Consider the following 55,941-nt stretch of genomic DNA (forward strand, 5'->3'; position numbering starts at 1 on the left):
CGCCTGCATCGCGGCCAAGGCCGGCTCCTACCACGAATAGGGTAGGAGCCGACTTTAGTCGCGATGCAGACGACGCCATTTCAAGACAGTTGCTGCTACGTGGGTAAAACAATGCGGTCCCGCGTCCCGGGGCGCCACATAATCGCCCACGGGGCAGCGCTTTTGCGCAAATTGCGGTAGGCTGCCTTCTTTAGGTTTTTTTGGAGTACTTCCCCATGGCCAAAGCCACTGCCCGTCACATCCTGGTTTCCTCCGAAGCCAAGTGCAACGAACTGAAAGCGCAAATCGAAGGCGGCGCCGATTTCGCCGAAGTCGCCAAGGCCAACTCCACCTGCCCATCCAGCCGCCAGGGCGGTGACCTGGGTTCGTTCGGCCCAGGCCAGATGGTCAAGGAATTCGACACCGTGGTGTTCAGCGCCCCGATCAACGTGGTGCAAGGCCCGGTCAAGACCCAGTTCGGCTACCACCTGCTGGAAGTCACCAGCCGCCAGGACTGATACCTGTCCCGCTGCTGACGGCCCGCCTTGTGCGGGCCGTTTTGTTTGTGATCAGTGCCTTGGTTGATGATAGGGTAAGCACGCGCCCACACTCATTCGAACAAGGCAGACAATGCGCTCGGTTTTCGCCCTTCTCCTGCTGACCGCCCAGTTGCTGATGCTCCCCTGCGCCCTTGCCGCCGCGCAGCACGCCCTCACCGTCTACGGCGAGCCGCCCAAGTACCCCGACGGCTTCAAGCACTTCGACTACGTCAACCCCGATGCCCCCAAGGGCGGCAGCCTGCGCCGCTCGGCCGTGGAAATCGGCCAGTTCGACCACCTGCTGCCTTATATAGACAAGGGCATCGGCGTGAGCCAGGTGGACGGCCTGCTGTACGCGCCCCTGGCCCTGCGTTCGCTGGACGAGGCCTACACGGTGTACGGCCTGATCGCCGAGAAAATGGAGCGCGACGACAGCGGCCTGTGGCTGCGCTTCTATATCAACCCCAAGGCGCGCTTCAGCGACGGCGTGCCCATCACCGCCGCCGACGTGAAGTTCACCTTCAATTTGCTGATGACCCAGGGCAGCCTGCGCTTTCGCACCCAGTTCGCCGAGGTGAAGGACGTCGAGGTCGAAGGGCCGCGCCAGGTGCGCTTCGACTTCAGCGCCAACGACAACCGCAGCCTGCCCCTGGACCTGGCCTCGCTGCCGGTGCTGCCCGAGCACTGGTGGAAAGACCACGACTTCGCCAACGGCGGCGGCTTCGAGGCCGCGCCCGGCAGCGGCCCCTACACCGTGGGCAAGGTCGACAACGGCCGCAGCATCACCTTCCAGCGCGACAAGGACTGGTGGGCCCGGGACCTGCCGGTGACCCGCGGGCTGTACAACTTCGACCAGTTCGGCATCGAGTTCTTCGGCGACACCGAGGTGGCGCGCCAGGTGCTGCTGGGCGGCGCTTTCGACTACAACCGCGAGTTTTCCGCCACTGGCTACACCATCAAATACAACAGCGCGGCGCTGGACGACGGCCGCCTGCAACGCGCGCACCTGGCGCCGCAAAGCCTGCAGGCCGCCCAGGGCTTCGTGTTCAACCTGCAACGGCCGGTGTTCAAGGACCGTCGCGTGCGCCAGGCCCTGGCCCTGCTGTGGGATTTCGAGTGGACCAACCGCCAGCTGATGCGCAGCATGTACATCCGCCAGCAGAGCTTCTTCGCCAACAGCCCGCTGGCAGCACGGCAGCTGCCGGACGCCGCCGAGCTGAAGATCCTCGAACCCCTGCGCGGGCAGGTGCCGGACGAGGTCTTCACCCAGGTGTTCGAAGCCCCGCGCACCGACGGCAGCGGCTTTATTCGTGACAAGCAATTACAAGCCCTGGCGCTGTTGAAGGCCGCCGGCTGGACGCCCGACGGCGACCGCCTGGTGAACGCCGCCGGCGAGCCGCTGAGCTTTACCTTCCTCAATGGCCAGCCCGGCCTGGAAAAACTCATCCTGCCGTGGAAACGCACGCTGGCGCAGATCGGCATCGACCTGCAGATCCGCCGCATCGACTCTTCCCAGTACATCAACCGGCTGATGGCCCGGGACTACGACATGATCATCACCGGCTACCCGGTGTCGCCCTCCCCCGGCATGGAGCTGTCCAACTACTTCGGCTCCGCCAGCGCCACTGATACCGGCTCCAGCAACTACATGGTGCTCAAGGACCCGGCCGTGGACACGCTGATCAAGGGCCTGGTCAATGCCAGGACCAAGGCCGACATGACCGAATACGCCCACGCCCTGGACCGGGTGCTGCAGTGGAACTACTACTGGATTCCCAACTACTACCCGCCAGGCACCTCTACCGTGTGGTGGAACCGCTTCGGCATTCCCGCGCACCCGGCGCCCAATGACGAGGCCCCGGAAAGCTGGTGGCAGGTCAGCCCCACGCCGCTGACCAACGCGCAAATGGCCGAGCTGCGCGCCAAGGAGGCCCACTGATGCTGGCCTATACCCTGCGGCGCCTGCTGCTGATCGTGCCGACGCTGCTGATTATCCTACTGGTCAATTTCGTCATCGTGCAGGCGGCCCCCGGCGGCCCGGTGGAGCAGGCCATCGCCCGCCTGCAGGGCCTGGGCGGCGTGGCCGTGGGCGGTGGCGGCGGCGATTCGGCCCAGGGCGCGTCGCGCGCCAGCCGTGGCCTGGACCCGAAACTGATCAAGGACATCGAGCACCAGTACGGCTTCGACAAGCCCGCACCGGAGCGCCTGTGGCTGATGATCAAGAACTACGCCACGCTGAACTTCGGCAACAGTTTCTTCCGCGGCGCCAAGGTCACCGACCTGATCCTCGACAAGATGCCGGTGACCCTGTCCCTGGGCTTCTGGGCCACGCTGATCACCTACCTGGTGTCGATCCCGCTGGGTATCCGCAAGGCGGTGCACCACGGCAGCCACTTCGATATCTGGAGCAGCACCGCCATCATCATCGGCTACGCCATGCCGGCGTTCCTGTTCGCCATGCTGCTGATTGTGCTGTTCGCCGGCGGCACCGAGCTGAACTGGTTCCCGGTGCGCGGCCTGGTGTCGGAAAACTTCGACCAGCTGTCCACCCTGGGCAAGGTCGCCGACTATTTCTGGCACCTGGTGCTGCCGGTGACCTCACTGGTAATCGGCGGCTTCGCCACGCTCACCATCCTTACCAAGAATTCGTTCCTCAACGAAATCACCCGCCAGTACGTGGTCACCGCCCGCGCCAAGGGGGTCAGCGAGCGCCGGGTGCTGTACGGGCACGTGTTCCGCAACGCGATCCTGCTGGTGGTGGCCGGCCTGCCCCAGGCGTTTATCAGCGTGTTCTTCGCCGGTTCCCTGCTGATCGAAGTGATCTTCTCCCTCGACGGCCTCGGCCGCCTGAGCTACGAAGCAGCCGTGGCCCGTGACTACCCAGTGGTGTTCGGCACCCTGTTCATCTTCACGTTGTTCGGCCTGCTGATCAAACTGGTGGGCGACCTGTGCTACACCCTGGTCGACCCGCGCATCGACTTTGCCGGGAGGAGCGCCTGATGAAACGCCTGTCCCCGGTCTCGCGCCGGCGCCTCGACCGTTTCCGCAAGAACCGCCGCGGCTGGTGGTCGCTGTGGATCTTCATTGCCCTGTTCGCCCTGAGCCTGGGCGGCGAGCTGATCGCCAACGACAAGCCACTGGCCCTGAGTTACCACGGCCAGTGGTACTTCCCGGCCTTCAAGCGCTACACCGAAACCGAGTTCGGCGGCGTGCTGCCGTTCCAGCCCGACTACCGCAGCGACTATGTGCGCAAGCTGATCGCCGACGCCGGCGGGGAAATGATCTTCGCGCCCATTCCGTTCAGCGCCGACACCCCCAACTACGACCTCACCCAGCCGGCCCCCAGCCCGCCCAGCGCCAGCAACTGGCTGGGCACCGATGACCAGGGCCGCGACGTGCTGGCGCGGGTGATCTACGGCGCGCGGGTATCGATCCTGTTCGCCATTGCGCTGACCGTGATCAGCTCGCTGATCGGCATCCTCGCCGGTGCCCTGCAAGGCTATTACGGCGGCTGGGTGGACCTGTTCGGCCAGCGCCTGCTGGAGGTATGGTCGGGGCTGCCGGTGCTGTACCTGCTGATCATCCTCTCCGGTTTCGTCGAGCCCAACTTCTGGTGGCTGCTGGGCATCATGGCGCTGTTTTCCTGGCTGGCCCTGGTGGATGTGGTGCGCGCCGAGTTCCTGCGCGGGCGCAACCTGGAGTACGTCAAGGCGGCGCGGGCGCTGGGCCTCAACGACGGCAAGATCATCCGCCGGCACATCCTGCCCAACGCCATGAACGCCACCCTCAGCTACCTGCCGTTCATTCTCACCGGGGCCATTTCCACCCTCACCGCCCTGGACTTCCTGGGCTTCGGCATGCCGGCGGGCAGTGCTTCGCTGGGCGAACTGATCGCCCAGGGCAAGGACAACCTACAGGCGCCGTGGCTGGGTTTCACGGCCTTCTTTACCCTGGCACTGGTGCTGTCGCTGCTGGTGTTCATCGGCGAGGCATTGCGTGATGCCTTCGACCCCCGCGCCTGAGGCCAGCATGAGCGAAAACCTGATCGAAATACGCAACCTGAGCGTGGCCTTCAACGACCACACCGTAGTGCGTGAGCTGAACCTGGACATCCGTCCCGGCGAGTGCCTGGCGCTGGTGGGCGAGTCGGGCTCGGGCAAGTCGGTGACCGCCCACTCGATCCTGCAGCTGCTGCCGCAGACCGGCAGCCACACCCAGGGCAGCATCCGCTACCGCGGCACCGAGCTGCTGGGCGCCCCGGCCAACGTGTTGCGCGAGATCCGCGGCAACCGCGTGGCGATGATTTTCCAGGAGCCCATGACCTCGCTGAACCCGTTGCACACGGTGGAAAAGCAGATCGGCGAAACCTTGCTAGTGCACCGCGGCCTGACCGGCAAGGCCGCCCAGGCGCGCACCCTGGAGTTGTTGCAACTGGTGGCCATCCAGCAGCCGGAAAAGCGCCTCAAGGCCTACCCGCACCAACTGTCCGGCGGCCAGCGGCAGCGGGTGATGATCGCCATGGCCCTGGCCTGCGAGCCCGACCTGCTGATTGCCGACGAACCCACCACCGCCCTCGACGTGACCGTGCAGCGGCGCATCCTGGTGCTGCTCAAATCACTGCAGCAGCGCCTGGGCATGTCGCTGCTGCTGATCAGCCACGACCTCAACCTGGTGCGCAGCATTGCCCAGCGGGTGTGCGTGATGCGCGCCGGCGAGATCGTCGAGCAGGCCGACACCGAAACCCTGTTCTGCACGCCCAAACACCCCTACAGCTGCATCCTGATGAACGCCGAACCGGCCGGCGAGCCGCTGCCGCGCCACGAACGCCCGCCGCTGCTGGACGTCGACAACCTGCGGGTGTGGTACGCCACCAGTGGCGGCTTCCTGCGCAAGCCCCATTACGTCAAGGCGGTGGACGGCATCAGCCTGAGCCTGCAGAAGGGCAAGACCCTGGGCATCGTCGGCGAGTCCGGCTCGGGCAAATCCACCCTCGGCCAGGCCATCCTGCGCCTGCTCGATTCCCAAGGTGGCATCCGCTTCGACGGCCAGCCGTTGGAGGGCCTGACCCCCAAGCAGATGCTGCCGTGGCGCAAGCGCATGCAGGTGGTGTTCCAGGACCCTTTCGGCAGCCTCAGCCCGCGCATGTCGGTGCAGCAGATCATCAGCGAAGGCCTGGAAGTGCACGTCGAGTGCGACGCCGAAAACCGCGAGGAACGGGTGATCAAGGTGCTGGAGGAAGTGGGCCTGGACCCGGCCAGCCGCCACCGCTACCCCCACGAGTTTTCCGGTGGCCAGCGCCAGCGCATCGCCATTGCCCGGGCGCTGGTGCTCAAGCCCGACCTTATCCTGCTGGACGAGCCCACCTCGGCGCTGGACCGCACCGTGCAGAAGCAGATCGTCGCCCTGCTGCGCCAGTTGCAGGACGACCATGGGCTGACCTACCTGTTCATCAGCCACGACCTGGCGGTGATCAAGGCCCTGGCCCACGACGTGATCGTGGTCAAGGACGGCCAGGTGGTGGAGCGCGGCGCCAGCCACGACCTGTTCGAAGCCCCGCAACATCCTTATACCCGCGAACTGCTGCTGGCCGCCCACGTGCAGGCCGAGCCGCACTGACCCTGGAGGCATAGGCATGACCCTGAACGGCAAGACGGCATTGGTCACCGGTTCCACCAGCGGCATCGGCCTGGGCATTGCCCACGGCCTGGCCGCCGCTGGCGCCAAGGTGATACTCAACGGCTTCGGCGACGCCCAGGCGGTGCTGGCCGAACTGGCCCGCCACGGCACGAAGGTTGGCCACCACCCGGCGGACGTCAGCCAGCCGGCGCAGATCGAGGCGATGTTCGCCTACGCCCAGGCCGAGTTCGGCGGCGTCGACATTCTGGTCAACAACGCCGGCATCCAGCATGTGGCTGCGGTGGAAGACTTCCCGGTGGAGCGCTGGGACGCGATCATCGCCATCAACCTGTCCTCGGTGTTCCACGCCACGCGCCTGGCGCTACCCGCCATGCGCGAGCGCGGCTGGGGCCGCATCATCAACATCGCCTCGGTGCACGGGCTGGTGGGCTCCACCGGCAAGGCCGCCTACGTGGCGGCCAAGCACGGGGTGATCGGCCTGACCAAGGTGGTGGGCCTGGAAACCGCGCGCACCCAGGTGACCTGCAACGCTATCTGCCCCGGCTGGGTGCTGACGCCGCTGGTGCAGAAGCAGATCGACGACCGCGCGGCCAAGGGCGTGGACCCGCAACAGGCGCGCGAGGACCTGCTGGCGGAGAAACAGCCGTCGCTGGAATTTGTCACCCCCGAGCAGTTGGGCGAGCTGGTGCTGTTTCTGTGCAGTGAGGCCGGCAGCCAGGTGCGCGGTGCAGCGTGGAACATGGATGGCGGGTGGTTGGCGCAGTGACGCGGCCTGCGGCCGCTACATCCTGTGGGAGCTGGCTTGCCAGCGAGCTGTTGGGGCCATAAAAGCTCGCTGGCAAGCCAGCTCCCACAAGACAGTTGCTGCTACGGATGTGCGTAGCAGCGGCCGCAGGCCGCGTCCGGGGCCCGGTCAGGTGTTCTCATCATCCACCAGGTTCCAGTCAGCGCTGTCCACGTCCGCCGCCGGCTCTGGCGGCAGTGGCACGCTGCTGGGCTCATGGCCGTTTTCACGGTGCAGCTTGAGGCGCAGGCGCAGGTTGTTCTGCGAGTCGGCGTTCTTCAGTGCTTCCTCCTCGCTGATCGCCCCCTCCAGGGCCAATTCGTACAGCGCCTGGTCAAACGTCTTCATCCCCAGGTTCACCGATTTTTCCATGATGCCCTTGAGCTCGCCGAACTCGTTGCGGTGAATCAGGTCCTTGATGGTGGCGGTGCCCAGCATCACCTCCACAGCCGCCCGGCGCTTACCGTCGGTGGTCTTCACCAGCCGCTGGGAGACGAACGCCTGCAGGTTGTTGCCCAGGTCATTGAGCAGCTGCGGGCGACGGTCCTCGGGGAAGAAGTTGATGATGCGGTCCAGCGCCTGGTTGGCGTTGTTGGCGTGCAGCGTCGAGATGGCCAGATGGCCGGTATCGGCGAACGCCAGGGCGTGCTCCATGGTCTCGCGGTCGCGAATTTCGCCGATCAGGATGACATCCGGCGCCTGGCGCAAGGTATTCTTCAAGGCCGCCTGGAAGCTGCGGGTGTCGACACCCACCTCGCGCTGGTTGATGATCGACTTCTTGTGCCGGTGCACATACTCCACCGGGTCTTCGATGGTGATGATGTGGCCGCTGGCGTTGCGGTTGCGATAGTCGATCAGCGCCGCCAAGGAAGTCGACTTGCCCGAGCCGGTGGCGCCGACGAACAGCACCAGGCCGCGCTTCTGCATGATGGTCTCGAGCAGCACCGGCGGCAGCTTGAGGTCTTCGAAACGGGGAATGTCGAGCTTGATGTTACGGGCGACGATGGACACTTCGTTGCGCTGTTTGAAGATATTCACCCGGAAGCGTCCGACGCCATGAATGGACATGGCCAGGTTCATCTCCAGGTCACGCTCGAAGTCCTGGCGCTGTTCGGCGTCCATGATATCGGCGGCGATGGCCGCCACTTCGCCGGGTTTCAGCGCTTCCGCCGACAGTGGCTTGAGCACGCCGTTGAATTTGGCGCAGGGCGGCGCCCCGGTGGACAGGTAGAGATCGGAACCGTCCTGGGAGGCGAGGATTTTCAGCAGGGCTTGGATTTCCATATGCGAGGGTCCACAGGGCGACAATAGAAAAGTAAGCTATAGCTTGGCGGTAGAACACCCCGCCATGCAAATCAAAGGACAACGCACATGAGCGGCACCCCCGTCGGCAGCTCCATCGTCGAACTGATCGAACAGCTGCCGTGGCGCGACAGCCCCCTGCCCGCGCCCGCGCAGTGGCCGCAGAGCCTGCGCACCGCGGTGGACATCGTGGTGCATTCGCCCATGCCCATGCTGCTGCTGTGGGGCCCGCAGCTGTGCCAGCTGTACAACGACAGTTTCGCCCTGCTGGCGGGCAGCAACCACCCCCGCGCGTTTGGCCAGCCGGTGGACCTGATCTGGCCGCAGTTGAAGGAATTCACCGACCCCATCTACCGCGCGGTGCTGGGCGGCGAGGTGCGCACCTACGTGGAACAGGGCTTTACCCTGCCCCGCGACGCCGGCCCCGCCCAGGTATGGCTAGACCTGACCTACAGCCCCATCCGCGATGAAAGCGGCACGGTGGCCGGCATCCTGGTCACCGCCATCGAAGCCAACGAGCGCCGGCGTGTGACCGCCGAGCTGCAACGCCGCTCCGAAGCCAGCGCCAAGGCCCAGCTCGACACCGAGGAGCGCTTGCAGCTGGCGCTCGAGGCGACCAACGGCGTCGGCACCTGGGACTGGGACATCCGCGAGGACCTGTTCCAGGCCGACGCGCGCTTCGCCCAGTTGCACGGCGTGGACCCTGGCCTGGCCGGCAAGATGCCCATCGGCGAGTACCTCAAGGGCGTGCACCCTGACGACCGCGGCATGGTCGCGCGCAGCATCAATGCCTGCGTGCACAGCGACGGCGAATACGCCAACGAGTACCGGCTGCTGCGCCCCGACGGCGAAGTGCGCTGGGTGTACGCCCGCGGCCGCAGCCACAACGACCACCATGGCCGGCCGGTGCGCTTTGTCGGCGCCTCCATCGACATCACCGAGCGCCGCGAGGCCGAACGCACCCTGCTGCGCCTCAACGAAACCCTGGAAGAACGGGTGGCCGAGCGCACCGAGGCGCTGGCCGAGGCCAACCGCCGCCTGCACACCGAGATGCAGGAGCGCGAGCGCGCCGAGGAAGCCCTGCGCCACGCGCAGAAGATGGAAGCCGTGGGGCAACTGACCGGCGGCATCGCCCACGACTTCAACAATATGCTCACCGGCATCATCGGCAGCCTCGACCTGATGCAACGCTACATCGCTGCCGGCCGCGCCGATGAGATCGGCCGCTTCAGCGAGGCCGCCATCACCTCGGCCCATCGCGCCGCGGCCCTGACCCACCGGCTACTGGCGTTCTCCCGGCGCCAGTCGCTGGACCGCAAGCGCCTGGACCCCAACCAGCTGGTGCACTCCCTGGAGGAGCTGTTCAGCCGCACCAAGGGCGAACACATTCAGCTGAAGATCCGCCTGGCGCCCAACGTCTGGCCGGTGAACACCGACGCCAACCAGCTGGAAAACGCCCTGCTCAACCTGGTGATCAATGCCCGCGACGCCATGCCTGACGGCGGCACCCTGCGCATCGAGACCAGCAACCTGAGCCTGGCCGCGCCTGGCGAGGAGCCAGGGCTGGAAGCCCTGAAGCCGGGCCAGTACGTGCTGCTGAGCGTCAGCGACGACGGCGCCGGCATGACCCCGGCGATCCAGGCCAAGGCCTTCGACCCCTTCTTCACCACCAAGCCCATCGGCCAGGGCACCGGCCTGGGGCTGTCGATGATCTACGGCTTTGCCCAGCAGTCGGGCGGCCTGGTCACCCTGCACAGCGAACCGGGCCAGGGCACCTGCGTGCGCCTGTACCTGCCGCGCCACGTCGAGCAGGAGGAGGCCAAGCCCAAGGTGCTGGCGCCCCAGGGCGCGCCGCTGGCGCAGCACGGTGAAAGCGTGATGGTGGTGGAGGACGACCCGGCGGTGCGCATGCTGGTGCTCAACGTGTTGGACGAACTGGGCTACCACGCCCACCCGGCGGCAGACGCCAAGGCCGCCTTGCCGCTGCTGGAGTCGAGCCTGCGCATCGACCTGCTGGTGACCGACGTGGGCCTGCCCGGCCTCAACGGCCGGCAGCTGGCAGAGATGGCGCGCCAGCATCGGCCGGGGCTCAAGGTGCTGTTCATGACCGGCTATGCGGAAAAAGCCGCGGAGCGCCACAGCTTCCTCGCCGAGGGCATGGACATGGTTACCAAGCCGTTCTCCATCGACCTGCTGGCCAACAAGATTCGCGAGATGATCAATCAACCCGCCGCCGACAGCTGATTTGCGGCATAATCGCGCGCTTTTTCAACGTCGTTCACAGGGCCCCGCGTCATGAAAGCTCAAGCTCGCCACATTCTGGTGAAAACCGCCGAAGAGGCCGAACAACTCAAGCAGCGCATCGCCAAGGGCGAAGCCTTCGACGTGCTGGCGAAGAAATTCTCCACCTGCCCATCGGGCAAGCGCGGCGGCGACCTGGGCGAAGTGCGCCCGGGGCAGATGGTGGGCGCCATCGACCAGGTTATCTTCAAGAAGCCGCTGCGCACCGTGCATGGCCCCATCAAGAGCAAGTTCGGCTACCACCTGGTGCAGGTGTTCTACCGCGACTGATCCCCCGTAGCAGCGGCCAAAGGCCGCGTCCCGGCCCGGACGCAGCCTTCGGCAGCTGCTACGGGGTTGTCAGAACTGGGTGGTGAAGGTTTCCACCACTTTGAAGCGTTCGTCGACGATGCAGCCTACCCGCCACTTGTCGAACGTCAGGCACGGGTGCGAGGTGCCGAAGGCGATGATGTCGCCGATGCGCAGGTCTACCCCCGCCGCCACCTTCACGAACGCGTGCTGGTCCATGATGCGGGTGACCTCGCAGGCACTGACGTCATCGCCGGTGTCGCCCAGCAACCCGGCCCGGTAGCGCCGCAGCGGCTGCGGCATGCCGGCGTCATGGGCGACGTCGCGCTTGCCCAGCGCCACGATCGCACAGCCCGGTTCCGGCACCGATTGCACGTGCGCCCACACCTCCATGGCCGGGCGCAGCCCCTCGCCCAGGTCGGCACGACGAGCCAGCACGCCGCCCTGGGCGACCTTGTAGATGCCATGGTCATGGGCCACGTAGCTACCCGGGCGCAGCACGGCCAGGAAGCGCCCACGGGCGGCGTGGGCGTCGAAAGCCTCGGCAATCAGGTCATACCAGGCCGAACCGGACGCGGTGACGATGGGTTGCGGCAACGCAAAGGCGCCCTGCCCCTGCAACTCGACCGCCAGGCTGACCAGCGAGGCGGCGAAGGCGCGGATAGCGGCAATTTCCTGCTCGCCGTGGATCACCCCCTCGTAGCCTTCGATGCCGGTGAGGCGCAAGGCCGGCTGGGCAGCGATGGCGGCGGCCAGCGCCTTGACCTCGGCCTCGCTGCGGCAACCGCAACGGCCGCCGGCCACGCCGTACTCGATCATCACGTTGAGGTGCTGGCCGCGTTCGGCGAAGTATTCACCCAGGGCCAGCACCTGGTCCGGGTGGTCCACCAGGCAGTGGAAGTCGAAGCTGGGGTCCAGCAGCAGGTCCGCGACCAGGCGCATGTTCGCCGCGCCCACCAGCTGGTTGGCCATCAGCACCCGGCGAACACCGGCCGCATAGGCCGCGCAGGTTTGCACCGCGGTGGCCAGGGTGATGCCCCAGGCGCCGCGCTGCAGCTGCCGGGCGAACAGCGCCGGGGCCATGCTGGTCTTGCCGTGGGGCGCCAGCTGCGCGCCGCTGGCGCTGGCGAACGCCTGCATCCAGCGAATGTTGTGTTCCAGCGCTTCGCCGTGCAGCACCAGGGCTGGCAGGCTGACGTCGATCAACAGGTTGTCGCCCGGTACGGCGGCGCCCTTCTCCACTACTTGCATAACGTATCTCCAGGGGCGGCAACGCGCGCGATCATGCTCGGGGTTTGGCTTTGTAGGCCACGCAGTCGATTTCGACCTTGCAGTCCACCACCATGCTCGATTGCACGCACGCCCTCGCAGGCGCCAGGTGCGGCGGGAAGTATTCGGCGAAGACCTTGTTGAAGCTCCAGAAGTCGCGCGCATCGTCCAGCCACACGCCGGTGCGCACCACGTGCTCCAGGCCGTAGCCCGCCTCGTGGAGGATGGCGACGAGATTCTGCAGGGTCTTGTGGGTTTGCGCGACGATGCCGCCGTCGATGATCTCGCCGTTTTCCATGGCCACCTGGCCCGATACATACAGCCAGCCATCGGCCTCCACCGCCCGTGCGAAAGGCAGCGGTTGACCACCGGCACCTGTGCTGCCGGTGCCATGACGAGTAATGGACATGAGGACTCCTGTGCTCTCGCGCTGAACGCAATGATGGGTAATATGCACCGCCATTGTGCCAGCCGCCCCGCCCGCCATCGACGACAACTTTGCGACAGGGTTTGAAAATCCGATACCAAATTCACATGCGCGCAAGGCCGCGACCGCGCTACTATCAGCGTTTGCGCTGGACGCATGTTTTTTTCAAGGACTAGAAATGCCGCTGACTTTCCGTCGCCTCGCCCTCTTTTGTGCCTTCCTGTGTTTCGCCCTCGCCCTGATCTGGGGTACCTCCGCCGAACGCCTGCTCGCCTTCTGGGACATCCCTCACAGCGAAGCCGCCGCCTTGCTGGGCAGGCGCATTGCCGCGCTGCTGTTGGGCGTGGGCGTGATGTTTTTCTGCGTGCGCGGTTGCCCGCCGTCGCCGGCGCGGGCTGCCATGGTGCGCGGGTTCATGGTGGGCTGCCTGGCCATGGCACTGTTGGGGTTATTCGACTGGCTCAGCGGCCATGCCGGCCCCGGCATCCTGATTTCGGTGTTCGCCGAGCTGGGCCTGGGCCTGGCGTTCGTCAGCGTGGGCAATGGCGAGCGCGCCATCCTGCGGCAGATGCAAGCGTCGCGCTGATACCTCGACAAGGCACAAAAAAACCGGCGCGCCCGAAAGGGAGCAGCCGGTTTTTTTACGCGCCGTTGAACCAATCAGAGGCTGTCGTTCACCCGTCGCACCTGGTTCAGGTGGCGGTGCGCCAGGTCGGCGCGCAGGCCGGCGATCAGGTTCGAGATCGCCCGGCTGCTGTTGAGCTGCTGCGCGCTGATGCCGGTGACGGTGAGGTCCACCCGGTCCGATGTTCGATCAAACACTCGCACCGTCAGGGACTGGTCCTGGGCCAAGGTGCATTGGCAACGCTGGGGCAGAAAACTTGATTCAATGATGTTGCGCAGTTCAAGGGTGGACAACATGGCAAAAGCTCCATTTCTTATCGGTTGCGTCCGTGATTTTTCAGCGGCTTCGTGCAGCCTAGATGGCTATTTGATTGCGCGCTGCACCACCGGTCTGATGGCAGGGATCCTGCACTTTTCTTGTGCAGCTTCCATGCCCGGCCACCACCGCCAAGCGTATCGTTGAAAATCAACGACATACCCGCTAGAAATCAAAAAGCCATCATGCAAAATGCCACGTTGCAGGTCGCAACCCCTGCAATTTGCACACCTTCCCTGCGCTGAAACTTAACCGCCCTCGCCATGGTCAGCTGAAAATATCGTACAGGACGTCAGATCCCAGAGGTTCAGCCCCAGGAAGTACATATCATGGCCAAGCCGTTGAGCGAAGATCGTCGCAGCCCGCCTGCCGACACCCCCTCAGAGCCAGCTCCCATCCCGCCCCACCTGGCGCCGCAACGGGCCACTCGCGTCGAGCAGCCGCCCGAAGGCGAATGGTTGTTCGAGATCAAGCATGACGGCTACCGGCTGATGAGCCGCATCAGCGACGGCGAGGTGCGCCTGTTCAACCGCGAGGGGTTGGACTGGACCGCCGAGCTGCCGCACCAGGCGCAGGCCATCGCCGCGCTGCAGCTCAACGAGAGCTGGCTGGACGGCAAGCTGGTGCAGGCCAACGCCGAGGGCGTGGCCGACTACCTCGCCCTGCAGGAGGCCTTCGAGGCCGGCCGCTGCATGGACCTGCAGTACTACCTGTTCGACCTGCCGTTCCACAACGGCGAGGACCTGCGCGAGCAGCCGCTGGAGCAGCGCCGCGCGCGCCTGCGCAAGCTGCTGGGCAGCGCCAAGCATCCACTGCTGCGCTTCTCCGACAGTTTCACCGCCAGCACCCCGGACATCCTCGAAGGCGTCTGCACCCTGAACCACGAAGGCGTGATCGGCAAGCGCCGCGGCAGCCTGTACCGCGACGGCGAGCGGAACCTGGACTGGATCAAGCTGGACTGCGTGACCGACGCCAGCCATGCGCCACTGATGACCGAAAGCCAGGCCCGCCACACGGACGAACCCAGCCATGACTTCAGCGATGGCCACCGCGAGTCTGTCGCCGGGGTGTCCATCAGCCACCCCGAACGCGTACTCGATCGCGTCAGCCAGACAGCCCGTGTCGACCTGGCGCGTTTTTACCAGCGGATCGGCGCCTGGCTGTTGCCGCAGTTGCGCCAACGCCCGGTGGCCCTGATGCGCGCGCCCCACGGCGTCGAGGGCGACCTGTTCCTGCAGCGCCACACCGAACACCTGGCCTTGCCGCACATCACCCTGCTACCTCCCGCCCTCGACCCCGGGCACGCGCAGCTGATGCAGGTCGACCGCCTGCCGGCGCTGATCGAGGCCGTGCAGCGCGGCGCCGTGGAATTCCACGCCTGGGGCGCCACCAGCGACCGCCTGGACCTGCCCGACCGCCTGGTGCTGGACCTCGACCCCGACCCGGCGCTGCCCTGGGGCATGGTGCTGGACGCCACCGCCCAGACCCAGGCGCTGCTCGATGAACTGGGCTTGCGCAGCTACCTCAAGACCAGCGGTGGCAAGGGCATGCACATCATCGTGCCACTGGCCCGCCACGCCCGCTGGAACCGCGTGCTGGGGTTCGCCAAGGCCATCGCCCACTACCTCATGACCCAACTGCCCGAGCGCTTCACCGCCACCCAGGGGCCGCGCTACCGGGCGGGGCGCATCTTCGTCGATTACCTGCGCAACCAGCGCGGCGCCAGCACCGTGGCCGCCTACTCGGTACGGGCCCGCCCCGGCCTGCCGGTGTCCACGCCCATCGCCCGGCACGAGCTGGCCAACCTGGAAAGCGCGCGTCACTGGCACCTGGGCAACATTGGCGAGCGCCTGGAACAACTGCCCACCGACCCGTGGCAAGGCTATGACAACCGCCAACGCCTGACCACGCGCATGTGGACGCAGCTGGGCGTGGAGCCGCCCCATGATTAGGATCCGATTATTGTGTGGTTTGAAAAGGTGTTTCACTAACTGTTAGCTGGCTCATAGTTAGCACACAGGCTATCGTGCAGGTGTCGAGACAGGATGTCTCAACGTTTGCCCTTGAATGGCCAATGCCCGGAGATCCCCAACCCCGAGGGCATTGGTCTTTTTTTTGGCTGGGATGCGCCGCCCCGGCTACCCGGGGGCGCCCACCTTCATCTGCCTGCCTGGCACAGAAATAACATATTTGTTATTCTGCGCTCCATGACTTACTACCCTAACCTATTACAATGAAAGCGTTCAGGATGATGTGCTTGCATTGCCGCCGGGTTTGCGTGGCCGCTACTTTGCCTTGACCGATCGCATGGAGCTTCACGGCCCCAACCTCGGGGAACCCCACAGCAAGGCGTTTGGCGAGGGGTTGTTCGAGCTGCGCCTGAAGTCCGCTGAAGGCATTGCCAGGGCGTTCTTCTGCACCTTGGTCAACAAGCGAATCGTGGTCCTGCACAACTTCGTGAAAAAGACCGACAAGACGCCTGTCAAAGACAGACGGTTGGCCGAAACCAGAATGAAAGAGGTAAAGAACAATGCTGACTCACGCTGAGCTTAAAGCCAAGGCCTTGGCGGAGCCCGAAGCGCTGGCCGAGTACGAACGGCTGAACCGCGAGGAATTTGCCCTGCTGGACGAGATGCTCAATGCGCGCCGGGAAGCAGGGCTGACCCAGGCGCAGGTGGCCGAGCGCATGGGCACCAAGGCGCCCGCCGTGGCGCGCCTGGAGCGGGCACTGGCGTCCGGCAAGCACTCCCCCAGCCTGGACACCTTGCGCAAGTACGCCGCCGCGCTGGGCAAGAGGATTGAAGTGCATTTCGTCTGAGCGCCCTATCTGCGCGTCAACGCCGCGCCGCCAGCAGCCCCACCCCCGCGCAACTCAACAACACCGCGCTCGCGCGGTTGAACACCCGCCGTGGCCGCGGCTGGCTGAACCAGCGCTGCAGGTGGCTGCCCAGCCAGGCGTAGATGGCAATGGCCAGCCATTCCAGCAACAGGAACATGGCCCCCAGCCAGAAGAACTGCTGGCCCACCGAGGTGGGGCCGTCGACCGAGACGAACTGCGGCAGGAAGGCGGTGAAAATGAGGATGGCCTTGGGGTTGCCCGCCGCCACCCAGAACTCCTGCCCCGCCAGTTTGAACAGGCCGCGGCTGCCCGGCCCGCCCGGCGCCTGGCCGTCCACCGGGGCGCGCCACAGCTGCACGGCGAGGTAGAACAGGTACAGCGCACCGGCCACCTTGACCATCAGGAACAGCCGTTCCGACGCATGCAGTACCACTGCCAGGCCCATGGCCGCCAGGGCGATCATACCGGCGAAGGCCAGCAGCCGCCCGGCGCCCGCCAGGCACGAGGTGGCGAAGCCGTGGCGGCTGGCGTTGTTCAGGGACAGCAGGTTGTTCGGCCCCGGGGCCATGTTCAAGGCAAAGCAGGCGGGCACGAACAGCAGCAGGGTCGCAAGGTTCACGGCGTGGCGCTCCAGGCAGGACGGCCTGGCAGCTTAGCACCGCCTATCGGGCTGGCTCAACGAGGGTCGTCGGGGCTCATTTCACCGTCGTCGGTCTCGGTGCGGACCTTGTCCGGGTCCAGTTCCGGGTCCTTGTCCAGGGGAATGGGCGGCAGGTTTTCATCGCCCGGGCGCGCATCGGGCGGTACCGGGTCGGGAGCCAAGGGGTTGCTGGAGCGGTCGAGGGGGTCGGAGGTCATGGGACACCTGTACGCGCGGGGCTGGTTTTATTGTGATCGCCATCCGCGCCAGGAGTTGCCTGCTGGCGCGCTTAGGCCAGTTCCGGCTCGACCCGGTCCCGGCCACCCTGCTTCGCCGCGTAAACGCCGGAGTCGGCGCGCAGCAGCAAGGCATCAGCGCCCTCGCCGCGGCGCCAGCTGGCCACGCCGAAGCTGGCGGTGACGACGCCCACGCCATCCACCGGGGTGTGGCGCAGGCCCTGCCACAGCTCCAGGGCCAGGGCGTGGGCCTGCTCGGCGTTGCTGCCGGGGCACAGCACCATGAATTCCTCGCCGCCCAGGCGGCAGAAGACGTCGGTGCGGCGCAGGCGATGGCTGATTTTCTCGCAGATGTTCTTGAGCACCCGGTCGCCTACGGCGTGGCCGTAATGGTCGTTGATGCGCTTGAAGTGGTCGATGTCGAGCATGATCACCGACAAGTGCAGATGATCGCGCTCGGCGCGGTCCAGTTCGACCTTGAGGCGTTCCTGGAAGTAGCGGCGGTTGTGGATGCCGGTGAGCACGTCGGTCACCGACAGGGCGCGCAACTCTTCTTCCACCCGCTTGAGGTCGGAGATGTCCGTCAGGTAGCCATGCCACAGGGTGCCGCCGCCCGGCATCGGCTCGGGCGTGGCCTCGCCGCGCACCCAGCGCAGGCCCTGGCGCGGCAGCTGCACGCGGTACTCCTCGCGCCAGGGGGTCTGGTGCTCGGCGGAATAGCGGATCGACTCCAGCACCCGCTCGGCGTCGTCGGGGTGGATGCGCTGCATCACCAGCCGGCCGTCCTCGCGCAGGGCGCTGGGCTCCATCTCGTAGATGTCGCGGATGCCGTCGCTGGCCCAGCTGAAGCTGGTGCGGCCGTCCGGGTCGAGGCGGAACTGATAGATGCCGCCCGGCACCTCGGCGCTGAGCTTGCGCAGCAGTTGGTCGCGGGCGGCCAGGGCCTCGTGCACGCGCTTGCGCTCGGTGATGTCGATGCACACGGCCAGGTGCCCCACCCACTGGCCTTTTTCGTCGAGCACCGTGGTGGCCAGCATGTTCACCGGCATCCGGCTGCCGTCGCGGCGCACCAGGGTCCACTCGCGGGCCTGGTCGCCGCCGTCGCCGGGGGTCTCCACCAGCATCGCCTGGGCCAGGGGGATGTCGCGCTCGTAATAGGCGCGCAGGGTGCAGGCGCGCGCCACCAGCTCTTCGCTCAGGTGCAGGTTCTGCAGGGTCAGGTGCCCCACCGCTTCCTCGCTGCGGTAGCCCAGCATGCGCTCGGCGCCGGCGTTGAAGATGGTGATCAGGCCATTGAGGTCAGTGGCAATGATCGCCACCTGGGTCGCGGCGTTGAGCACGCTGCTCAGCTGGTTGTGGGTAATGCGCAGGGCCTGCTCGCTGCTGCGCAGCTGCGAGGTGCGCTGCTCCACCAGCTTCAAGGCCCGCTGGCGCTGGCTGACCAGGCTGTAGAGCAAGGCGCTGAGCATCAGCGTCAGCAGCGCCCCCAGGGTCACCACCACGTTCAGCGGCGAGGTGTGGTTGGCCTCGGCGAACAGCGGGCTGGGGCTGATGTCCAGCTGGTAGTCGCGGTCGGCCAGGCGTAGCAGGTGCGTGGCGGTCAGGCCCTCGGGCGGCGCCGGGTTGCTGGACTCGTACAGCACTTCATGCTCGCCCGCCGTGGACAGGTCGAGGATGCGCACGTGCAGGTTGTCGTCGTTCTGCGCCGGCAAGCCGTCGCCCATCAACTGGCCGAGGCTGATGACCGCCGACACGAAGCCCAGCGGCGGCCCGCCATCCTTGCCCGGCACCGGCGCCACCATCAGCACCCCGCGGCTGTTGCGCAGGGCCACGCCCACCAGATTGACCGGCGGGGTCACGGCCAGGTCGCCGGTCTTCAGGGCGCGCTGCAGGGTCTCATGCCGCGAGGGCTGGGAGTTCACGTCAAAGCCCAAGGGCAGTTTCAGCCGTGTCTGCGACTGGGTGAAGAACACCGGGTAGTAATCGTCACGCGTGGCGGCTGGCACCAGCGAACCGTCCGGCCGCTGGTCGCGGATGGCAAAGTCCTCGATGCCCTCGTCACGGGCTGCCTGCTCGAAGGCGGCGCGCTGGGCGTTGGTCACCCGCGGCAGCCAGGAATAGGCCTGAGTGCGCAGCAGCAACGGCCCGGCATAGCCTTCGTATTCGTGGCGGCTGACGTTGTCGGAATAGCTGAAAAAACGGCGCAGGCCAGCCAGGCGCTGGGTCTGGTCCTCGAAGCGCTCTTCGATGCGGCTGAAACGTTCGTTGGCCAGCAGCTCGAAGCGTTGCCGCAACTGCCGCTGATACAGCTCGGAGGTGCCCAGGGCCACCAGGCTGGTGACCACGGCGCCAGCGGCCAGCGCCAGCGAGGCGATAAGCCAGGCGGAGGCATCCTCACTGATAAAGCCAAGAATTTTCGGGCGAACGGCATGCAACGACATAAGCGGAACTCACAACGCCGGCGTGCTTCGTATCACTTTGGCTTTGGCTCAGTTATAGCTATTTGCCAGTAGTTTGCCTAGTGAGTCATCAAGCGAAATTGTTGATCATGGGGTGCAGCAAAAAGGGCTCCATGGGAGCCCTTTCGCGATGTAGCCAAAATGTACGACAGTCAGGACTGGCGCGGGCTACCGTTCATCGGGCCTGAATTTTCCAGGCGCGGTGAATCTTGCTGTTGCGGGCGAAGTCCGGGTCCAGGGTCTGGGCGCTGATTTCTTCCACCTGGTAACGCTCGCCCAGGTGCTCGTCGAGCTGGAACTTGCGGAAGTTGTTGGAGAAATACAGCACCCCGTCCTTGGCCAGGCGCGCCACGGCCAGGTCCAGCAGCTCGACGTGGTCGCGCTGCACGTCGAACACGCCTTCCATGCGCTTGGAGTTGGAGAAGGTCGGCGGATCGATGAAGATCAGGTCGTATTCCTCGCGGTTGGCCGCCAGCCACGCCATCACGTCACCCTGCTCCAGGCGGTTCTTGTCGGAGAAACCGTTCAGCGACAGGTTGCGGCGCGCCCAGTCCAGGTAGGTTTTCGACAGGTCGACGCTGGTGGTGCTCCGCGCGCCGCCCTTGGCCGCGTGCACGCTGGCCGTGGCGGTGTAGCAGAACAGGTTGAGGAAGCGCTTGCCGGCCGCCTCGCGCTGGATGCGCAGGCGCATCGGCCGGTGGTCCAGGAACAGGCCGGTGTCCAGGTAGTCGGTGAGGTTCACCAGCAGCTTGATGCCGCCTTCCTGCACTTCGGTGAACTGGCCCTGGGCGCTCTGGCGCTCGTATTGCTTGGTGCCGCTCTGGCGCTCGCGGCGCTTGATGATCACGCGGCTCTTGTCGATGCCCAGCGCCTGGGGAATGGCGGCCAGGGCGTCGAACAGGCGGGCCTGGGCCTTTTCCGGGTCGATGGATTTCGGCGCGGCGTATTCCTGCACGTGGACCCAGTCGTGGTACAGGTCGATGGCCAGGGCGTACTCGGGCATGTCGGCGTCATACACGCGGTAGCAGTCGACCTTCTCGCGGCGGGCCCACTTGCCCAGCTGCTTGAGGTTCTTCTGCAGGCGGTTGGCGAACATCTGCCCGCCTTCGCTCAGGCGCGCCTGCTCGACCACAACCGGTGCCGGCTTGATCGGGTTGCCGTTCTTGTTGACGCGCGCGTACGGGTCGGCAGCCGGCTGGGTGGCCTGCTCGTCGGCCTGTTCGCGTTCCAGCTGGCGCTGCTCGGCGGTGCGGCGCTCGCCGGTGACGAACTGGTCGGGCAGCACCTTGATCAGCAGCAGCTTGCACGGCAGCGCGCCGTTCCAGAACGAGTATTGCTTGTGGCTGCGAATGCCCATGCGCTTGCCCAGGTCCGGGGCGCCGGTGAACACCGCCGCTTCCCAGTTCAGGCAGGCCTGGCGCAGGCGCTCGCCGAGGTTCTGGTAGAGGTACAGCAGGCTGGCCTCGTCACCCAGGCGCTCGCCGTAGGGAGGGTTGCAGATTACCAGGCCTTTCTGGTTCTGGTCCGGGCGCGGCTCAAAGGTCGCGACTTCGCCCTGGTAGATCTTGATCCAGTCGCTGAGGCCGGCACGCTCGACGTTGTTGCGACCAGGCTGGATCAGGCGCGGGTCGGCTTCGTAGCCGCGGATCCACAGCGGTGGCTTGGCCAGGCCGGCGTCGGCACGGGCCAGCGCCTCGTCGTGCAGCTTGCGCCACAGGGCCGGCACGTGGCCCAGCCAGGCGCTGAAGCCCCAGCGGGTGCGCTTGAGGTTGGGGGCGATGTCGGCGGCGATCATCGCCGCTTCCACCAGGAAGGTGCCCACGCCGCACATCGGGTCGGCCAGCGCGCCGCCTTCGGCAGCAATGCGCGGCCAGCCGGAACGGATCAGGATCGCCGCCGCCAGGTTTTCCTTCAGCGGCGCCGCGCCTTGCTGCAGGCGGTAGCCGCGCTGGTGCAGGCTGTGGCCGGACAGGTCCAGGGACAGAATGGCTTCGCCACGGTCCAGGCGCAGGTGCACGCGCAGGTCGGGGTTGAGCTTGTCGACGCTGGGGCGCTCGCCCTCGGGGGTGCGCAGCTTGTCGACGATGGCGTCCTTGACCTTCAGGGCGCCGAAGTGGGTGTTGTCGATGCCCGAGCCATGGCCGCTGAACTCCACCGCCAGGGTGCCGTCGGGCAGCAGGTGGTCCTGCCAGTCCACGTCGTGCACGCCGTGGTACAGGTCTTCGGCGTCCTTCATGGCGAAGCGTTTGAGCACCAGCAGCACGCGGTTGCCCAGGCGCGACCACAGGCACAGGCGGTAGGCCGTTTCCATGTCGGCCATGCCGCGCACGGCGGAGGTGTGTTCGCGGGTGTCTTCGAGGCCAAGCGCGGTGGCTTCCTCAGCAAGCAGGCCTTCGAGGCCCTTGGGGCAGGTGAGGAAGAGTTCGTAACGATCCGACATGGGGTATCCAGGGGCATGAGCCATAAATGGAAGGGCAACGCATCACCCTTCCCGAGTTTAACCAGGCGCTTTTCTGTGGAAGCGCCCGTGTGACACCACCGTGGTGTCGACCGCCGGGACTGGAAATCGGCTGTGGAACAGCCTTTGATCGCCCCGGCAGAAAAAAATTCTGCAAAACGACGGGCCTGAAAATGACCCTTCGTCGTTTAATACTGAAAAGCATTTAGCCATCAATCCCTGATGGCAACGTCCCATTACTGGGGCTGCAAGGCTGATCATAGCCGGGTTTAACCCCCGCTGGCCTTTGAAGCATCCTTTTACTTATGGTCGAGACACCATAATCGTTACGTCCTTATGACAAAACGGTCGTTCACACGGAAGAACGCATTGTTTAGAAATCCCTACAGGCCGCATCGCAATGGTACGGCACCACTGCTCGCCACGCCGGCAGCGAGCATCCAAAACCGGCAGAAAGACTCTGCCCGGCCTCAGACGAGGCCGACGGGACATAACAGTCAACAGACGAGGGCAACACCCTATGAGAAGACTTAAGCGTGATCCGTTGGAACGAGCATTTTTACGCGGATACCAATATGGCATCCATGGCAAATCCCGTGAGCTTTGCCCTTTTACTCTACCGTCAGTTCGTCAAGCCTGGATCAATGGCTGGCGTGAAGGACGCGGCGACAACTGGGACGGTATGACCGGCACTGCGGGTATCCACAGACTCAACGAACTTCACGCGGTCGGCTGACGAGGACGATTTTTCTCTTACATTTTCGTGATCAACCATGCGCGCCCTAACGGGCGGCGGGCGAGAGCCCAGGGGCCCCTTCGAGGGCCCCTTTTTTATGCCTTCAGCCCCGTGGCAGCGCGGCGATGGCGTCCACCGCCTCGCGGATCAGCGCCGGGCCCTTGTAGATGAAGCCCGAGTACAGCTGCACCAGGCTGGCGCCGGCGGCGATTTTCTCGGCCGCGTGCTTGCCTTCGGTGATACCGCCCACCGCGATGATCGGCATGCGCCCGGCCAGCTCGCCGGCCAGCACCTTGACGATGTGGGTGCTCTTCTCGCGCACCGGCGCGCCCGACAAACCGCCCGCCTCGTCACCGTGTGCCAGGCCCTCGACGCCTTCACGGCCCAGGGTGGTGTTGGTGGCGATGACCGCGTCCATGCCGGAGGCCAGCAGCGCCTGGGCCACTTGCACGGTTTCCTCGTCGCTCATGTCCGGGGCGATCTTGATCGCCACCGGCACGCGCTTGCCGTGCTGCACGGCCAGCACTTCGCGGCGTGCTGCCAGGGCGTCGAGCAGCTGCTTGAGCGACTCGCCGAACTGCAGGCTGCGCAGGCCCGGGGTGTTGGGCGAGCTGACGTTGACGGTGATGTAGCTGGCGTGGGCGTAGACCTTGTCCAGGCAGATCAGGTAGTCGTCGACGGCGCGCTCCACTGGGGTGTCGAAGTTCTTGCCGATGTTGATGCCCAGCACGCCCTTGTACTGCGACGCGCGCACGCGGTTGAGCAGGTTGTCCACGCCCAGGTTGTTGAAGCCCATGCGGTTGATGATGGCGGTGGCTTCAGGCAGGCGGAAGATGCGCGGCTTGGGGTTTCCCGGCTGCGGGCGCGGGGTGACCGTGCCGATCTCGACGAAACCGAAGCCCAGCTGGGCGAAACCGTCGATGGCCGCGCCGTTCTTGTCCAGGCCCGCGGCCAGGCCCACCGGGTTGTCGAACGCAAGGCCCATGACGGTCACGGGCAGACGCGCCGGCGCCTTGGTCAGCAAGCCGTTGAGCCCCAGGCGGCCACCTGCGCCGATCAGGTCCAGGGACAGGTCGTGGGAGGTTTCCGGAGAGAGTTTGAACAACAGCTGGCGGGCCAGGTTATACATGGGCAGGCATGACTCGTTGGAAGATCGTCGGGGGCCGGCATTATAGCCACATTTACGCCCCCATAGCAGCTGCCGCAGGCGGCGTCCGCATCCAGCACCGTCCCGGTGCACTGGCATACCTCTTGCGTCACTTTGGGTACTTCCACACGGACCCCCGACATGACCGAGCCCCACACCCCCCTGGCCTGGGTGGCCGGCAGCGATGCGCCGGAGATAACCAGCCTGAACATCGGCTACATGGCCCTCACTGACTGCGCCCCGCTGGTGGTCGCCGCCACCCAAGGCTTCGCCCAGCCCCACGGCCTGACCCTGAACCTGCACCGCCAGGCGTCCTGGGCCGGGCTGCGCGACAAACTGCTGAGTGGCGAACTGGACGCGGCCCACAGCCTGTACGGCATGGTCTACGCCGTGCACCTGGGCATTGGCGGCACCCCGGCCAGCGACATGGCGGTGCTGATGGGCCTCAACCAGAACGGCCAGAGCATCAACCTGTCACCCACCCTGCAGGCCGTTGGCGTGACCAGCCCCGAGGCACTGGCGCGCCACGCGCACCAGCAAGGTGCGCGCCTGACCTTCGCCCAGACCTTCCCCACCGGCACCCACGCCCTGTGGCTGTATTACTGGCTGGCCGCCCAGGGCATCCACCCGCTCGACGACGTCGACAGCGTGGTGGTCCCCCCGCCGCAGATGGTGGCGCACCTGCGCGCCGAGCGCATCGACGGCTTCTGCGTGGGCGAGCCCTGGGCCGCCAGCGCCGTGGACCAGGGCCTGGGCTTCACCCTCAGCACCAGCCAGGCGATCTGGCCCGACCACCCGGAGAAGGTGCTGGCGTGCACCCAGGCCTTCGTCGACCAACACCCCAACAGCGCCCGCGCCCTGGTGGCCAGCGTGCTGCAGGCCAGCCGCTTCATCGAGCAGAGCCCGGAAAACCTGCGCGGCACCGCGCAGCTGCTCAGCGGCGAGGAGTACCTGGACGCACCACTGACCGCCATCGAGCCGCGTCTGCTGGGCAACTACGACGACGGCCTGGGCCACCACTGGCATGACCCTCACGCCCTGCGCTTCTTCGCCGGCGGCAGCGTCAACCAGCCGTGGCTGTCCGACGCCATGTGGTTCATGACCCAGTTCCGCCGCTGGGGCCTGCTGCGCCATGACCCGGACTACCTGGGCATCGCCCGGCAAGTGCAGCAGACCGCGCTGTACCGCAGCGCAGCCGCCAGTGTCGGTGTGCCGGTGGCCCTTGATGATCTGCGCAGCAGCCAACTGATCGATGGCAAGGTCTGGGACGGCAGCGACCCTGCCGGCTACGCGCGCAGCTTCGCCCTGCATGCCTTGGCCGATGACTGACGGGAGACGACCACTATGCTGCGTATCCTGTTGATCAACGACACCCCGCGCAAGGTCGGGCGCCTCAAGTCGGCGTTGGTGGAAGCCGGTTTCGAGGTGATCGACGAGTCGGGCCTGACCATCGACCTGCCGGCGCGCGTCGAAACGGTGCGCCCGGATGTCATTCTGATCGATACCGAGTCACCGGGCCGCGATGTGATGGAGCAAGTGGTGCTGGTGAGCCGTGACCAGCCGCGCCCTATTGTGATGTTCACCGACGAACACGACCCGCAGGTAATGCGCCAGGCGATCAAGTCCGGGGTCAGCGCCTACATCGTCGAAGGCATCCAGGCCCAGCGGCTACAGCCGATCCTTGACGTGGCCATGGCCCGCTTCGAGAGCGACCAGGCCCTGCGCGCACAACTGCAGGCCCGCGACCAGCAGCTGGCCGAGCGCAAGCGCATCGAGCTGGCCAAGGGGCTGCTGATGAAGATGAAGGACTGCAAGGAAGAGGAGGCCTACACCCTGATGCGCCGGCAGGCCATGAGCCGCCAGCAGAAGCTGATCCAGGTGGCGGAGCAGATCATTGCCATGAGCGAACTGCTGGGCTGATCCCCACCCTTGTTCCGTAAGAACGCGAGTGGGGGCTGGCCCGGGATTTGCTTTGTATCAGCCAGGTAGCCAACGGCGGTTGCCCCCACATTGAACGACAAAGACGTCGCACACCCTCTCGCCCTGGCGAGCCGGGTTGCGGCGTTTTTTCGTTTTCGGCCCCTGCTGCCCCCTGTCGAGGTGTTCGATGAGCACAAGCTTCTGGAAATCCGGCCATGCCCCTACGCTGTTCGCCGCCTTCCTGTATTTCGATCTGAGCTTCATGGTCTGGTACCTGCTGGGCCCGTTGGCCGTGCAGATCGCCAACGACCTGCAATTGACCACCCAGCAACGCGGCCTGATCGTCGCCACGCCGATCCTTGCCGGGGCCATCCTGCGCCTGGTGATGGGCGTGCTGGTGGATCGCCTGTCGCCCAAGACCGCTGGCCTGATCGGCCAGTGTACGGTGATCGTGGCGCTGTTCTGCGCCTGGCATTTCGGCATCCACAGCTACGAGCAGGCGTTGCTGCTGGGCGTGGGCCTGGGCGTGGCGGGTGCCTCGTTCGCAGTGTCGCTGCCGCTGGCCTCGCAGTGGTACCCCGCCCAGCACCAGGGCAAGGCGATGGGCATCGCCGGGGCCGGCAACTCGGGCACGGTGTTTGCCGCGTTGTTCGCGCCGGCGCTGGCCGCGGCGTTCGGCTGGAACAACGTGTTCGGTTTCGCCCTGCTGCCACTGCTGGCCGTGTTGCTGGCGTTCAGCCTGCTGGCCCGCAACGCCCCGCAACGGCCCAAGCCCAAGGCCGTGGCGGATTACCTCAAGGCCCTGGGCGACCGTGACAGCTGGTGGTTCATGTTCTTCTACAGCGTGACGTTCGGCGGCTTCATCGGCCTGGCCAGCGCCCTGCCCGGCTATTTCAACGACCAGTACGGCCTGAGCCCGGTGACGGCGGGCTACTACACCGCCGCCTGCGTGTTCGGCGGCAGCATGATGCGGCCCCTGGGTGGTGCACTGGCCGACCGCTTTGGCGGCATCCGCAGCCTGCTGGCGATGTACAGCGTGGCCGCGATCTGCATCGCCGCCGTGGGCTTCCACCTGGGTAATTCCTACGCGGCGCTGGCGCTGTTCGTCGGCGCCATGCTCGGCCTGGGCGCCGGCAACGGTGCGGTGTTCCAGCTGGTGCCGCAACGGTTCCGCCTGGAGATCGGCGTGATGACCGGCCTGGTGGGCATGGCCGGCGGCATCGGCGGCTTCCTGCTGGCCGCAGGTTTGGGGGCGATCAAGCAGCACACCGGCGACTACCAGTGGGGCCTGTGGCTGTTCGCCGCCCTGGCGGTGGTGGCCTGGTTCGGCCTGCACGGGGTCAAGCGCCGCTGGCGCACCACCTGGGGCTCGGCCGCCGTTACTGCGGCGCGGGTCTGACCATGCCCTTGCAATTGAGCTGTGCCCAGGCCAGCGCCTGCGGGCCACGCGCGGAAAACCAGGATGCCCTGCGCCTGGTCACCCCGGCGCCGGAACTGGCTGCCAGCAAGGGCTACCTGTTCGCCCTGGCCGACGGCGTCAGCCAGTGCGCCGACGGCGGCCTGGCGGCGCGCGCCACGCTGCAGGCCCTGGCCCTGGATTACTACGCCACGCCGCAGACCTGGGGCGTGGCCCAGTCCCTGGACCGCCTGCTCAGCGCCCAGAACCGCTGGCTACAAGCCAACGGCGGCGGCCAGCCGCTGCTGACCACCCTCAGCGCCGTGGTGCTGCGCGGCCAGCGCTTCACCCTCGCCCATGTCGGCGATTGCCGGGTGTACCGCTGGCAACCGGGCCAGTTGCGGCAGATCAGCGAAGACCATGTGTGGGAGTCGGCGGGCATGGAGCACGTGCTGACCCGCGCCTTGGGCCTGGACCGGCACCTGGTGGTGGACTATCAGGAGGGTGAACTGCAGGACGACGAAGTGTTCCTGCTGCTCAGCGACGGCGTGTGGGCGACCCTGGGCAACACCCAGATTGCCGCGGTGCTGGCCGACCACGTGGGCCACCTCGACCAGGCGGCCCAGACCCTGGTGAGCGCCGCCCACCTGGCCGGCAGCCAGGACAACGCCAGCGCCCTGCTGGTACGTATCGACAAACGTGGCGCCGACAACCTTGGCGACACCTTGCACCAGCTGCGGCAATGGCCGCTGCCGCGCACGCTCAAGCCCGGCCAGGTGTTCGAGGGCTGGACGGTGGTGGCGCCATTGGCCCAGAGCCGGCAATCGCTGCTGTACCGGGTCGAGGACAGCCAGGGCCAACGCTGGCTGCTGAAGACCCTGCCGGCCGAACGCCACGACGAGGCGGGTGCGCAGCAGGCGCTGCTGATGGAGGAATGGTTCCTGCGCCGCGTGGCCGGCCGCCACTTCCCCCAGGTGCACGCCCTGCCCGGCCGCCAGCACCTGTACTACGTGATGCGTGACTACCCCGGCCAAATCCTGGCCCAGTCTCTGGCCCAACAGGGGCCGCTGCCCCTGGCGCAATGGCAGGCGGTTACCCAGGGCCTGTTGCGGGCGCTGGGGGCGCTGCACCGGCGCAACATCATCCACCGTGACATCAAGCCGGAGAACCTGCTGCTGGGCGACGACGGCGAGCTGCGCCTGCTGGACTTCGGCCTGGCGTACAGCCCCGGCCTGTCCAGCGACAGCCCCAACGTTCTGCCCGGCACCCCGAGCTACCTGGCGCCGGAGTGTTTCAGCGGCGCGCCACCGTCGCCACAACAGGACCTGTACGCCGCAGGCGTATGCCTGTACCAGCTATTGACCGGCCACTACCCCTACGGCGAAATCGAGGCCTTCCAGCACCCGCGCTTCGGCGTCCCGGCCAATGCCCACCGCTACCGCCCCGACGTGCCCGACTGGCTGGACGCCATGCTGGCGCGCAGCGTGACGGCCGACCCGACGCAGCGCTTCGAGACGGCAGAGGAATGGCTGCTGGTGCTGGAACAGGGTGAAAGGCAGGGCCTGCAACCGCGTGCCTTGCCGTTGCTGCAGCGTGAACCGCTGAGGGTGTGGCGGGGGTTGGCGCTGGGGTCGCTGCTGGTGAACCTGGTGTTGCTGGTGTGGGTGTTGCAGCACGCTTGACGCCAGCTGCGCGGCGAGCCGGACGCAGCCTGCGGCAGCTGCTACGGGGATGCGCGGAACCTGCAGGCGAAAAAAAACCCGGCCTAGGCCGGGTTTTTTTCAAGCTTTATCCAATTACTTGGATTGAGCTTCTACTTCAGCTTCTACGCGACGGTTAGTAGCGCGGCCAGCGTCAGTCGAGTTGTCAGCGACTGGACGGGTTTTGCCGTAGCCGATCGAGTCAACACGGTTGCCTTGCACGCCGTACTGGTTGACCAGTACGTTTTTAACGGCCAGGGCACGACGCTCAGACAGCTTCTGGTTGTAGGCGTCTGGACCGACGTTGTCGGTGTGGCCTTCAACACGAGTAGTGGTCTGTGGGTACTGCTTCATGAAGTCAGCCAGGTTCTTGATGTCAGCATAGCTGTTTGGCTTGACGACCGACTTGTTGAAGTCGAATTTCACGTCCAGCTGAACGCGAACGACTTCTGGAGCTGGAGCTGGAGCTGGCTCTTCAGCAACTGGAGCTGGAGCTGGTGCTGGAGCAGGAGCCGGAGCCTTGCCGCCGTTACCGCCGAAGTTCACACCCAGGCCGATGGTAGGAGCGTAGTCCCACTTGCCGTTGTCCAGTTTGTAGTCAGCATCGATACCGGCACGAGCGTACAGGTTGTCGGTGATGTACCACTTGGCGCCAGCGCCGATGGTAGCGAAGGTGGAGCTGTCGCGACCGCTGTGGCCGTCAGCTTGCACGTTGCTCAGGCTCTGGTGAGCGAAGCCACCGGAAACGTACGGACGAATGGCGTCGCCGACAGTACCGAAGTGGTACATGGCGGTCAGGGAGCCAGTGTCACCGTGGATTTTCTGGCTGCCAGTACCATCGTTCGAACGAGTGTAGTTGGTCTTGCCGTAGCCCAGGATGACTTCAACGTCGTCGGTCAGGAAGTAGCCCAGCGAAGCGCCGGCAGTACGGCCGTCTTCGACGTGCTTGACGCTGTCGTTGTAGTTCTTCTGGTAGAAGGCTTCACCTTCGACCGCGCCTTGGCCTTGTGCCAAAGCGCCGAAAGAAGTTGCGGCAACAAGAGAACCAATGGCAATGCCTAAGGTGTTTTTCAGTTTCATCCGTTAAATCCCCATCTGGTGATTGTTAAGCAGTACCCCCTTACACGGGGGACAACTCGGCGGCCAGTCTAGCAGAACTAGCCCCCACGTTAGAGATATTTGCACCGAACTAAGTTTCGGCGATACCTGCAAATTTCTCACGTAGCTTGTCGAGCGCACGTTTGTATCGCATTTTCGTCGCGCTCAAACCCATGTGCATGATGTCCGCGATCTCTTGAAACTCAAGCTCTGCGACGAATCGAAGCACAAGTATTTCTCGGTCGATCGGGTTGACATGTATCAGCCAACGATCCAATCCACCACGCTCCTCCGGTTTCGGCGCCTTCTCTTCGGATGCCTCCTCGAGCGGGTCGAGGCTCAATGCATCCATGAGGCGGCGCTTGCGCCGTTCCTTACGGTACTGCGTGATACATTCGTTGTAGGTGATGCTGTAGAGCCAGGTCTTGAACTTCGATTTACCCTCGAAATTCTTCAGACCGTACAACACCTTCAACATCACCTCCTGACAGACATCGTCAGCATCACGATCGTTCCCTAAATATCTCGCACACACGTTGAACAGGGTTCGCTGATAGCGCCTCATCAGCTCTTCGTAGGCACGGGTGACGTGAAAAAGCTCCACATGCGAACGCGCCACCAGCTCCTCGTCTGTGAGCGTGCGGGGGTCGTAACGCAGGGGCAACGAATGAACTTTATTCAAAACAAGTCGGGCCGACAGTCAGGTCAATATCCACCATGGCCCGACACCCGGGCCATTTTGCGGCGGCATACAGTAGCAGAATTTGCCGGCTCAGCGGCTACTAACCCGCTGCTCCAAGAGGATCCGATTCGACAGGGAAACCAATTCCCCGTCGTCGGTCAGCACCGTCGTCTTGACCGTGCCGATCTCCTCGATCTGGCCTTCAACCTCTCCAATTCGCACTTGTTGCCCCACCTGGTACAACTCCCGCACGTAAATTCCTGCCAGGATCTGCCCGGCGATTTCCTTGCTGCCGAGGCCCATGGCCAATGCAACGGCCAGACCAACGGTAATCAAAACAATGACGATGACGTGGTTCAGCAGGTCGGTCTTGACCTCGAGCTGGCTAATGGCCACCGAGATACTGATGACAATGACCAGCCACTGCGCCACTCGCCCAAGCCCTGCCGAGTAGTCCAGCCCCACGCCTTCGGCCGCGCCGCGCACCAGGCCGTTCACCAGTTGCGCCAGCAGCACGCCGACCAACAGCACCAGCGCGCCACCGAAAACCTTCGGCAAATAGAGCGCCAGCATGTCGAGCGTAGCTGAAACTCGCTGCAAGCCAAGGGACTCGGCCGCAGAAACCAGGAAAATCAGCAACACGAACCAGTAGACGATCTTGCCCACCAGGGTGGAAATCGGCACCTGGATGCCACCGCGGCTCATCAGCTTGGTCAACCCGGTGCCTGCCATCAGGCGGTCCAGGCCCAGCTTGGCCAGCAGCTTGGACAACAGGGTATCGAGCAGCTTGGCCACGACAAAGCCCAGCAGCAGCACCACCAACGCACCGAACAGGTTGGGGATGAAATTCGCGACCTTCGTCCAGAGTGCGGTCATGGCCGTCACCAGGCTCTGAGTCCAGAGATCAAGTTGCATAGTCAATCAGCCTTATCAGCAGTGGGTTTGCGTCGCGAGACTGGCGCCACATGACCCGATCCATTTTCCACGGCGATCATGAAGGCCTGCAGCCAACGGCCCATCAGGCTGAACAGATCGCCGGCGCCGACTTGCCGATTGGCAGTCTTGAGGACACGCCCCAGGCAGGCGTCGTCATCCCGCCCTGGGGAGGAAGACGCCTTGAGCATGTCACGCAGTGATTCTTCAAACGGATCGTGCATACGCACCTCACGAATTATCAGTCAAAGACGAGAGCTGTCGCAGGCGGGTCACATCGATCCGGCAGGCATATGCAACCATATGTGTCCTGAACGGCGCCTAAACCCAACGCAATCGACGAAACAGCCACCATTGCCCCACGCCCAGCAGCACCATCAGCGTGCACGCCACCAGGAAGCCATACGGGCTGGTGTTCAGCGGAATGCCACCGACGTTGATACCCAGCAGCCCGGTCAGGAAACTCATGGGCAGGAAGATACAGGTGATGATGCCGAAACGGTACATGGTGCGGTTCATGCGCTCGTTCAGGCGCCGGTCTTCCGCCTCCAGCACCAGGCCCACACGCTCGCGGGTCAGCTCCAGCTCTTCGAGGTAACGGGTCAGGCTGTTGTTCAGTTCGTTCCAGTAGTCCGCGTCATCGTCGACGAACCACGGCAATTTGTTGCGCGACAGCTGGCCGAAGATTTCCCGCTGCGGCGCCAGGAAACGCCGCAGCCCGGCGGCGCGCCGGCGAATCTGCAGGATGCTGCCGTGCTCGGGCGTGTATTGCTCGTCGGCGTCGATCTTGTCTTCCTCGTCGTCGACCACCTCGCTCAGCTCGCCCACCAGGGTCTGCACCTTTTCGGTGAGGTACTGGGCCAGGTAGAGGATGAGTTCGGAAGAGGTACGCGGGCCACGGCCCTGCTGCAGCAGCACCATCAGTTCGTCGGTGGCGCGCAGCGGGCGCAGGCGCAGGGAGATCACCCGGCGGGCTTCGGCGAAGATACGCACCGAGACCATGTCCTCGGGCTCGGCACCGGGGTTGAGGTTGACGCCGCGCAGGAACAGCAGCAGCTGGTCATCGGGCAACGGCAGCAGCCGCGGCCGGGTGTTTTCCTCCAGCAGCAGGTCACAGCTGAACTCGTTCAGCCCGCTGTCGTTGCGCAACCACGCCTGGGTTTGCGGATGGCCACGGTCCCAGTGCAGCCAAAGGCTTTCCTGCGGTTCCAGTACCAGCTCATCCAACTGCGCGCGGGCGATCTGCCGCGCACCACCTTTACCGTCGAGCACCAGGGCCTGCACCAGGCCCCACTGCGCGTTTTCTTCCTCGAACATCCACACCCCGATGATTGATTGCGAACCGCTTAACTCGGCATTTTCAATGCGCTGGGGGACACGATAACGCCATTGTTGTCGGCGTAGATGAATTCTCCCGGCTTGAACGTGACACCGGCGAAGGTCACCGGCACGTTCAGGTCGCCCAGGCCACGCTTTTCCGTACGCAGCGGGTGGCTGGCCAGGGCCTGCACGCCGACGTCGGTCTGGGCGATAGCGTCGACGTCGCGGATGCAACCGTAGATCACCAGCCCTTCCCAACCGCTCTTGGCGGCCTTGTCCGCCAGCATGTCGCCCAGCAACGCGCAGCGCAGCGAGCCGCCGCCATCCACTACCAGCACCTTGCCCTTGCCGTTCAACTCCACCTGGGCCTTGACCAGGGAGTTGTCCTCGAAGCACTTGATGGTGACGATTTCGCCACCGAAGGAATCGCGCCCGCCGAAGTTGCTGAACATGGGTTCCAGCACCTTGACCAGCTCGGGGTAGGCATCGCACAAATCGGGAGTGAGGTAATGCATGGGGTAACTCCTGTCAGCTCAAGACACGGTCGATCGAAAAGGCGACCGCTACTGTAGGAACGAGCCGGCCTGCCCTGCGTTTACACCCTGCGTGCGTCGTTGCCAACGCACGCGCAATCGACATAGCTTAGCCGCCCCACCGCTGACCGTGAAGTCACGCACCCACGGGCACTTCCTGCGCCTGCGCCAGCAACGGCGCGTGGGGGTTGTGCAGCCAACGCCCCACCAGCGGCCAGACCTCGGCCTGGGCGGCCTTGCTGACCAGCATCTCGACGTGGCCGAAGTTGTCGGCGAAGCCGTGGTCGCGGCCCAGTTGCACGAACTGGCGCTGGTCGCCACCAAAGGCCTCGAACAGCTTGCGGCAGGCCCACGGCGGGTCCTGGTGGTCAGCGCTGGCGGTCACTGCCAGCAACGGCACCTGCACCTCGGCCAGGCCCGCCCACCAGTCTTGCTTGCCGTCGCCAAAGCGGCCGAACAGGCCATACCAGCGCATGGCCTCCAGGGCCAGGCCGATGGGCTCGTCCTCGGGGCCGCGCTTGAGGCGCGAGCCGGAAATATGGGCGAAACGCTTGAGCAGCAGGCGCGCGCTCCACTCCACCGGTGGCATTTTCAGCGGCCAGTAGGTGCGGCTGACCTGGCAGCCGAACAACGCTGCCGAGGCGACGTTGTCCTGCGGCAGGTAACCACCGCCCAGGGCGGCCGCCAGGCTGATGCCGCCCAGGGAATGGCCGATCCAGTGCGGCGCGCGGCCGGTCTGCTCCTGCACGAACGCGCCGATCACCGGCAGGTCGTAGCGGGCGTAGTCGGCGACGCGGTTGCGGGCGTAGTCCAGGTTGCGCGGCGACAGGCCGTGGCCGCGCATTTCCGGAATCCACACGTCAAACCCTTCGCGCACCAGCCAGGCCCCCAGGCCGATGCCGCGGGGCGACACCCAGAAGCGCCGGTTGGAAAAGCTGCCGTGCAGCAGGATGACGGGCACGCCGCCAGGTTGCGCCTGGTCGGCCAGGCCCAGGCGGGTCACGGCCAATTCAACGCTGGCATCCGGGCTGTTGGCAGCCTTGATGCGATAGACGTCTTCGCTCAGGTCGCCACGGCGCTCGGCGCTGAGCAAGGCGACCGGGAAGAGATTGCTGCTGCTTTGCATAAGACTTCTTGTACAGAAAATAAACGGAAGATCAAAAACACCCGTAGCAGCTGCCGAAGGCTGCGTCGCTGTTTGCAAAGCGACGCAGCCTTCGGCAGCTGCTACGGGTGAGTGGGGCTTGCGCCCCTTGCAGCTATTACGCGGCGCCCTGGCCCTCGGCCAGGAAGAACCAGGTTTCCAGCACGGAATCCGGGTTCAGCGACACGCTTTCGATGCCCTGCTCCATCAGCCACTTGGCCAGGTCAGGGTGGTCCGAGGGGCCCTGGCCGCAGATGCCGATGTACTTGCCGGCCTTGTTGCAGGCGGCAATGGCACTGGCCAGCAGCTTCTTGACCGCCGGGTTACGCTCGTCGAACAGGTGCGCGATGATACCCGAATCGCGGTCCAGGCCCAGGGTCAGCTGGGTCATGTCGTTGGAGCCGATGGAGAAGCCGTCGAAGAATTCCAGGAACTCATCGGCCATCAGCGCGTTGGACGGCAACTCGCACATCATGATCACGCGCAGGCCATTGACACCACGGCCCAGGCCGTTCTCGGCCAGCAGGTCGACCACCTGGCTCGCCTCACCCAGGGTGCGCACGAACGGCACCATGATCTCGACGTTGGTCAGGCCCATGTCGTTGCGCACGCGCTTGAGGGCGCGGCATTCGAGCTCGAAGCACTCGCGGAACGACTCGCTGATGTAGCGCGAGGCGCCACGGAAGCCCAGCATCGGGTTTTCTTCTTCCGGCTCGTACAGCTTGCCGCCGATCAGGTTGGCGTATTCGTTGGACTTGAAGTCCGACAGGCGCACGATGACCTTTTTCGGCCAGAACGCGGCGGCCAGGGTGCTGATGCCCTCGACCAGCTTGTCGACATAGAAGTCCACGGGGGCGCTGTAACCGGCGATGCGCTTGTCGACGCTGTCCTTGATATCGGCTGGCAGGCCGTCATAGTTCAGCAGCGCCTTGGGGTGCACGCCGATCATGCGGTTGATGATGAATTCCAGGCGCGCCAAGCCGACACCGGCGTTGGGCAGCTGGGCGAAGTCGAAGGCGCGGTCGGGGTTGCCGACGTTCATCATGATCTTGAACGGCAACTCGGGCATGGCGTCCACCGAGTTCTTCTTGATGTCGAAGCCCAGTTCGCCCTCGAAGATGTAGCCGGTGTCGCCTTCGGCGCAGGACACGGTCACGCCCTGGCCGTCGACCAGCAGTTGGGTGGCGTTGCCGCAACCCACGACGGCTGGAATGCCCAGCTCACGGGCAATGATGGCCGCGTGGCAGGTACGCCCGCCACGGTTGGTGACGATGGCGCTGGCGCGCTTCATCACCGGTTCCCAGTCCGGGTCGGTCATGTCGGAGACCAGCACGTCGCCTGGCTGGACCTTGTCCATCTCGGACACGTCCTTGATGATGCGCACGCGGCCGGCGCCGATGCGCTGGCCGATGGCACGGCCTTCCACCAGCACGGTGCCCTTCTCTTTCAGCAGGTAGCGCTCCATGACGTTGGCCTGGGCGCGGCTTTTCACGGTTTCCGGGCGCGCCTGCACGATGTACAGCTTGCCGTCGTCACCGTCCTGGGCCCATTCGATGTCCATCGGGCACTGGTAGTGCTTCTCGATGATCATGGCCTGCTTGGCCAGCTCGCTGACCTGCGCGTCGGTAAGGCAGAAGCGCGCGCGGTCGGCCTTGTCGACGTCGACGGTCTGCACCGACTTGCCGGCCTTGGCCTCGGCGCCGTAGATCATCTTGATGGCCTTGCTGCCCAGGTTGCGGCGCAGGATGGCCGGGCGGCCCGCTTCCAGGGTGTGCTTGTGCACGTAGAATTCGTCAGGGTTGACCGCACCCTGCACCACGGTTTCGCCCAGGCCGTAGGCGCCGGTGATGAACACCACGTCGCGGAAGCCCGATTCGGTGTCCAGGGTGAACATCACGCCGGCGGTGCCGGTTTCCGAACGCACCATGCGCTGCACGCCGGCCGACAGGGCCACCAGCTTGTGGTCGAAGCCCTGGTGCACGCGGTAGGAAATGGCGCGGTCGTTGAACAGCGAGGCGAACACTTCCTTGGCCGCGCGAATGACGTTGTCGACGCCGCGGATGTTCAGGAAAGTCTCCTGCTGGCCGGCGAACGAGGCGTCGGGCAGGTCTTCGGCGGTAGCGGAGGAACGCACGGCCACGGCGATGTCCGGGTTGCCCTTGGACAGTTCGGCGAAGTGGGCGCGAATCTCGGTGTTCAGTTGTTCGGGGAACTCGGCGTCCATGATCCACTGGCGGATCTGCGCGCCGGTCTTGGCCAGGGCATTCACGTCATCCACGTCCAGGGCGTCCAGCGCCGCATGGATCTGAGCGTTCAGGCCGCTCTGTTCGAGAAAATCGCGGTAAGCCTGAGCCGTAGTGGCAAAGCCACCGGGTACCGATACGCCGGCACCGGCAAGGTTGCTGATCATCTCGCCAAGGGATGCGTTCTTGCCCCCCACATGCTCAACATCGTGTTTGCCGAGCTTATCGAGGGAAACTACGTACTCTACCAAGGTGATCTCTCCACTAACTGTGTTGGAAAAGCTCAGGACCCGTACAGCTCCCGATTGGGAGGGTGCCGAGTGTTTATGGCCTGGACCCGGAAAATAAGTGAGAATGCCAGGCAATCAAGGCCGGCAAATCCGGCCTATCATATCCAAGAATCGTCACCAGCTTAAGGCCCAAGGCGCAAATGAAACGATCTGCTTTCTTTATCTCCGACGGCACGGGTATCACCGCCGAAACGCTGGGGCAGAGCCTGCTGGCTCAATTTGAGAACATTACGTTCAACAAGTTCACGCGCCCCTACATCGACAGCGTCGACAAAGCCCGGACGATGGTCAAGCAGATAAACGATTCAGCCGACCGCGACGGCGTGCGACCAATCATTTTCGATACCATCGTCAACCAGGAAATCCGCGAGGTGCTGGCCACCTCCAACGGTTTCATGATCGACATCTTCTCCACCTTCCTGGCCCCGCTGGAGCAGGAATTGAGCGCCCATTCGTCCTATTCGGTGGGCAAATCCCATTCCATCGGGCACAACTCCAACTACATGGAGCGCATCGAGGCGGTGAATTTCGCCCTGGACAACGACGACGGCGCGCGCACGCACTACTACGACAAGGCTGACTTGATTCTGGTCGGTGTTTCCCGTTGCGGCAAGACGCCAACGTGCCTGTACATGGCAATGCAGTTCGGTATTCGCGCAGCCAACTACCCGCTGACCGAGGACGACATGGAGCGCCTGCAGCTGCCGGCAGCCCTCAAGGCCCACCAGCACAAGCTGTTCGGCCTGACCATCGACCCCGACCGGCTGACCGCGATCCGCCACGAACGCAAGCCCAACAGCCGCTATTCGAGCTTCGCCCAGTGCGAATTCGAGGTGCGCGAGGTGGAAAACCTGTTCCGCCGCGAAAACATCCCCAATATCAATTCAACCCATTTCTCGGTTGAAGAGATTTCCGCCAAGATCCTTGTAGAGAAAGGCGTGGAGCGCCGGTTCAAATAACCCCGACCCCGCACCCCGTTCGCTGGCGCCATGAAACCATCATGCTAGAATGCGCCGCCCGCGCCGTGGGTGCTGATTTCCGGGAACCATGACCATCAAGCCTCTGCACCGCCTGATCTGCCTGCTGTTCGTCCCAGGCCTTGCCACGGCCGCCGAAAAGACCACCTACGGCCTCAACGAATACGCACGCCTGGACGATATCGACCTGCAGGTGGCCGCCAAGCTCGACACCGGCGCCAAGACCGCCTCGCTCAGCGCCCGCGACATCAAGCGTTTCAAGCGCGACGGCGAGTCCTGGGTGCGCTTCTACCTGGCCATCGACTCGGCCCACAGCCACCCCATCGAGCGCCCCCTGGCGCGTGTCACCCATATCAAGCGCCGCGCCGGCGACTACGACGCCGACGCTGGCCAGCACTACACCGCCCGCCCGGTCATTACCCTGGCCGTGTGCATGGGCCAGGAAGAACGTGACATCGAGGTCAACCTCACCGACCGCAGCGCGTTCCAGTACCCGCTGCTGATCGGCAGCGACGCGCTCACACATTTCAATGCGCTGGTCGACCCCAGTCTAAAATATGCCGCCGGCAAGCCTGCCTGCCGCAACGCTCCTACCGCAGAGTAATCCCGATGCGTTCGCTTACCCTCCACCTGAAAGTCCTCATCGCCGTCCTGGTCACCCTGGGCCTGGCGATCACGGCCTATCAGATCTTCGTGCTCGGCATCCCCATGACCGAGGACGAGACCGACGACCTGTGGAACATCGACGCCAAGGTCGAGTTCGTCGCCAGCCCCAAGGACCCGGTCAAGATCCAGATGTTCGTGCCACCGCTGACCCGCGACTACGTGAGCCTGAACGAAAGCTTCATCTCCAATAACTACGGGGTGAACGTCAACCGCATCGACGGCAACCGCAAGGTCACCTGGTCGGCGCGCCGCGCCAGCGGCAACCAGACCCTGTACTACCGCCTGGTGCTGACCAAGCGCTACAGCAGCGAGAAGCCCAAGATCAAGGGCCCGACCTTCCGCGACAGCATGACCATCGACGGCCCGGAGAAAATCGCCGCCGAAGCCCTGCTGGCGCCGATCCGCCAGCATTCGGCCGACGTCGAGACCTTCGTCAGCGAGACCATCAAGCGCGTCAACAACCTGGGCGACGACAACGTCAAGCTGCTGCTGGCGGGCGACCCGTCCACCGCGCACAAGGCCAGCATCGTCGACCTGCTGCTGTCCATCGCCCACGTGCCCATGGAAAAGGTCCACACCATCCGCCTGGTGGCCGACCAGCCGCAGGCACCCGAGCTGTGGCTGCGCAGCTTCAACGGCAGCCAATGGCTGTACTTCAACCCCGACACCGGCGAACAGGGCCTGCCCGCCGACCGCCTGGTGTGGTGGACCGGCGACGAAAACCTGATCAGCGTGGAAGGCGGCAAGAAGGCCCTGGTGACCTTCACCCTCAATAACAGCGAGATGAACGCCATCCGCCTGGCCAAGCTGACCGACGCCAACACCGACGCCGACTTCCTCGAATACTCGCTGTACAGCCTGCCGCTGCAGACCCAGCAGACGTTCATGATCATGGTGATGATCCCCATCGGCGTGCTGGTGATCCTGATCCTGCGCAACCTGATCGGCCTGCAGACCCTGGGCACCTTCACCCCGGTGCTGATCGCCCTGGCGTTCCGCGAGACCCAGCTGGGCTTCGGCATTGCCCTGTTCACGGTGATCACCGCCCTGGGGCTGTCGCTGCGCTCCTACCTCGAGCACCTGAAGCTGCAGATGCTGCCGCGGTTGTCGGTGGTGCTGACCTTCGTGGTGGTGCTGATCGCCGCCATCAGCCTGTTCAGCCACAAGCTGGGGCTGGAGCGCGGCCTGTCGGTGGCGCTGTTCCCGATGGTGATCCTGACCATGACCATCGAGCGCCTGTCCATCACCTGGGAAGAGCGCGGCGGCAGCCATGCCATGAAGGTGGCCATCGGCACGCTGTTCGCCGCCTCGCTGGCGCACCTGCTGATGACCGTGCCGCAGCTGGTGTATTTCGTGTTCACCTTCCCGGCCATCCTGCTGATCATGGTCGGCTTCATGCTGGCCATGGGGCGCTACCGCGGCTACCGCCTGACCGAGCTGTTGCGCTTCAAGGCCTTCGTCAAGGCGGACAGCTGAATGTTCGGCCTGTTCAAGACCTGGAAAGCCCTGCAGGCGCGAGGCATCATGGGCATCAACCGGCGCAACGCCGACTACGTGCTCAAGTACAACAAGCGCAGCCTGTACCCTATCGTCGATGACAAGATCATCACCAAGGAACGGGCGATCGCCGCCGGCATCCACGTGCCGGAAATGTACGGGGTGATTTCTACCGAGAAGGAAATCAGCCAACTGCCGGCCATCATCGGCGGGCGCAGCGACTTCGTCATCAAGCCAGCCCAGGGCGCCGGCGGCGACGGCATCCTGGTGGTGGCCGACCGCTTCGAGGGGCGCTACCGCACGGTGTCGGGGCGCATCATCAGCCACGACGAGATCGAGCACCAGATTTCCAGCATCCTCACCGGCCTGTACTCCCTGGGCGGCCACCGCGACCGCGCGCTGATCGAATACCGAGTTACCCCCGACCAGATCTTCCGCAGCATCAGCTACGAAGGCGTGCCGGACATCCGCATCATCGTGCTGATGGGCTACCCGGTGATGGCCATGCTGCGCCTGCCCACCCGCCAGTCCAACGGCAAGGCCAACCTGCACCAGGGCGCCATCGGCGTGGGCGTGGACCTGGCCACCGGCGTGACCCTGCGCGGCACCTGGCTGAACAGCATCATCAGCAAGCACCCCGACACCACCAACGCGGTGGACGGCGTGCAACTGCCCAACTGGGACGGCTTCATGAAGCTGGCCGCCGGCTGCTATGAACTGTGCGGCCTGGGCTACATTGGCGTGGACATGGTGCTGGACCAGGAAAAGGGCCCGTTGATCCTGGAGCTGAACGCCCGCCCTGGGCTGAACATCCAGATCGCCAACGACTGCGGCCTGACCCACCGCACCGAAGCGGTGGAAGCGCGCCTGGCGGAGCTGGCGGCCGAAGGGCTGACGGAAAGCGCAGCAGAGCGCGTGCGCTTTACCCAGGGGCTGTTCGGGCACGTGCCGACGCCAGCCTGACCGCAACCTGTAGCCGCTGCCGCAGGCTGCGCTGGCCCCTGAGTACACTCGACAACTTCAGCGTACATGAGAGCCAGCGCAGCCTGGCGGCAGCGGCTACAAAGTTTGCCTCCACAGGTCTACAATCGCCCCCCTCGCTTTTCGATGGTGTTCCACCGCCCGCATGCCTACCTGCTCCGTCGTACCCCTGCCCTACAGCCCCGACCCCGGCGCCTGGTTCGCCGCCATCCGCCACGCCCCCGGCGCCATCCTGCTGGACAGCGCCAAGCCGGCCGCCGAGCGCGGGCGCTTCGACATCCTCAGCGCCTGGCCGATAGAAACCCTGCGCGCGCTGCCGGATGAAAGTGGCGACGCCTACCTGCAACGCCTGCGCGCAGCCCTTGGCCGCCTGGGCCCGGCGCGGCTGCCCCAGGGCATGGAGCTGCCGTTCGCCGGTGGGCTGATCGGCTACCTGAGCTACGATTTCGGCCGGCGCCTGGAGCACCTGCCCAGCGTGGCCGTGGACGACCTGCAACTGCCCGACGCGCACCTGGGCCTGTACGCCTGGGCGCTGATCAGCGACCACCAGTTGCGCAGCAGCCAGCTGATGTTCCACCCAAGCGTGGGCGCCGACGAGCGCCAGCGCCTGGCCACGCTGTTCAGCCAGCCCGCCAGCCGCGCGGCCGGCCCGTTCAAGCTGGACGCCCCCATGCGCCCGGACCTGGCGCCCGAGCAGTACCGCCACGCGTTCGAGCGCATCCAGGCCTACATCGCCGCCGGCGACTGCTACCAGGTGAACCAGACCCAGCGCTTCCGCGCGCCCTGCCATGGCGACCCATGGACCGCCTACCGCGCCCTGCGCGAGGCCTGCCCGACGCCGTTTTCCGGGTTCCTGGCCCTGGAGGACGGCAGCGCCATCCTCAGCCTGTCGCCGGAGCGGTTCGTGCAGGTCAGCGACGGCCACGTCGAAACCCGCCCCATCAAGGGCACCCGCCAGCGTGACGCCGACCCTGCGCGCGATGCCGCCAACGGCCGCGAGCTGCTGGCCAGCCTGAAGGACCGGGCGGAAAACCTGATGATCGTCGACCTGCTGCGCAACGACCTGGGCCGCACCTGCAAGATCGGCTCGGTGCGCGTGCCCGAGCTGTTCGCCCTGGAAAGCTACCCCAACGTGCACCACATGGTCAGCGCCGTGATCGGCCAGCTGGCCGACGGCAAGGACTGCCTCGACCTGCTGGCTGGCAGCTTCCCCGGCGGCTCGATCACCGGCGCACCGAAGATCCGCTCGATGCAGATCATCGACGAGCTGGAGCCCACCCGTCGGGCACTGTACTGCGGTTCGCTGCTGTACCTGGACGTGCGCGGGCACATGGACAGCTCCATCGCCATCCGCAGCCTGCTGGTGAAGGACGGCCAGGTGAGCTGCTGGGGCGGTGGCGCCATCGTGGCGGATTCGCGCTGGGAAGATGAATATGCCGAGTCGGTGTTCAAGGTCAGGGTGCTGATGGACACCCTCGCCGCCTTGTAAATGTGGGAGCTGGCTTGCCAGCGAGCTTTTCAGCCCCATGAAAAACTCGCTGGCAAGCCAGCTCCCACAGGGACTTTTTGTTACCATCAGACACAAATGAGCGCCCAAGCGCCGAATGACCTAGGAAGCCGCCTGATGAGCCTGAACCTCGACGTCGCCGAACTCGCCGCGACTTATGCCAACAAGTCCCCCCAGGACATCCTCAAGCTTGCCTTCGAGCACTTCGGCGACGAGCTGTGGATCTCCTTCAGCGGCGCCGAAGACGTGGTGCTGGTGGACATGGCGTGGAAGCTGAACAAGAACGTCAAGGTATTCAGCCTCGACACCGGCCGCCTGCACCCGGAGACCTACCGGTTCATCGACCAGGTGCGCGAGCATTACAACATCGCCATCGAGCTGGTGTCCCCCGACCACACCCGGCTTGAGCCGTTCGTGAAGGAAAAGGGCCTGTTCAGCTTCTACAAGGACGGCCACGGCGAATGCTGCGGCATCCGCAAGATCGAGCCGCTGCGCCGCAAGCTGTCCACCGTGAAGGCATGGGCCACCGGCCAGCGCCGCGACCAGAGCCCGGGCACCCGCAGCCAGGTGGCGGTGATGGAAATCGACGGCGCGTTTTCCACGCCCGAGCGCCCGCTGTACAAGTTCAACCCGCTGGCGCAGATGAGCAGCGAGGAAGTCTGGGGCTACATCCGCATGCTCGAGCTGCCGTACAACAGCCTGCACGAGCGCGGTTTCATCAGCATCGGCTGCGAGCCCTGCACCCGCCCCGTGCTGCCCAACCAGCACGAGCGCGAAGGCCGCTGGTGGTGGGAAGAAGCCACGCAGAAGGAATGCGGGCTGCATGCAGGCAACCTGATCCAGAAAGCCTGAAGCAAAAAAAACCGGCCAGATTGGCCGGTTTTTTTATGCCCGAAGCCCGGGAATCAATGCACCGGCAGTTCGACGCCGTCGAACAGCTCTTCCAGCTCCTGCTTGTTGTGGCACTGGATGGCCTTGGCCATCACGTCACGGGTCAGGTGCGGGGCGAACTTCTCGATGAAGTCGCACATGAAGCCACGCAGGAAGGTGCCACGGCGGAAGCCGATCTTGGTGACGCTGGCCTCGAACAGGTGGTCGGCGTCGAGCATGACCAGGTCACTGTCGAGCTTGGTGTCCACCGCCATCTTGGCGACGATGCCCACGCCCAGGCCCAAGCGCACGTAAGTCTTGATTACGTCGGCGTCGGCCGCGGTGAACACCACCTTGGGGGTCAGGCCGCGGTGGCTGAAGGCTTCGTCCAGCTTGGAACGGCCGGTGAAACCGAACACATAGGTCACGATCGGGTATTCGGCCAGCACTTCCAGGGTCAGCTTCGGCAGCTTGGTCAGCGGGTGCCCCTGGGGCACTACCACGCAACGGTTCCAGCGGTAGCACGGCATCATGATCAGGTCGCCGAACAGCTCCAGCGCCTCGGTGGCGATGGCAAAATCGACGGTGCCGTCGGCGGCCATCTCGGCGATCTGCATGGGCGAGCCCTGGTGCATGTGCAACGCCACGTCGGGGTATTGCTTGATGAAGTTGCTGATCACCGGCGGCAGCGCGTAGCGCGCCTGGGTGTGGGTGGTGGCGATGGACAGCGTGCCTTTTTTCTCGTTGGAGAATTCCTGGGCGATCTGCTTGATGCTTTCCACCTTGCGCAGGATCTCGCCGGCGGTGGTGATGATGCGCTCACCGGCCGGGGTGACCCGGGTCAGGTGCTTGCCGCTGCGGGCGAAGACTTCAACGCCCAGCTCGTCCTCGAGCAAGCGGATCTGCTTGCTGATGCCGGGCTGGGAGGTATAGAGACTTTGTGCTGTCGCGGAGACGTTGAGGTCGTGGTGCGCTACTTCCCAGATGTAGCGCAATTGTTGAAGCTTCATATGAATCCCTCAAAGCAGATAAACGCCAACAGCGACGAGTTATAACTATATTAATGGTCTGGGTAATAAATCTAGAACTTTTTATCAGATTTTGTACGTGAGTGCACCCTTGCCCGCGCTCAAGCCTTGCGCCGGCCCAGCTGCTGGGACAGCGGCACCATGTAAACCGGCACCGTAGAGAGCTGCAGCACCCGCGCGGCGGTGCGCCCCAGGGGAATGTCGGCACCGGCGCCGTGGCTGTGGCTGCCGACGATCAACAGGTCCACCGCCAGGCGCTGGGCCTGGTCGAGGATGACCTGGGCCGGGTCGCCCTGGCGCACGCGCACGGCGGTGATCAGGGCCAGGTCCTGCTGGCCCTCGCCCAGCTCTTCGCGGAAGCCGTCGAGCACCTTGTGCTCGATGCCGGCCATCATGGTGCTCAGGCCCTCGCTGTGCAGCTCGTTGAGGGTAGGCTCGTCCAGGTAGCTCTGCAAAACCGACTCGGCGAACAGCCCCATGGGCTCCACGGCATGAATCACGTAGAGGTCGGCCTTGAAGGTGCGCGCCAGGGCCAGCGCGTGTTGCATCACGTAGGGGGCGTACAGACCCAGGTCAGTGGCATACAGCATCGAACGGATCATGTGATCTCCTCGACTGCCAAAACGGCAGAGCTTGCACAAGCTTAGCAGCGCCGCCCACAGTCCGACGCCCCGCTCATAACCTGGCGGACGGGACTCACGGCAGCTCGTCGGGCGCGCGCAGCAAGGCCTCGCGCACCCGCAGGTCGATTTCGCCAGCCAGCAGCCGTGCGTTCAGCGCGCCATGGAACTGGCCGTTGTGCACGACAAAGATTGCAGGCAGGTGGAAGACCTCGTACCTTTGCACCGCGCCGAAGTTGTCGCCGGCATCGATCCAGCACAGGCGCTGCACCGCCAGCGGCAGGCGCGGCAGCTCGCGGCGCGCCACCCGGCAGCTGGCACAGCCGGCGCCGGTGAAAATCAGCAGTGACGTACCCGGCGCATCCAGCAATACGTGATCTATAGTCAAATCAGTCAGTTCCAGTTCCTGCAGGGGCCTGCAGGCATCTTCGTCAACCAGCTGACACTCGGAGCCAGTGTTCATGGGTCGTTTTCTTCCTCATCCTTTCGATGTAGCCGTAGAGTTGAACCTGTGTCACCGCCCTGCCCTTGCCGCCCGCCGCCTGCACGTGATCAGCCTGGGCGGCGTGGCCTGCCAGCACCACCGCGCCTACCGCGCCGGCACCGCCATCGACCTGAGCATGCCCACCCTGAACAATGGCCTGCGCTATCCCGGCTACGTGGCCTGGTGCCGCAAACAACCTGCAGGCTACCTGATCGGCGTGGCGTTTACCGATGAACAGACGCTGTTCGGCGCGCGCATGGGCGAGCAGGTCTGCCAGATCCAGCAATACTGCGAAACACAATCACCCTTTTCCGCCAACGTGGAAAGCATCGACGCGCTGGCCCGGCAGTGGGTGGAGCGCCACGCCGCGGAGTTCTCCCAGGCCAGCCTGAGCGACGCTTCGTATTAAATTCGTTACGCATTTCGCCCGCGCCCCATTGTCGCAGCCCCTGCGTTCGCGCTAAGGTTCCGGTCCCCGCTGCGCCCAAAATAAGCTGTGCTCCGCCGCGCGGGGGGATCGCTGGCGGCCGGCACCCGTGACCTGACGAGTAACACGATGGCTGATTTACCGATCGACGACCTCAACGTCGCCTCCAACGACACCCTGATCACCCCCGACCAGCTCAAGCGGGACATCCCCCTGAGCCCGGCCGCGCTGAAGACCGTGACCCAGGGCCGCCAGGTTGTCCGCGATATTCTCGATGGCAAGGACCACCGCTTGTTCGTGGTGATCGGCCCCTGCTCCATCCACGACATCAAGGCCGCCCACGAATACGCCGAGCGCCTCAAGGCCCTGGCCGCTGAAGTGAGCGACACCCTGTACCTGGTGATGCGCGTGTACTTCGAGAAGCCGCGCACCACCGTGGGTTGGAAAGGCCTGATCAACGACCCGTACCTGGACGACTCGTTCAAGATCCAGGACGGCCTGCACATCGGCCGCCAGCTGCTGCTGGACCTGGCGGAAATGGGCCTGCCGACCGCCACCGAAGCCCTGGACCCGATCTCGCCGCAGTACCTGCAGGACCTGATCAGCTGGTCGGCAATCGGCGCGCGCACCACCGAATCCCAGACCCACCGGGAAATGGCCTCGGGCCTGTCCTCGGCCGTGGGCTTCAAGAACGGCACCGACGGCGGCCTGACCGTGGCCATCAACGCCCTGCAGTCAGTCTCCAGCCCGCACCGTTTCCTGGGCATCAACCAGGAAGGTGGCGTATCCATCGTCACCACCAAGGGCAACGCCTATGGCCACGTGGTGCTGCGCGGCGGCAACGGCAAGCCCAACTATGACTCGGTGAGCGTCGCCCTGTGCGAGCAGGCCCTGAACAAGGCCAGCATCCGCCCCAACATCATGGTCGACTGCAGCCATGCCAACTCCAACAAGGACCCGGCCCTGCAGCCGCTGGTGATGGAGAACGTCGCCAACCAGATCGTCGAGGGCAACAACTCGATCATCGGCCTGATGGTGGAAAGCCACCTGAACTGGGGCTGCCAGGCCATTCCCAAGGACCTGGCCGAGCTGCAGTACGGGGTGTCCATCACCGATGCCTGCATCGACTGGGCCAGCACCGAGACCACCCTGCGCAACATGCACGCCAAGCTCAAGGACGTGCTGCCCAAGCGCGCCCGCGGCTAAGCAGCGCGCACATGAAAACGCCGGGGCATGCCCCGGCGTTTTCGTGTCTGGCTGGTGGCCGACGCGTGTTCAGGTCTTGGCGGCGTGCCGCTGGTGACGTTCCATGTAGCGCTCCACGTAGGAGCACGACGGGATCACGGTGTACCCCATGCGGTCGGCATAGGCCAGCGCCTGCTCGGTAAGGGCCGCGGCAATGCCGCGGCCGCGCAACGCGTTGGGCACGAAGGTACGATAGATATCCAGCGTCTGCTTACCCAGGTCCATGTAGGTCAGGTAGGCACGATGACCGTCTACGTTGGTCTCGAATTGATGACCGGCCTGGTCATGGTGGATGGACAACGCCTCGCTCATCACAACTCCTCGCGGGTCTTGTATGTGACCCTTACCTTACCGATGTTTTTCCGGCGAAGGAACCTCTACGCCACCCCGTGCCTGTTTCGACACAGAGACGAGCTTTGTCGTTCTCTTTTCAAAGGAGCACGTAGCTCAATAGTAGGCGCCGTTGCCACCGACACTCAAGACACTCGCCCGGCTGTACGTAACATTTACGTGACCGAACATCTGAAGGCAGCCCCGACTGAACATTGCCGAATGTTAAACCTTCGACGACTGCCGACAATTGAAGTCACTACTAGTTCAGTAAAAAACACTTTAGCAGGCTTTACCAAACACACCGGGAAGCGTTGCCCAGGTTTAATAGTGACCGCTGCAAAGGTGATGCAGCTCACACCTCACCCGCCCCTTGACGCCTTTTCCAGACTGGCTGGTGGAACCTGTACGTGGGCTGTCGTCAATACAACAGAGGGGTTGGCGAGAATTTTTTTTGCTTCTTGCGTTAGGTCATTTTACTTACTACAAGTAATGGGTACTATGTACGCCGGCTATTTTCTCACTCACGAGAGATGGCTTTAAATAGAAAGTCCTTGAAGGGGATCACGATGAACAACGTTCTGAAATTCTCTGCTCTGGCTCTGGCCGCCGTCCTGGCTACCGGTTGCAGCAGCGCCTCCAAAGAAACCGAAGCTCGCCTGACCGCTACCGAAGATGCTTCGGCTCGCGCTCAAGCTCGTGCTGACGAAGCTTATCGCAAAGCTGACGAAGCTCTGGCTGCTGCCCAGAAAGCTCAACAGACTGCTGACGAAGCCAACGAGCGCGCTCTGCGCATGCTGGACAAGGCAAGCCGTAAGTAATAGTCCCTCGGGATTATTGCAAGGCCAGCCCACCTTTGGTGGGCTGGCTTTTTTTATGCCTGGAACAAACAGCAGCCGTTACCGTTGTTTGTGGTCTTGTCTCGGGTTGTGATCTTGCTTCGGCTTGTGATCTTGATCTGGCTTGTGATCTTGATCTGGCTTTTGATCTGGCTTTTGATCTTGATTGTATGCCCCGTAAAGCGCCCGGGCCGACTGGAGGCGTCGATCAACGGGCTGCCCGAAGGGCCGAGGCCGCAGGCCGAAGAGACGGTAACCCGCAGGCTTCTATAGCGGGTGCCGTCTGCCCGTTGAGCGGCGCCGGAAGGAGGGGACCCGTAGCGCAGCGGAGGGCCCAAGCAGGGGCAAGCCCTTTTTGCTTACTTTTTGGGGCGACTGCCAAAAAGTGAGTCGGCGTAAGGCCGAAACGGTCGGTGGTCGCACCACGAAAATGGATATATCCAGAAACGTCAGAAGCGGGATCCGACCATCGTGAACATATCCATTTCCTAGGGTGATGCACAATCACCTTTCCGCCCTTACGGCGGCTCACTTTTTGTCAAACGCCACAAAAAGTAAGCAAAAAAGGCTTGCCCCTGCTTGGTCCCTACGCTTCGCTTCGGGTCCCCTCCCTCCGGCGTCGTCCAAGCGGACGACGGCCCGGAATAGAAGCGCCTCCGGTTCCGTCTTCCCCGGCTACGCCGTGGACCGCTCGGTCAACGCCTCCAGTCGGCCCTGGCGCTTTATGGGGCACACAATCAAGATCAACGGCCGCATGGGATCAAGATCAAGGTCAAGACCAGTTCGCGGTGCGGCAGTTGCCAACTTCGTTGGCATGAAAAAGGGGGAGCCCGCGTCAGCGGCCTCCCCCTTTTTGATGCCAGCCGGCAATCAATCCATCTTCTGCACCGGCACCTGCGGCGCAGGCGTCACCGGCGCCTTGGAAATAACCGAGTCGTTCGCAGACCCCGCCACGCCAGGCGCCGCGATTTCCACCGGCAGGCCGTCCTCGGCCGCCACCACGTCACGCACGGTATCCCAGTTCATCTGCATGTTGGTGCCGTTGAGGTCCGGGCGGTTGAGCATCGCGTTGATCACCGCGGTGTGCTTGTCCACCGCCGACGGGTCGCCCTTGGCGTCCAGCGGGGTGTGGGCCTCGATGTAGATCTTGCCTTCGCTCACGCCGAACTTGTAGGGCTCGTTGATGATGCGCACCGGAGTACCCACCGGCACCATTTTCGACAGTTCAAGCACGTTGAAGTTGTACATGCGGAAGCAACCATGGCTGGTGCGCATGCCGATGCCGAACTTCTTGTTGGAACCGTGGATCAGGTAGCCCGGAATGCCCAGGGTGAACTTGAACGGGCCCAGGGGGTTGTCGGGGCCGGCCGGCACCACGTTCGGCAGCGGGTCGCCGTCGGCGGCGTGTTCGGCCTTGATCGACGCGGGCGGGGTCCAGGTCGGGTTGGGGATCTTGCCGGTGATCTTGGTCTGCGAGATTGGCGAGCCCCAGCCTTCGCGACCGATGCCGATCGGGTAGGTGTAGACGACGTTCTCGCCCTTGGGGAAGTAGTACATGCGGTATTCAGGCAGGTTGATCACGATGCCTTCGCGCTTGCCCGGCGGCAGGATGAAGCGGGTGGGCAACACGATCTCGGTGCCGGCGCCCGGCAGCCAGGCATCGACGCCAGGGTTGGCGGCGATCATTTCCAGGTAGCCCAGGTCGTTGGCTTCACCCAGGTCGGCAAAGGTGTCTTCGTACTTGGCCTTGATCACCTGGACCTGACCGACGATGTCCTGGCCGGGTGGCGGCAGGGGGAATTCCAGTGCCGCAGCGGGACCGGCGGCGATGGCAGCGGTCAGGGCCAGGCAACGGGTGACGACGGAAAAGCGCGGCAACATCCGAGGATCCTTTGCAAAACGAGAGGGATAATCGGACGATTGTACACCGACGCCCCGCTTACCGGGAGGCCTGTGGACGGACAGCGGATGAACAGAAAATCAGTTGGCCAGTTCCGGCCACACCGGCCGGGTGCCCTTCTTCTGCGCCTGCAGGATGGCCTTGCACAGCGGGCACAGGCGCCGGTCGCGGAATATCGAGGGGGCCACCCCGGACCAACGCGGCTGGGCCGGCAACAGGGTGCCACACAACGTGCGGTCGGCCGAGCCCCCCAGCTCGAGCTGGCGGGCGATCAGGTGCACACGAATTTCCTGGCACGCGAACAGATCGAGCTGCTCATCGGGCTCGATAAGTTGGTACGCAAACAGGGACCAGGCAGGACGCGGCATTGGGGGCTCCAGATCGGGGGGCGCCACATTAGCCGAAACGCGGTTGCTAGAAAAGCGTCAAAGCAGCGGTTTTAGCTGCGGCCAGACATTTTCCAGCAACTTGCCCTGGGCATTCACCGCCGGATGGATGCCATCGGCCTGCATCAGCGCCGGCACCCCACCCACCCCTTCGAGGAAAAACGGCACCAGCGCCACCTGCTTCTGCGTGGCCAGGTCGCCATACACCCGGGCGAAGGCAGTGGTGTAGCGCACGCCGTAGTTGGGCGGCAGTTGCATGCCCAGCAACAGCACCTTGGCACCGGCGGCGCGGGCGCCATCGATCATCGCTGACAGGTTTTGTTGCAATTGCGCCGGCGGGTGCCCCTGCAGGCCATCGTTGCCGCCCAATTCCAAAATCACCACCTGGGGCTTGTGCGCCGCCAGCAGCGCCGGCAGCCGCGCCTGGCCGCCCGCCGAGGTGTCGCCCGAGATGGAGGCATTCACCACCTCATCCTTGAAACCCTCGTGCTCAAGCCGTTGTCGCAACAAGGACACCCACCCTTTGCTGGTATCCAGGCCCAAACCGGCGCTGATACTATCGCCCACGACCAGCACGGTACCCGCCGCTGCGTTCTGCGCCAGCACCATCAGCGCCAGGCCAGCACTCAACCACAACATTCGCATCGGATTCTCCATGGGCATCAGCATCCTCAAAGCTCAGAACCTTAGCAAAGTGGTTCCCAGCGCGGAAGGCGACCTGACCATCCTGCACGAACTGTCACTGGATTTGCACAAGGGCGACAGCCTGGCCATCGTCGGCGCCTCGGGCTCGGGCAAGTCGACGCTGCTGGGCCTGCTGGCCGGCCTCGACCTGCCCAGCGCCGGCAACGTTACCCTGGCCGGCCGCGACCTCAGCCAGCTGGACGAAGACCAGCGCGCGCGGGTGCGCGCCGAGCACGTGGGCTTCGTGTTCCAGTCGTTCCAACTGCTGGACAGCCTCAACGCCCTGGAAAACGTGATGCTGCCGCTGGAACTCGATGGCCGCCACGACGCCCGCGACACCGCCCGCGGCCTGCTGGAGCGGGTGGGCCTGGGCCAGCGCCTGAGCCATTCGCCGCGGCAGTTGTCCGGCGGCGAGCAGCAACGCGTGGCCATCGCCCGCGCGTTTGCCGCCGAGCCCGACGTGCTGTTCGCCGACGAACCCACCGGCAACCTCGACAGCCACACCGGCGAGCGCATCAGCGACCTGCTGTTCGAACTGAACAAGGAACGCGGCACCACCCTGGTGCTGGTCACCCACGACGAACGCCTGGCGCACCGCTGCCGGCGCCTGATCCGTCTTGATGCCGGCCGCCTGGTCGGCCCCCTGGAGCCTTGACCCGATGGCTGGATTGCCACTCACGCGCCTGCTCACCCTGTCCGTTCGCCAACTGCTGCGCGATGCCCGCGCCGGTGAACTGCGGGTGCTGTTCTTCGCCCTGCTGGTGGCCGTGGCCGCCAGCACCGCCATCGGCTATTTCGGCGCACGCCTGAACGCGGCCATGCTGCTGCGCGCCACCGAGTTCCTCGGCGCCGACCTGGTGCTGCAAGGCACCACGCCGCCACGCCCCGAGCAGCTTCGGCTGGGCCGCGAGCAGGGGCTGGAGCATGCGCGGGTGGTGGAGTTCGCCAGCGTGGTGGCCACTGACAACGGCATCCAGCTGTCGAGCATCAAGGCAGTGGACGACAACTACCCGCTGCGCGGCGAGCTGAAAAGCGCCGCCCAGCCCTACGGCGAGGAAAGCGCGGGCGGCCGGCCGGGCCCGGGCGAGGCCTGGGTGGAGTCACGGCTGCTGGCGGCGCTGAACCTGAAGATCGGCGACAGCATCGACGTCGGCAACAAGACCCTGCGCCTGGCGCGGGTGCTGACCTACGAGCCCGATCGCGCCGGCAACTTCTACAGCCTGACCCCACGGGTGATGATCAACGAGGCTGACCTGGCCGCCACCGGGGTGATCCAACCCGGCAGCCGGGTGACCTTCCGTGACCTGTGGCGCGGCAAGCCCATCGCCCTGGCCGCCTACGCGCAGACCGTGCACGCAGGCCTGGCGCCCAACCAGCGCATCCAGGATGCCCGCGACGGCAACCAGCAGATCGGCAGTGCGCTGAGCAAGGCCGAGCGCTACCTGAACATGGCCAGCCTGGTGGCGGTGCTGCTCTCCGGAGTGGCCGTGGCGTTGTCGGCCAGCCGCTTCGCCAGCCGCCGCTTCGACGCCAGCGCGCTGCTGCGCTGCCTGGGCCTGTCGCGGCGCGAGGTGCTGCTGTCGTTCTGCATTCAACTCACCGTGCTGGGCCTGCTGGCCTGCGTCAGCGGCGCGCTGCTGGGCTGGTTGGCCCAGCTGGGCCTGTTCAAGCTGCTGCAGGGCCTGCTGCCCAGCGCCATCCCCAGTGGCGGCGCCCTGCCCGCCCTGGCCGGCATCGGCACCGGGCTGGTAGCGCTGGCCGGTTTCGCCCTGCCGCCACTGGCGGCGCTGGGCCGCGTGCCGCCGCTGCGGGTGTTGCGTCGCGACCTGCTGCCGGTGCCCGCCAGCACCTGGCTGGTGTACGGCCTGGCCATCCTGGCGCTGGGCCTGATCATGTGGCGCCTGAGCCTGGACCTGCTGCTGACCTTCGCCCTGCTCGCCGGCGGCCTGCTGGCGGCGCTGGTGCTGGGCGGCGTGCTGCTGCTGGCGCTGCAAAGCCTGCGGCGCCTGCTGGCAGGCGCGCCGCTGCCGTGGCGCCTGGGGCTGGGCCAGCTGCTGCGCCACCCACTGGCCGCTGCCGGGCAGTCCCTGGCCTTCGGCCTGATCTTGCTGTCCATGGCGCTGATCGCCCTGCTACGCGGCGAACTGCTGGACACCTGGCAGAACCAGCTGCCGAAAAACGCGCCCAACTTTTTCGCCCTGAACATCCTGCCCAGCGACAAGGACAACTTCGCCCAGCGCCTGGCCAGCTACTCGGCCAGGTCGGCGCCGCTGTTCCCGGTCATCCCCGGGCGCCTGACCGCGGTCAACGGCGAGCCGGTGCGCCAGTTGGTGACCCGCGATTCACGCGGCGACCAGGCCACCGAGCGCGACCTGAGCCTGACCTGGTCGGCGGAGGTCCCCACCGGCAACAGCCTCACCGCCGGCCAGTGGTGGGGCCCCGTGCCCGACACCGAGCACCCCGGCGTCTCGGTGGAAGCCAAGCTGGCCGACAGCCTCAAGCTGAAGCTGGGCGACACCCTGACCTTCAACATCGGCGGCAGCGAGCGCCAGGCCCGGGTCACCAGCCTGCGCGAGGTGCACTGGGACAGTTTCCAGCCCAACTTCTACATGATCTTCCAGCCCGGCACCCTCACGGACCTGCCCACCACCTACCTCACCAGCTTCTACCTGGCCCCCGGCCACGACCAGCAGGTGGTGGAGCTGGCGCGGGCATTCCCGGCGGTGACCTTGCTGCAGGTGGAAGCGCTGCTGGAGCAGCTGCGCAGCATCCTCGCCCAGGTGACCCTGGCGGTGGAGTACGTGCTGCTGTTCGTGCTGGCGGCGGGCATGGCGGTGCTGTTCTCCGGGCTGCAGGCCACGCTGGACGAACGCATCCGTCAAGGCGCCCTGCTTCGCGCCCTGGGCGCCGAACGCCGGCTGCTGGTCAAGGCGCGGCGCATCGAGTTCGGCCTGCTCGGCGCTGCCAGCGGCCTGCTGGCCGCCCTGGGCACCGAGCTGATCAGCCTGGCGCTGTACCGCCTGGCGTTCAACCTGGAGTGGCACCCGCACCCCTGGCTGCTGGTGCTGCCGTTGGTGGGCGCCCTGTTGATCGGCGGCGCCGGGGTGTTCGGCACCCGCCGCGCCTTGAACGCCAGCCCGCTGGCGGTGCTGCGCGACAGCTGATTGCGTGTGCAAGGTTGCATGGATGGTTTTTTGGAACTAGATTCCAGAAACCATCCTGCAGCCAAAAACAACAATCAGGAACACACGCATGCCAACTCCCCTCCGGGTCGCCCTCATCGGCGCCGGCGCCATGGGCCGTCAACACGCCCACTACCTGCAGCAATTGCCCGAGACCCAACTGGTGGCGGTCGCCGACCCGTTCACCCGCCAGCTGGCCGATGATTTCGACGTGCCCAGCTACCCCCACCACCAGGCGCTGCTCGACAGCGTCCGGCCCGATGCGGTGATCATCGCCAACCCCAACGACCTGCACGTGCCCACGGCCATCGACTGCCTGGACGCCGGCGTCGCCACGCTGCTGGAGAAGCCGGTGGCCTGTTCCCTGGAGCAGGCGCGGCTGCTGGTCGCCGCCGAGCGGCGCACCGGCGTGCCGCTGCTGATCGGCCATCACCGCCGTCACAACCCGATTATCAGCCGTGCCCGGCAGATCATCGAAGCCGGCGCGCTGGGGCGGCTGACCACGGTGACCGGGCTGTGGCAGACGCGCAAAGACGACGCCTACTTCGACGTCGGCTGGCGCCGCGAGCCCGGCGCCGGCGTGCTGCTGATCAACCTGATCCACGACCTCGACCTGATGCGCTACCTGTGCGGCGAGGTCAGCGAGGTGCAGGCCATCACCAGCCACCTGGCCCGCGACCTGCCGGTGGAAGACAGCGCGGCGCTGCTGCTGCAGTTCGCCAACGGCGCGCTGGGCACCCTCACCGGCTCCGACGCCACCGCCGCGCCCTGGGGCTGGGACCAGAACGCCGGTGAGAACCCGGCGGTGTTCGCCCAGCAACCCGAGCAGCCCTGCCTGCTGCTGGCCGGCACCGAAGGCTCGCTGAGCCTGCCGCAACTCAAACTGTGGCAGTACGGCGACACCCGGGGCTGGCACTCGCCGTTGCTGTGCCGGCAAGAGCAGGCCGACAACAGCCTGGCCATGCACAACCAGCTGCGCCACCTGGTACAGGTAGCCCGCCGCGCCTGTGCGCCACTGGTCACGGCCGCCGACGCCGCGCGCACCCTGGCCCTGGTGCAGGCCGCGCAACGGGCCGCC

Annotated in this window: 53 protein-coding genes (1 of these 53 only partly in view); 29 read left to right on the forward strand and 24 right to left on the reverse strand. The window is 65.1% G+C overall.

Annotated elements, in window-relative coordinates; genetic code table 11:
* Positions 1 to 215: 215 nt before the first annotated feature.
* From ACWKWX_RS27880 to hbdH, 6 genes are all read left to right on the forward strand, one after another.
* Positions 216 to 497, forward strand: coding sequence for a peptidylprolyl isomerase (locus ACWKWX_RS27880; protein WP_007952068.1), 282 nt, complete (start codon positions 216 to 218; stop codon positions 495 to 497).
* Between the two features lie 112 nt (positions 498 to 609).
* The gene (locus ACWKWX_RS27885; RefSeq protein ID WP_483829481.1) at positions 610 to 2,457 is read left to right on the forward strand and encodes an extracellular solute-binding protein; all 1,848 of its coding nucleotides are present in this window, start codon (positions 610 to 612) and stop codon (positions 2,455 to 2,457) included.
* Positions 2,457 to 3,518, forward strand: a complete 1,062-nt coding sequence (locus ACWKWX_RS27890) for a microcin C ABC transporter permease YejB (RefSeq protein WP_416423345.1) — start codon at positions 2,457 to 2,459, stop codon at positions 3,516 to 3,518. The genes ACWKWX_RS27885 and ACWKWX_RS27890 overlap by 1 nt, the downstream gene beginning before the upstream one ends.
* The gene (locus ACWKWX_RS27895) at positions 3,518 to 4,540 is read left to right on the forward strand and encodes an ABC transporter permease (RefSeq protein ID WP_416423344.1); all 1,023 of its coding nucleotides are present in this window, start codon (positions 3,518 to 3,520) and stop codon (positions 4,538 to 4,540) included. The genes ACWKWX_RS27890 and ACWKWX_RS27895 overlap by 1 nt, the downstream gene beginning before the upstream one ends.
* A 7-nt stretch (positions 4,541 to 4,547) precedes the next feature.
* The gene (locus tag ACWKWX_RS27900; protein WP_483829498.1) at positions 4,548 to 6,134 is read left to right on the forward strand and encodes an ABC transporter ATP-binding protein; all 1,587 of its coding nucleotides are present in this window, start codon (positions 4,548 to 4,550) and stop codon (positions 6,132 to 6,134) included.
* Between the two features lie 16 nt (positions 6,135 to 6,150).
* The gene (gene hbdH / locus ACWKWX_RS27905; protein WP_483829482.1) at positions 6,151 to 6,921 is read left to right on the forward strand and encodes a 3-hydroxybutyrate dehydrogenase; all 771 of its coding nucleotides are present in this window, start codon (positions 6,151 to 6,153) and stop codon (positions 6,919 to 6,921) included.
* Positions 6,922 to 7,068: 147 nt separating this feature from the next.
* Here hbdH and ACWKWX_RS27910 read toward each other — a convergent pair whose 3' ends face one another.
* On the reverse strand, positions 7,069 to 8,223 hold the full coding sequence (locus ACWKWX_RS27910) for a PilT/PilU family type 4a pilus ATPase (protein ID WP_416423342.1): 1,155 nt from the start codon (positions 8,221 to 8,223) through the stop codon (positions 7,069 to 7,071).
* An 87-nt stretch (positions 8,224 to 8,310) separates the two neighbouring features.
* On the opposite strand from ACWKWX_RS27910, the gene ACWKWX_RS27915 reads away from it, so the two are divergent.
* On the forward strand, positions 8,311 to 10,485 hold the full coding sequence (locus ACWKWX_RS27915) for a PAS domain-containing protein (RefSeq protein WP_483829483.1): 2,175 nt from the start codon (positions 8,311 to 8,313) through the stop codon (positions 10,483 to 10,485).
* A gap of 51 nt (positions 10,486 to 10,536) precedes the next feature.
* Positions 10,537 to 10,812 carry a peptidylprolyl isomerase gene (locus tag ACWKWX_RS27920; protein WP_008369722.1) on the forward strand — a complete coding sequence of 92 codons (276 nt, stop codon included), beginning with the start codon at positions 10,537 to 10,539 and terminating at the stop codon, positions 10,810 to 10,812.
* Between the two features lie 69 nt (positions 10,813 to 10,881).
* Here ACWKWX_RS27920 and ACWKWX_RS27925 read toward each other — a convergent pair whose 3' ends face one another.
* The gene (locus ACWKWX_RS27925) at positions 10,882 to 12,081 is read right to left on the reverse strand and encodes an amino acid deaminase (protein WP_483829484.1); all 1,200 of its coding nucleotides are present in this window, start codon (positions 12,079 to 12,081) and stop codon (positions 10,882 to 10,884) included.
* 31 nt (positions 12,082 to 12,112) lie between these two features.
* On the reverse strand, positions 12,113 to 12,508 hold the full coding sequence (locus tag ACWKWX_RS27930) for a RidA family protein (RefSeq protein WP_416423339.1): 396 nt from the start codon (positions 12,506 to 12,508) through the stop codon (positions 12,113 to 12,115).
* Between the two features lie 196 nt (positions 12,509 to 12,704).
* Here ACWKWX_RS27930 and ACWKWX_RS27935 point away from each other — a divergent pair, with 196 nt between their 5' ends.
* Positions 12,705 to 13,112 (forward strand): hypothetical protein, encoded by a 408-nt coding sequence (locus ACWKWX_RS27935; protein ID WP_416423338.1) that lies wholly within the window; start codon positions 12,705 to 12,707, stop codon positions 13,110 to 13,112.
* A 74-nt stretch (positions 13,113 to 13,186) separates the two neighbouring features.
* Here ACWKWX_RS27935 and ACWKWX_RS27940 read toward each other — a convergent pair whose 3' ends face one another.
* Entirely contained in the window at positions 13,187 to 13,447 is a 261-nt protein-coding gene (locus ACWKWX_RS27940; protein WP_416423337.1) for a DUF1652 domain-containing protein, read from the reverse strand.
* Positions 13,448 to 13,795: 348 nt separating this feature from the next.
* On the opposite strand from ACWKWX_RS27940, the gene ligD reads away from it, so the two are divergent.
* The 3 genes from ligD (at position 13,796) to ACWKWX_RS27955 (ending at position 16,284) form a co-directional block, all read left to right on the forward strand.
* Positions 13,796 to 15,418, forward strand: coding sequence for a non-homologous end-joining DNA ligase (ligD, locus tag ACWKWX_RS27945; protein ID WP_483829485.1), 1,623 nt, complete (start codon positions 13,796 to 13,798; stop codon positions 15,416 to 15,418).
* A 301-nt stretch (positions 15,419 to 15,719) separates the two neighbouring features.
* A complete protein-coding gene (locus tag ACWKWX_RS27950; protein ID WP_483829486.1) occupies positions 15,720 to 16,013 on the forward strand; it encodes a type II toxin-antitoxin system RelE/ParE family toxin in 294 nt (97 codons plus the stop codon).
* Positions 15,997 to 16,284 (forward strand): helix-turn-helix domain-containing protein, encoded by a 288-nt coding sequence (locus tag ACWKWX_RS27955; RefSeq protein ID WP_416423334.1) that lies wholly within the window; start codon positions 15,997 to 15,999, stop codon positions 16,282 to 16,284. The genes ACWKWX_RS27950 and ACWKWX_RS27955 overlap by 17 nt, the downstream gene beginning before the upstream one ends.
* A 16-nt stretch (positions 16,285 to 16,300) precedes the next feature.
* Here ACWKWX_RS27955 and ACWKWX_RS27960 read toward each other — a convergent pair whose 3' ends face one another.
* The 4 genes from ACWKWX_RS27960 to rlmKL all read right to left on the reverse strand — a co-directional run bounded on the left by ACWKWX_RS27960 (position 16,301) and on the right by rlmKL (position 22,080).
* Complete coding sequence (locus tag ACWKWX_RS27960) at positions 16,301 to 16,924, reverse strand: LysE family translocator (RefSeq protein ID WP_416423333.1); 624 nt, start codon at positions 16,922 to 16,924, stop codon at positions 16,301 to 16,303.
* Positions 16,925 to 16,980: 56 nt separating this feature from the next.
* Positions 16,981 to 17,163: a hypothetical protein gene (locus ACWKWX_RS27965; protein WP_416423332.1), complete on the reverse strand. Its 183-nt coding sequence runs from the start codon at positions 17,161 to 17,163 to the stop codon at positions 16,981 to 16,983.
* Between the two features lie 71 nt (positions 17,164 to 17,234).
* Complete coding sequence (locus ACWKWX_RS27970) at positions 17,235 to 19,622, reverse strand: sensor domain-containing diguanylate cyclase (protein ID WP_483829487.1); 2,388 nt, start codon at positions 19,620 to 19,622, stop codon at positions 17,235 to 17,237.
* Positions 19,623 to 19,815: 193 nt separating this feature from the next.
* Positions 19,816 to 22,080: a bifunctional 23S rRNA (guanine(2069)-N(7))-methyltransferase RlmK/23S rRNA (guanine(2445)-N(2))-methyltransferase RlmL gene (gene rlmKL, locus ACWKWX_RS27975; protein ID WP_416423330.1), complete on the reverse strand. Its 2,265-nt coding sequence runs from the start codon at positions 22,078 to 22,080 to the stop codon at positions 19,816 to 19,818.
* Positions 22,081 to 22,618: 538 nt separating this feature from the next.
* Between rlmKL and rmf the strand changes: the two genes are divergently transcribed.
* Positions 22,619 to 22,834 carry a ribosome modulation factor gene (gene rmf / locus ACWKWX_RS27980; protein ID WP_008368461.1) on the forward strand — a complete coding sequence of 72 codons (216 nt, stop codon included), beginning with the start codon at positions 22,619 to 22,621 and terminating at the stop codon, positions 22,832 to 22,834.
* 103 nt (positions 22,835 to 22,937) lie between these two features.
* Here the strand turns inward: rmf and ACWKWX_RS27985 are convergent, their stop codons facing one another.
* A complete protein-coding gene (locus ACWKWX_RS27985; protein WP_416423329.1) occupies positions 22,938 to 23,963 on the reverse strand; it encodes a quinone-dependent dihydroorotate dehydrogenase in 1,026 nt (341 codons plus the stop codon).
* A gap of 159 nt (positions 23,964 to 24,122) precedes the next feature.
* On the opposite strand from ACWKWX_RS27985, the gene ACWKWX_RS27990 reads away from it, so the two are divergent.
* The 4 genes from ACWKWX_RS27990 to ACWKWX_RS28005 all read left to right on the forward strand — a co-directional run bounded on the left by ACWKWX_RS27990 (position 24,123) and on the right by ACWKWX_RS28005 (position 28,979).
* Positions 24,123 to 25,310 carry a CmpA/NrtA family ABC transporter substrate-binding protein gene (locus ACWKWX_RS27990; RefSeq protein WP_483829488.1) on the forward strand — a complete coding sequence of 396 codons (1,188 nt, stop codon included), beginning with the start codon at positions 24,123 to 24,125 and terminating at the stop codon, positions 25,308 to 25,310.
* 15 nt (positions 25,311 to 25,325) lie between these two features.
* Complete coding sequence (locus tag ACWKWX_RS27995) at positions 25,326 to 25,901, forward strand: ANTAR domain-containing response regulator (protein WP_416423327.1); 576 nt, start codon at positions 25,326 to 25,328, stop codon at positions 25,899 to 25,901.
* Between the two features lie 187 nt (positions 25,902 to 26,088).
* Positions 26,089 to 27,300, forward strand: a complete 1,212-nt coding sequence (locus ACWKWX_RS28000) for a nitrate/nitrite transporter (protein WP_416423326.1) — start codon at positions 26,089 to 26,091, stop codon at positions 27,298 to 27,300.
* A 2-nt stretch (positions 27,301 to 27,302) separates the two neighbouring features.
* A complete protein-coding gene (locus ACWKWX_RS28005; protein WP_483829489.1) occupies positions 27,303 to 28,979 on the forward strand; it encodes a bifunctional protein-serine/threonine kinase/phosphatase in 1,677 nt (558 codons plus the stop codon).
* A 114-nt stretch (positions 28,980 to 29,093) separates the two neighbouring features.
* On the opposite strand, the gene ACWKWX_RS28010 is transcribed toward ACWKWX_RS28005, so the two are convergent.
* The 8 genes from ACWKWX_RS28010 to ppsA form a co-directional block, all read right to left on the reverse strand.
* Positions 29,094 to 30,077, reverse strand: a complete 984-nt coding sequence (locus ACWKWX_RS28010; RefSeq protein ID WP_416423324.1) for an OmpA family protein — start codon at positions 30,075 to 30,077, stop codon at positions 29,094 to 29,096.
* Positions 30,078 to 30,186: 109 nt separating this feature from the next.
* On the reverse strand, positions 30,187 to 30,777 hold the full coding sequence (gene sigX / locus ACWKWX_RS28015) for an RNA polymerase sigma factor SigX (protein WP_008368464.1): 591 nt from the start codon (positions 30,775 to 30,777) through the stop codon (positions 30,187 to 30,189).
* A gap of 90 nt (positions 30,778 to 30,867) precedes the next feature.
* Positions 30,868 to 31,692, reverse strand: a complete 825-nt coding sequence (locus tag ACWKWX_RS28020) for a mechanosensitive ion channel family protein (protein ID WP_416423323.1) — start codon at positions 31,690 to 31,692, stop codon at positions 30,868 to 30,870.
* Positions 31,693 to 31,694: 2 nt separating this feature from the next.
* Entirely contained in the window at positions 31,695 to 31,940 is a 246-nt protein-coding gene (locus ACWKWX_RS28025; RefSeq protein ID WP_416423322.1) for a CrfX protein, read from the reverse strand.
* Between the two features lie 91 nt (positions 31,941 to 32,031).
* The gene (locus ACWKWX_RS28030; protein ID WP_416423321.1) at positions 32,032 to 33,027 is read right to left on the reverse strand and encodes a zinc transporter ZntB; all 996 of its coding nucleotides are present in this window, start codon (positions 33,025 to 33,027) and stop codon (positions 32,032 to 32,034) included.
* Between the two features lie 29 nt (positions 33,028 to 33,056).
* Positions 33,057 to 33,545: a ribonuclease E activity regulator RraA gene (gene rraA / locus ACWKWX_RS28035; protein ID WP_416423320.1), complete on the reverse strand. Its 489-nt coding sequence runs from the start codon at positions 33,543 to 33,545 to the stop codon at positions 33,057 to 33,059.
* Between the two features lie 154 nt (positions 33,546 to 33,699).
* Positions 33,700 to 34,689, reverse strand: a complete 990-nt coding sequence (locus ACWKWX_RS28040; protein ID WP_416423319.1) for an alpha/beta fold hydrolase — start codon at positions 34,687 to 34,689, stop codon at positions 33,700 to 33,702.
* A gap of 136 nt (positions 34,690 to 34,825) precedes the next feature.
* Positions 34,826 to 37,201 carry a phosphoenolpyruvate synthase gene (gene ppsA, locus ACWKWX_RS28045; protein WP_476302170.1) on the reverse strand — a complete coding sequence of 792 codons (2,376 nt, stop codon included), beginning with the start codon at positions 37,199 to 37,201 and terminating at the stop codon, positions 34,826 to 34,828.
* A 179-nt stretch (positions 37,202 to 37,380) separates the two neighbouring features.
* Here ppsA and ppsR point away from each other — a divergent pair, with 179 nt between their 5' ends.
* The 6 genes from ppsR to ACWKWX_RS28075 all read left to right on the forward strand — a co-directional run bounded on the left by ppsR (position 37,381) and on the right by ACWKWX_RS28075 (position 43,720).
* Positions 37,381 to 38,199, forward strand: a complete 819-nt coding sequence (gene ppsR, locus ACWKWX_RS28050) for a posphoenolpyruvate synthetase regulatory kinase/phosphorylase PpsR (RefSeq protein WP_416423317.1) — start codon at positions 37,381 to 37,383, stop codon at positions 38,197 to 38,199.
* 88 nt (positions 38,200 to 38,287) lie between these two features.
* Positions 38,288 to 38,821, forward strand: coding sequence for a retropepsin-like aspartic peptidase RloA (rloA, locus tag ACWKWX_RS28055; protein ID WP_416423316.1), 534 nt, complete (start codon positions 38,288 to 38,290; stop codon positions 38,819 to 38,821).
* A gap of 5 nt (positions 38,822 to 38,826) precedes the next feature.
* Positions 38,827 to 40,359 (forward strand): osmotic stress tolerance membrane protein RloB, encoded by a 1,533-nt coding sequence (gene rloB, locus ACWKWX_RS28060; protein ID WP_416423315.1) that lies wholly within the window; start codon positions 38,827 to 38,829, stop codon positions 40,357 to 40,359.
* On the forward strand, positions 40,360 to 41,343 hold the full coding sequence (locus ACWKWX_RS28065) for an alpha-L-glutamate ligase-like protein (protein ID WP_476302175.1): 984 nt from the start codon (positions 40,360 to 40,362) through the stop codon (positions 41,341 to 41,343). It begins immediately after the preceding gene.
* Between the two features lie 163 nt (positions 41,344 to 41,506).
* Positions 41,507 to 42,850: an aminodeoxychorismate synthase component I gene (gene pabB, locus ACWKWX_RS28070; RefSeq protein ID WP_483829490.1), complete on the forward strand. Its 1,344-nt coding sequence runs from the start codon at positions 41,507 to 41,509 to the stop codon at positions 42,848 to 42,850.
* Between the two features lie 135 nt (positions 42,851 to 42,985).
* Positions 42,986 to 43,720, forward strand: a complete 735-nt coding sequence (locus tag ACWKWX_RS28075) for a phosphoadenylyl-sulfate reductase (RefSeq protein WP_475506254.1) — start codon at positions 42,986 to 42,988, stop codon at positions 43,718 to 43,720.
* Positions 43,721 to 43,773: 53 nt separating this feature from the next.
* On the opposite strand, the gene cysB is transcribed toward ACWKWX_RS28075, so the two are convergent.
* The 3 genes from cysB to ACWKWX_RS28090 all read right to left on the reverse strand — a co-directional run bounded on the left by cysB (position 43,774) and on the right by ACWKWX_RS28090 (position 45,849).
* On the reverse strand, positions 43,774 to 44,748 hold the full coding sequence (gene cysB, locus ACWKWX_RS28080) for an HTH-type transcriptional regulator CysB (protein WP_416423311.1): 975 nt from the start codon (positions 44,746 to 44,748) through the stop codon (positions 43,774 to 43,776).
* Between the two features lie 119 nt (positions 44,749 to 44,867).
* Positions 44,868 to 45,368, reverse strand: a complete 501-nt coding sequence (locus ACWKWX_RS28085) for a universal stress protein (RefSeq protein WP_416423310.1) — start codon at positions 45,366 to 45,368, stop codon at positions 44,868 to 44,870.
* A gap of 94 nt (positions 45,369 to 45,462) precedes the next feature.
* Positions 45,463 to 45,849 (reverse strand): YbbN family protein, encoded by a 387-nt coding sequence (locus tag ACWKWX_RS28090; protein WP_416423309.1) that lies wholly within the window; start codon positions 45,847 to 45,849, stop codon positions 45,463 to 45,465.
* On the opposite strand from ACWKWX_RS28090, the gene ACWKWX_RS28095 reads away from it, so the two are divergent.
* Positions 45,848 to 46,279 (forward strand): PilZ domain-containing protein, encoded by a 432-nt coding sequence (locus ACWKWX_RS28095; RefSeq protein ID WP_416423308.1) that lies wholly within the window; start codon positions 45,848 to 45,850, stop codon positions 46,277 to 46,279. The two genes, ACWKWX_RS28090 and ACWKWX_RS28095, sit on opposite strands and share 2 nt — an antisense overlap.
* 147 nt (positions 46,280 to 46,426) lie before the next feature.
* Positions 46,427 to 47,503: a 3-deoxy-7-phosphoheptulonate synthase gene (locus ACWKWX_RS28100; RefSeq protein WP_416423307.1), complete on the forward strand. Its 1,077-nt coding sequence runs from the start codon at positions 46,427 to 46,429 to the stop codon at positions 47,501 to 47,503.
* A 69-nt stretch (positions 47,504 to 47,572) separates the two neighbouring features.
* Here ACWKWX_RS28100 and ACWKWX_RS28105 read toward each other — a convergent pair whose 3' ends face one another.
* Entirely contained in the window at positions 47,573 to 47,854 is a 282-nt protein-coding gene (locus ACWKWX_RS28105; protein ID WP_416423306.1) for a GNAT family N-acetyltransferase, read from the reverse strand.
* Between the two features lie 587 nt (positions 47,855 to 48,441).
* Between ACWKWX_RS28105 and oprI the strand changes: the two genes are divergently transcribed.
* Positions 48,442 to 48,693 (forward strand): outer membrane lipoprotei OprI, encoded by a 252-nt coding sequence (gene oprI / locus ACWKWX_RS28110; RefSeq protein WP_008372139.1) that lies wholly within the window; start codon positions 48,442 to 48,444, stop codon positions 48,691 to 48,693.
* An 888-nt stretch (positions 48,694 to 49,581) separates the two neighbouring features.
* On the opposite strand, the gene ACWKWX_RS28115 is transcribed toward oprI, so the two are convergent.
* The 3 genes from ACWKWX_RS28115 to ACWKWX_RS28125 form a co-directional block, all read right to left on the reverse strand.
* Positions 49,582 to 50,592 carry a L,D-transpeptidase family protein gene (locus tag ACWKWX_RS28115; protein WP_416423305.1) on the reverse strand — a complete coding sequence of 337 codons (1,011 nt, stop codon included), beginning with the start codon at positions 50,590 to 50,592 and terminating at the stop codon, positions 49,582 to 49,584.
* 99 nt (positions 50,593 to 50,691) lie between these two features.
* A complete protein-coding gene (locus ACWKWX_RS28120; protein WP_416423304.1) occupies positions 50,692 to 50,979 on the reverse strand; it encodes a hypothetical protein in 288 nt (95 codons plus the stop codon).
* A gap of 57 nt (positions 50,980 to 51,036) precedes the next feature.
* Complete coding sequence (locus ACWKWX_RS28125; protein ID WP_416423303.1) at positions 51,037 to 51,642, reverse strand: arylesterase; 606 nt, start codon at positions 51,640 to 51,642, stop codon at positions 51,037 to 51,039.
* 10 nt (positions 51,643 to 51,652) lie between these two features.
* Between ACWKWX_RS28125 and ACWKWX_RS28130 the strand changes: the two genes are divergently transcribed.
* From ACWKWX_RS28130 to ACWKWX_RS28140, 3 genes are all read left to right on the forward strand, one after another.
* Entirely contained in the window at positions 51,653 to 52,336 is a 684-nt protein-coding gene (locus ACWKWX_RS28130) for an ABC transporter ATP-binding protein (RefSeq protein WP_473005954.1), read from the forward strand.
* Between the two features lie 4 nt (positions 52,337 to 52,340).
* The gene (locus ACWKWX_RS28135) at positions 52,341 to 54,845 is read left to right on the forward strand and encodes an ABC transporter permease (protein ID WP_483829491.1); all 2,505 of its coding nucleotides are present in this window, start codon (positions 52,341 to 52,343) and stop codon (positions 54,843 to 54,845) included.
* An 88-nt stretch (positions 54,846 to 54,933) separates the two neighbouring features.
* A protein-coding gene (locus ACWKWX_RS28140; protein ID WP_473005952.1) for a Gfo/Idh/MocA family protein crosses the window boundary here: on the forward strand, positions 54,934 to 55,941 show its 5' portion. Its footprint extends 36 nt past the window's final position; only the first 1,008 of its 1,044 coding nucleotides appear in the window; it begins with the start codon at positions 54,934 to 54,936; the stop codon falls past the right edge of the window.

Source organism: Pseudomonas imperatae, assembly GCF_057128625.1.

Coding starts and splice junctions, on each gene's coding strand:
- ACWKWX_RS28000 (WP_416423326.1), top strand. CDS start 26,089: ATGAGCACAAGCTTCTGGAAATCCGGCCATGCCCCTACGCTGTTCGCC.
- ppsR (WP_416423317.1), top strand. CDS start 37,381: ATGAAACGATCTGCTTTCTTTATCTCCGACGGCACGGGTATCACCGCC.
- rloB (WP_416423315.1), top strand. CDS start 38,827: ATGCGTTCGCTTACCCTCCACCTGAAAGTCCTCATCGCCGTCCTGGTC.
- rloA (WP_416423316.1), top strand. CDS start 38,288: ATGACCATCAAGCCTCTGCACCGCCTGATCTGCCTGCTGTTCGTCCCA.
- ACWKWX_RS28085 (WP_416423310.1), bottom strand. CDS start 45,368: ATGATCCGTTCGATGCTGTATGCCACTGACCTGGGTCTGTACGCCCCC.
- ACWKWX_RS27940 (WP_416423337.1), bottom strand. CDS start 13,447: ATGTTGTCCACCCTTGAACTGCGCAACATCATTGAATCAAGTTTTCTG.
- ACWKWX_RS28040 (WP_416423319.1), bottom strand. CDS start 34,689: ATGCAAAGCAGCAGCAATCTCTTCCCGGTCGCCTTGCTCAGCGCCGAG.
- ACWKWX_RS27900 (WP_483829498.1), top strand. CDS start 4,548: ATGAGCGAAAACCTGATCGAAATACGCAACCTGAGCGTGGCCTTCAAC.
- cysB (WP_416423311.1), bottom strand. CDS start 44,748: ATGAAGCTTCAACAATTGCGCTACATCTGGGAAGTAGCGCACCACGAC.
- ACWKWX_RS28065 (WP_476302175.1), top strand. CDS start 40,360: ATGTTCGGCCTGTTCAAGACCTGGAAAGCCCTGCAGGCGCGAGGCATC.
- hbdH (WP_483829482.1), top strand. CDS start 6,151: ATGACCCTGAACGGCAAGACGGCATTGGTCACCGGTTCCACCAGCGGC.
- ACWKWX_RS27915 (WP_483829483.1), top strand. CDS start 8,311: ATGAGCGGCACCCCCGTCGGCAGCTCCATCGTCGAACTGATCGAACAG.
- ACWKWX_RS27925 (WP_483829484.1), bottom strand. CDS start 12,081: ATGCAAGTAGTGGAGAAGGGCGCCGCCGTACCGGGCGACAACCTGTTG.
- ACWKWX_RS28095 (WP_416423308.1), top strand. CDS start 45,848: ATGGGTCGTTTTCTTCCTCATCCTTTCGATGTAGCCGTAGAGTTGAAC.
- ACWKWX_RS27990 (WP_483829488.1), top strand. CDS start 24,123: ATGACCGAGCCCCACACCCCCCTGGCCTGGGTGGCCGGCAGCGATGCG.
- ACWKWX_RS28115 (WP_416423305.1), bottom strand. CDS start 50,592: ATGTTGCCGCGCTTTTCCGTCGTCACCCGTTGCCTGGCCCTGACCGCT.
- rlmKL (WP_416423330.1), bottom strand. CDS start 22,080: ATGTCGGATCGTTACGAACTCTTCCTCACCTGCCCCAAGGGCCTCGAA.
- ACWKWX_RS28010 (WP_416423324.1), bottom strand. CDS start 30,077: ATGAAACTGAAAAACACCTTAGGCATTGCCATTGGTTCTCTTGTTGCC.
- ACWKWX_RS28020 (WP_416423323.1), bottom strand. CDS start 31,692: ATGCAACTTGATCTCTGGACTCAGAGCCTGGTGACGGCCATGACCGCA.
- ACWKWX_RS28005 (WP_483829489.1), top strand. CDS start 27,303: ATGCCCTTGCAATTGAGCTGTGCCCAGGCCAGCGCCTGCGGGCCACGC.
- ACWKWX_RS28125 (WP_416423303.1), bottom strand. CDS start 51,642: ATGCGAATGTTGTGGTTGAGTGCTGGCCTGGCGCTGATGGTGCTGGCG.
- oprI (WP_008372139.1), top strand. CDS start 48,442: ATGAACAACGTTCTGAAATTCTCTGCTCTGGCTCTGGCCGCCGTCCTG.
- rraA (WP_416423320.1), bottom strand. CDS start 33,545: ATGCATTACCTCACTCCCGATTTGTGCGATGCCTACCCCGAGCTGGTC.
- ACWKWX_RS27930 (WP_416423339.1), bottom strand. CDS start 12,508: ATGTCCATTACTCGTCATGGCACCGGCAGCACAGGTGCCGGTGGTCAA.
- ACWKWX_RS27895 (WP_416423344.1), top strand. CDS start 3,518: ATGAAACGCCTGTCCCCGGTCTCGCGCCGGCGCCTCGACCGTTTCCGC.
- ligD (WP_483829485.1), top strand. CDS start 13,796: ATGGCCAAGCCGTTGAGCGAAGATCGTCGCAGCCCGCCTGCCGACACC.
- ACWKWX_RS28075 (WP_475506254.1), top strand. CDS start 42,986: ATGAGCCTGAACCTCGACGTCGCCGAACTCGCCGCGACTTATGCCAAC.
- ACWKWX_RS28090 (WP_416423309.1), bottom strand. CDS start 45,849: ATGAACACTGGCTCCGAGTGTCAGCTGGTTGACGAAGATGCCTGCAGG.
- ACWKWX_RS27955 (WP_416423334.1), top strand. CDS start 15,997: ATGCTGACTCACGCTGAGCTTAAAGCCAAGGCCTTGGCGGAGCCCGAA.
- ACWKWX_RS27885 (WP_483829481.1), top strand. CDS start 610: ATGCGCTCGGTTTTCGCCCTTCTCCTGCTGACCGCCCAGTTGCTGATG.
- ACWKWX_RS28120 (WP_416423304.1), bottom strand. CDS start 50,979: ATGCCGCGTCCTGCCTGGTCCCTGTTTGCGTACCAACTTATCGAGCCC.
- ACWKWX_RS28130 (WP_473005954.1), top strand. CDS start 51,653: ATGGGCATCAGCATCCTCAAAGCTCAGAACCTTAGCAAAGTGGTTCCC.
- ACWKWX_RS27880 (WP_007952068.1), top strand. CDS start 216: ATGGCCAAAGCCACTGCCCGTCACATCCTGGTTTCCTCCGAAGCCAAG.
- rmf (WP_008368461.1), top strand. CDS start 22,619: ATGAGAAGACTTAAGCGTGATCCGTTGGAACGAGCATTTTTACGCGGA.
- ACWKWX_RS27935 (WP_416423338.1), top strand. CDS start 12,705: ATGCCGCTGACTTTCCGTCGCCTCGCCCTCTTTTGTGCCTTCCTGTGT.
- ACWKWX_RS27970 (WP_483829487.1), bottom strand. CDS start 19,622: ATGTCGTTGCATGCCGTTCGCCCGAAAATTCTTGGCTTTATCAGTGAG.
- ACWKWX_RS27890 (WP_416423345.1), top strand. CDS start 2,457: ATGCTGGCCTATACCCTGCGGCGCCTGCTGCTGATCGTGCCGACGCTG.
- ACWKWX_RS28030 (WP_416423321.1), bottom strand. CDS start 33,027: ATGTTCGAGGAAGAAAACGCGCAGTGGGGCCTGGTGCAGGCCCTGGTG.
- ACWKWX_RS27920 (WP_008369722.1), top strand. CDS start 10,537: ATGAAAGCTCAAGCTCGCCACATTCTGGTGAAAACCGCCGAAGAGGCC.
- ACWKWX_RS28105 (WP_416423306.1), bottom strand. CDS start 47,854: ATGAGCGAGGCGTTGTCCATCCACCATGACCAGGCCGGTCATCAATTC.
- ACWKWX_RS27995 (WP_416423327.1), top strand. CDS start 25,326: ATGCTGCGTATCCTGTTGATCAACGACACCCCGCGCAAGGTCGGGCGC.
- ACWKWX_RS27910 (WP_416423342.1), bottom strand. CDS start 8,223: ATGGAAATCCAAGCCCTGCTGAAAATCCTCGCCTCCCAGGACGGTTCC.
- ACWKWX_RS28135 (WP_483829491.1), top strand. CDS start 52,341: ATGGCTGGATTGCCACTCACGCGCCTGCTCACCCTGTCCGTTCGCCAA.
- pabB (WP_483829490.1), top strand. CDS start 41,507: ATGCCTACCTGCTCCGTCGTACCCCTGCCCTACAGCCCCGACCCCGGC.
- ACWKWX_RS27985 (WP_416423329.1), bottom strand. CDS start 23,963: ATGTATAACCTGGCCCGCCAGCTGTTGTTCAAACTCTCTCCGGAAACC.
- ACWKWX_RS27965 (WP_416423332.1), bottom strand. CDS start 17,163: ATGACCTCCGACCCCCTCGACCGCTCCAGCAACCCCTTGGCTCCCGAC.
- ACWKWX_RS28100 (WP_416423307.1), top strand. CDS start 46,427: ATGGCTGATTTACCGATCGACGACCTCAACGTCGCCTCCAACGACACC.